Origin of the sequence: Sphingobacterium suaedae (genome assembly GCF_042684625.1) — a bacterium.
Taxonomy (GTDB): Bacteria; Bacteroidota; Bacteroidia; order Sphingobacteriales; family Sphingobacteriaceae; genus Sphingobacterium; species Sphingobacterium suaedae.
On the sequence record NZ_JBHULR010000002.1, the window covers coordinates 57672 to 115342 of the forward strand.

General features: G+C 40.5%; 54 protein-coding genes and 1 tRNA gene (2 of these 55 cut by a window edge). 28 read left to right on the forward strand and 27 right to left on the reverse strand.

Annotated features, from left to right (window positions below):
• The 5 genes from ACFSR5_RS02615 to ACFSR5_RS02635 form a co-directional block, all read left to right on the forward strand.
• Positions 1-892, forward strand: partial view of a PSP1 domain-containing protein gene (locus tag ACFSR5_RS02615; protein WP_380900415.1) — the 3' portion only. Its footprint begins 479 nt before the window's first position; 892 of the gene's 1371 nt are visible here — the last part of the coding sequence; the start codon falls outside the window, past its left edge; the stop codon is at positions 890-892.
• 94 nt (positions 893-986) lie between these two features.
• Complete coding sequence (locus ACFSR5_RS02620) at positions 987-1427, forward strand: gliding motility lipoprotein GldH (RefSeq protein ID WP_380900417.1); 441 nt, start codon at positions 987-989, stop codon at positions 1425-1427.
• The gene (gene lpxK / locus ACFSR5_RS02625; protein ID WP_380900419.1) at positions 1427-2473 is read left to right on the forward strand and encodes a tetraacyldisaccharide 4'-kinase; all 1047 of its coding nucleotides are present in this window, start codon (positions 1427-1429) and stop codon (positions 2471-2473) included. The genes ACFSR5_RS02620 and lpxK overlap by 1 nt, the downstream gene beginning before the upstream one ends.
• A 94-nt stretch (positions 2474-2567) precedes the next feature.
• Positions 2568-2948, forward strand: a complete 381-nt coding sequence (locus ACFSR5_RS02630; protein ID WP_380900421.1) for a hypothetical protein — start codon at positions 2568-2570, stop codon at positions 2946-2948.
• A gap of 278 nt (positions 2949-3226) precedes the next feature.
• Entirely contained in the window at positions 3227-3652 is a 426-nt protein-coding gene (locus tag ACFSR5_RS02635; protein ID WP_380900423.1) for a hypothetical protein, read from the forward strand.
• A gap of 177 nt (positions 3653-3829) precedes the next feature.
• Here ACFSR5_RS02635 and dnaA read toward each other — a convergent pair whose 3' ends face one another.
• Positions 3830-5257 (reverse strand): chromosomal replication initiator protein DnaA, encoded by a 1428-nt coding sequence (dnaA, locus tag ACFSR5_RS02640; protein ID WP_380900425.1) that lies wholly within the window; start codon positions 5255-5257, stop codon positions 3830-3832.
• Between the two features lie 373 nt (positions 5258-5630).
• Entirely contained in the window at positions 5631-7559 is a 1929-nt protein-coding gene (gene dxs / locus ACFSR5_RS02645) for a 1-deoxy-D-xylulose-5-phosphate synthase (RefSeq protein ID WP_380900427.1), read from the reverse strand.
• 150 nt (positions 7560-7709) lie between these two features.
• On the opposite strand from dxs, the gene ACFSR5_RS02650 reads away from it, so the two are divergent.
• Positions 7710-8462: a segregation and condensation protein A gene (locus tag ACFSR5_RS02650; RefSeq protein ID WP_380900429.1), complete on the forward strand. Its 753-nt coding sequence runs from the start codon at positions 7710-7712 to the stop codon at positions 8460-8462.
• Positions 8463-8478: 16 nt separating this feature from the next.
• Here ACFSR5_RS02650 and ACFSR5_RS02655 read toward each other — a convergent pair whose 3' ends face one another.
• From ACFSR5_RS02655 to ACFSR5_RS02665, 3 genes are read right to left on the reverse strand one after another with little or no spacing between them, the layout of a single operon-like run.
• Positions 8479-9195: an enoyl-CoA hydratase/isomerase family protein gene (locus tag ACFSR5_RS02655; protein ID WP_380900431.1), complete on the reverse strand. Its 717-nt coding sequence runs from the start codon at positions 9193-9195 to the stop codon at positions 8479-8481.
• Complete coding sequence (locus ACFSR5_RS02660) at positions 9185-10036, reverse strand: hydroxymethylglutaryl-CoA lyase (RefSeq protein WP_380900433.1); 852 nt, start codon at positions 10034-10036, stop codon at positions 9185-9187. The genes ACFSR5_RS02655 and ACFSR5_RS02660 overlap by 11 nt, the downstream gene beginning before the upstream one ends.
• Positions 10026-11177 (reverse strand): acyl-CoA dehydrogenase family protein, encoded by a 1152-nt coding sequence (locus ACFSR5_RS02665; RefSeq protein WP_380900435.1) that lies wholly within the window; start codon positions 11175-11177, stop codon positions 10026-10028. The genes ACFSR5_RS02660 and ACFSR5_RS02665 overlap by 11 nt, the downstream gene beginning before the upstream one ends.
• A gap of 123 nt (positions 11178-11300) precedes the next feature.
• On the opposite strand from ACFSR5_RS02665, the gene ACFSR5_RS02670 reads away from it, so the two are divergent.
• Complete coding sequence (locus ACFSR5_RS02670) at positions 11301-12908, forward strand: acyl-CoA carboxylase subunit beta (RefSeq protein ID WP_380900437.1); 1608 nt, start codon at positions 11301-11303, stop codon at positions 12906-12908.
• A 22-nt stretch (positions 12909-12930) separates the two neighbouring features.
• Here the strand turns inward: ACFSR5_RS02670 and ACFSR5_RS02675 are convergent, their stop codons facing one another.
• The 3 genes from ACFSR5_RS02675 to nadA all read right to left on the reverse strand — a co-directional run bounded on the left by ACFSR5_RS02675 (position 12931) and on the right by nadA (position 17077).
• A complete protein-coding gene (locus tag ACFSR5_RS02675; protein WP_380900439.1) occupies positions 12931-14856 on the reverse strand; it encodes an acetoacetate--CoA ligase in 1926 nt (641 codons plus the stop codon).
• Positions 14857-14968: 112 nt separating this feature from the next.
• Positions 14969-16015: a thiamine-phosphate kinase gene (thiL, locus tag ACFSR5_RS02680; RefSeq protein ID WP_380900441.1), complete on the reverse strand. Its 1047-nt coding sequence runs from the start codon at positions 16013-16015 to the stop codon at positions 14969-14971.
• A gap of 63 nt (positions 16016-16078) precedes the next feature.
• Positions 16079-17077 carry a quinolinate synthase NadA gene (nadA, locus tag ACFSR5_RS02685; protein WP_380900443.1) on the reverse strand — a complete coding sequence of 333 codons (999 nt, stop codon included), beginning with the start codon at positions 17075-17077 and terminating at the stop codon, positions 16079-16081.
• Positions 17078-17570: 493 nt separating this feature from the next.
• On the opposite strand from nadA, the gene nadB reads away from it, so the two are divergent.
• Complete coding sequence (gene nadB, locus ACFSR5_RS02690) at positions 17571-19163, forward strand: L-aspartate oxidase (protein WP_380900445.1); 1593 nt, start codon at positions 17571-17573, stop codon at positions 19161-19163.
• Position 19164: 1 nt separating this feature from the next.
• Positions 19165-19674, forward strand: coding sequence for a gamma carbonic anhydrase family protein (locus ACFSR5_RS02695; RefSeq protein ID WP_380900447.1), 510 nt, complete (start codon positions 19165-19167; stop codon positions 19672-19674).
• 44 nt (positions 19675-19718) lie between these two features.
• Here ACFSR5_RS02695 and ACFSR5_RS02700 read toward each other — a convergent pair whose 3' ends face one another.
• The 4 genes from ACFSR5_RS02700 to apaG all read right to left on the reverse strand — a co-directional run bounded on the left by ACFSR5_RS02700 (position 19719) and on the right by apaG (position 25821).
• Entirely contained in the window at positions 19719-21401 is a 1683-nt protein-coding gene (locus tag ACFSR5_RS02700; protein ID WP_380900449.1) for an Ig-like domain-containing protein, read from the reverse strand.
• Between the two features lie 67 nt (positions 21402-21468).
• Positions 21469-23328 (reverse strand): tRNA uridine-5-carboxymethylaminomethyl(34) synthesis enzyme MnmG, encoded by a 1860-nt coding sequence (mnmG, locus tag ACFSR5_RS02705; RefSeq protein ID WP_380900451.1) that lies wholly within the window; start codon positions 23326-23328, stop codon positions 21469-21471.
• A 55-nt stretch (positions 23329-23383) separates the two neighbouring features.
• The gene (locus tag ACFSR5_RS02710) at positions 23384-25246 is read right to left on the reverse strand and encodes an ABC-F family ATP-binding cassette domain-containing protein (protein ID WP_380900453.1); all 1863 of its coding nucleotides are present in this window, start codon (positions 25244-25246) and stop codon (positions 23384-23386) included.
• A gap of 188 nt (positions 25247-25434) precedes the next feature.
• Positions 25435-25821 carry a Co2+/Mg2+ efflux protein ApaG gene (apaG, locus tag ACFSR5_RS02715; RefSeq protein WP_380900455.1) on the reverse strand — a complete coding sequence of 129 codons (387 nt, stop codon included), beginning with the start codon at positions 25819-25821 and terminating at the stop codon, positions 25435-25437.
• 120 nt (positions 25822-25941) lie between these two features.
• Between apaG and ACFSR5_RS02720 the strand changes: the two genes are divergently transcribed.
• The 9 genes from ACFSR5_RS02720 (at position 25942) to ACFSR5_RS02760 (ending at position 35149) form a co-directional block, all read left to right on the forward strand.
• On the forward strand, positions 25942-26655 hold the full coding sequence (locus ACFSR5_RS02720; RefSeq protein WP_380900457.1) for an SAM-dependent methyltransferase: 714 nt from the start codon (positions 25942-25944) through the stop codon (positions 26653-26655).
• Positions 26656-26669: 14 nt separating this feature from the next.
• The gene (locus ACFSR5_RS02725) at positions 26670-27158 is read left to right on the forward strand and encodes a hypothetical protein (protein ID WP_380900459.1); all 489 of its coding nucleotides are present in this window, start codon (positions 26670-26672) and stop codon (positions 27156-27158) included.
• Complete coding sequence (locus tag ACFSR5_RS02730) at positions 27148-28245, forward strand: Nif3-like dinuclear metal center hexameric protein (protein ID WP_380900461.1); 1098 nt, start codon at positions 27148-27150, stop codon at positions 28243-28245. Before ACFSR5_RS02725 ends, ACFSR5_RS02730 begins: the two co-directional genes overlap by 11 nt.
• On the forward strand, positions 28245-28988 hold the full coding sequence (locus ACFSR5_RS02735; RefSeq protein ID WP_380900463.1) for a zinc ribbon domain-containing protein: 744 nt from the start codon (positions 28245-28247) through the stop codon (positions 28986-28988). The genes ACFSR5_RS02730 and ACFSR5_RS02735 overlap by 1 nt, the downstream gene beginning before the upstream one ends.
• A gap of 169 nt (positions 28989-29157) precedes the next feature.
• Positions 29158-32433 (forward strand): S41 family peptidase, encoded by a 3276-nt coding sequence (locus ACFSR5_RS02740; protein ID WP_380900465.1) that lies wholly within the window; start codon positions 29158-29160, stop codon positions 32431-32433.
• A gap of 70 nt (positions 32434-32503) precedes the next feature.
• Positions 32504-33427, forward strand: coding sequence for a CPBP family intramembrane glutamic endopeptidase (locus tag ACFSR5_RS02745; RefSeq protein ID WP_380900467.1), 924 nt, complete (start codon positions 32504-32506; stop codon positions 33425-33427).
• Positions 33408-33629 (forward strand): putative signal transducing protein, encoded by a 222-nt coding sequence (locus ACFSR5_RS02750; RefSeq protein ID WP_380900469.1) that lies wholly within the window; start codon positions 33408-33410, stop codon positions 33627-33629. The genes ACFSR5_RS02745 and ACFSR5_RS02750 overlap by 20 nt, the downstream gene beginning before the upstream one ends.
• Positions 33619-34416, forward strand: a complete 798-nt coding sequence (locus ACFSR5_RS02755) for a phosphatidate cytidylyltransferase (protein ID WP_380900471.1) — start codon at positions 33619-33621, stop codon at positions 34414-34416. The genes ACFSR5_RS02750 and ACFSR5_RS02755 overlap by 11 nt, the downstream gene beginning before the upstream one ends.
• 70 nt (positions 34417-34486) lie before the next feature.
• Positions 34487-35149, forward strand: coding sequence for a DUF2461 domain-containing protein (locus tag ACFSR5_RS02760; protein ID WP_380900473.1), 663 nt, complete (start codon positions 34487-34489; stop codon positions 35147-35149).
• Here the strand turns inward: ACFSR5_RS02760 and ACFSR5_RS02765 are convergent.
• Entirely contained in the window at positions 35143-36339 is a 1197-nt protein-coding gene (locus tag ACFSR5_RS02765) for an anhydro-N-acetylmuramic acid kinase (RefSeq protein WP_380900475.1), read from the reverse strand. The genes ACFSR5_RS02760 and ACFSR5_RS02765 overlap by 7 nt on opposite strands.
• Before the next feature lie 118 nt (positions 36340-36457).
• On the opposite strand from ACFSR5_RS02765, the gene gcvH reads away from it, so the two are divergent.
• A complete protein-coding gene (gene gcvH / locus ACFSR5_RS02770; RefSeq protein ID WP_380900477.1) occupies positions 36458-36838 on the forward strand; it encodes a glycine cleavage system protein GcvH in 381 nt (126 codons plus the stop codon).
• A gap of 71 nt (positions 36839-36909) precedes the next feature.
• Here the strand turns inward: gcvH and ACFSR5_RS02775 are convergent, their stop codons facing one another.
• From ACFSR5_RS02775 to mqnB, 3 genes are all read right to left on the reverse strand, one after another.
• Positions 36910-37665 carry a hypothetical protein gene (locus ACFSR5_RS02775; RefSeq protein WP_380900479.1) on the reverse strand — a complete coding sequence of 252 codons (756 nt, stop codon included), beginning with the start codon at positions 37663-37665 and terminating at the stop codon, positions 36910-36912.
• 212 nt (positions 37666-37877) lie between these two features.
• Positions 37878-38864 (reverse strand): pyruvate dehydrogenase complex E1 component subunit beta, encoded by a 987-nt coding sequence (locus tag ACFSR5_RS02780; RefSeq protein WP_380900481.1) that lies wholly within the window; start codon positions 38862-38864, stop codon positions 37878-37880.
• Positions 38865-38987: 123 nt separating this feature from the next.
• Positions 38988-39605, reverse strand: coding sequence for a futalosine hydrolase (gene mqnB / locus ACFSR5_RS02785; protein ID WP_380900483.1), 618 nt, complete (start codon positions 39603-39605; stop codon positions 38988-38990).
• A 62-nt stretch (positions 39606-39667) separates the two neighbouring features.
• Between mqnB and ACFSR5_RS02790 the strand changes: the two genes are divergently transcribed.
• The 8 genes from ACFSR5_RS02790 to ACFSR5_RS02825 all read left to right on the forward strand — a co-directional run bounded on the left by ACFSR5_RS02790 (position 39668) and on the right by ACFSR5_RS02825 (position 46012).
• The gene (locus ACFSR5_RS02790; RefSeq protein ID WP_380900485.1) at positions 39668-40081 is read left to right on the forward strand and encodes a 6-pyruvoyl trahydropterin synthase family protein; all 414 of its coding nucleotides are present in this window, start codon (positions 39668-39670) and stop codon (positions 40079-40081) included.
• Positions 40082-40216: 135 nt separating this feature from the next.
• Positions 40217-40849, forward strand: a complete 633-nt coding sequence (folE, locus tag ACFSR5_RS02795) for a GTP cyclohydrolase I FolE (RefSeq protein WP_380900487.1) — start codon at positions 40217-40219, stop codon at positions 40847-40849.
• A 132-nt stretch (positions 40850-40981) separates the two neighbouring features.
• Positions 40982-41617, forward strand: coding sequence for an O-methyltransferase (locus tag ACFSR5_RS02800; protein WP_380900489.1), 636 nt, complete (start codon positions 40982-40984; stop codon positions 41615-41617).
• A gap of 22 nt (positions 41618-41639) precedes the next feature.
• On the forward strand, positions 41640-42383 hold the full coding sequence (locus ACFSR5_RS02805; RefSeq protein ID WP_380900491.1) for a glucosaminidase domain and LysM peptidoglycan-binding domain-containing protein: 744 nt from the start codon (positions 41640-41642) through the stop codon (positions 42381-42383).
• A complete protein-coding gene (locus ACFSR5_RS02810) occupies positions 42384-43235 on the forward strand; it encodes a glucosaminidase domain-containing protein (RefSeq protein WP_380900493.1) in 852 nt (283 codons plus the stop codon).
• Between the two features lie 115 nt (positions 43236-43350).
• Positions 43351-44055, forward strand: a complete 705-nt coding sequence (locus tag ACFSR5_RS02815; protein ID WP_380900495.1) for a hypothetical protein — start codon at positions 43351-43353, stop codon at positions 44053-44055.
• A gap of 3 nt (positions 44056-44058) precedes the next feature.
• On the forward strand, positions 44059-45096 hold the full coding sequence (locus ACFSR5_RS02820; protein WP_380900497.1) for a DUF3078 domain-containing protein: 1038 nt from the start codon (positions 44059-44061) through the stop codon (positions 45094-45096).
• Positions 45097-45103: 7 nt separating this feature from the next.
• The gene (locus ACFSR5_RS02825; RefSeq protein ID WP_380900499.1) at positions 45104-46012 is read left to right on the forward strand and encodes an N-acetylmuramoyl-L-alanine amidase; all 909 of its coding nucleotides are present in this window, start codon (positions 45104-45106) and stop codon (positions 46010-46012) included.
• Here ACFSR5_RS02825 and ACFSR5_RS02830 read toward each other — a convergent pair.
• The 6 genes from ACFSR5_RS02830 to ACFSR5_RS02855 all read right to left on the reverse strand — a co-directional run bounded on the left by ACFSR5_RS02830 (position 45992) and on the right by ACFSR5_RS02855 (position 52029).
• The gene (locus ACFSR5_RS02830) at positions 45992-47686 is read right to left on the reverse strand and encodes a sodium:solute symporter (protein ID WP_380900501.1); all 1695 of its coding nucleotides are present in this window, start codon (positions 47684-47686) and stop codon (positions 45992-45994) included. The genes ACFSR5_RS02825 and ACFSR5_RS02830 overlap by 21 nt on opposite strands.
• A 105-nt stretch (positions 47687-47791) precedes the next feature.
• The gene (locus ACFSR5_RS02835; RefSeq protein ID WP_380900503.1) at positions 47792-47989 is read right to left on the reverse strand and encodes a hypothetical protein; all 198 of its coding nucleotides are present in this window, start codon (positions 47987-47989) and stop codon (positions 47792-47794) included.
• Between the two features lie 15 nt (positions 47990-48004).
• Entirely contained in the window at positions 48005-50443 is a 2439-nt protein-coding gene (locus ACFSR5_RS02840; RefSeq protein WP_380900505.1) for a PIG-L family deacetylase, read from the reverse strand.
• A gap of 339 nt (positions 50444-50782) precedes the next feature.
• A complete protein-coding gene (locus tag ACFSR5_RS02845) occupies positions 50783-51040 on the reverse strand; it encodes a DUF6952 family protein (RefSeq protein WP_380900507.1) in 258 nt (85 codons plus the stop codon).
• Positions 51021-51335 (reverse strand): thioredoxin family protein, encoded by a 315-nt coding sequence (locus ACFSR5_RS02850; RefSeq protein ID WP_380900509.1) that lies wholly within the window; start codon positions 51333-51335, stop codon positions 51021-51023. The genes ACFSR5_RS02845 and ACFSR5_RS02850 overlap by 20 nt, the downstream gene beginning before the upstream one ends.
• Positions 51336-51396: 61 nt before the next feature.
• Positions 51397-52029: a peroxiredoxin gene (locus ACFSR5_RS02855; RefSeq protein WP_380900511.1), complete on the reverse strand. Its 633-nt coding sequence runs from the start codon at positions 52027-52029 to the stop codon at positions 51397-51399.
• A 181-nt stretch (positions 52030-52210) separates the two neighbouring features.
• Here ACFSR5_RS02855 and ACFSR5_RS02860 point away from each other — a divergent pair.
• A tRNA-Arg gene (locus ACFSR5_RS02860) sits at positions 52211-52282 on the forward strand.
• Positions 52283-52396: 114 nt separating this feature from the next.
• Here ACFSR5_RS02860 and ACFSR5_RS02865 read toward each other — a convergent pair.
• From ACFSR5_RS02865 to ACFSR5_RS02885, 5 genes are all read right to left on the reverse strand, one after another.
• Positions 52397-53509 (reverse strand): Fic family protein, encoded by a 1113-nt coding sequence (locus tag ACFSR5_RS02865; RefSeq protein WP_380900513.1) that lies wholly within the window; start codon positions 53507-53509, stop codon positions 52397-52399.
• A 350-nt stretch (positions 53510-53859) separates the two neighbouring features.
• The gene (locus tag ACFSR5_RS02870) at positions 53860-54057 is read right to left on the reverse strand and encodes a hypothetical protein (RefSeq protein ID WP_380900515.1); all 198 of its coding nucleotides are present in this window, start codon (positions 54055-54057) and stop codon (positions 53860-53862) included.
• Positions 54058-54079: 22 nt separating this feature from the next.
• Positions 54080-54340, reverse strand: coding sequence for a hypothetical protein (locus tag ACFSR5_RS02875; RefSeq protein ID WP_380900517.1), 261 nt, complete (start codon positions 54338-54340; stop codon positions 54080-54082).
• A gap of 647 nt (positions 54341-54987) precedes the next feature.
• Positions 54988-56550, reverse strand: a complete 1563-nt coding sequence (locus ACFSR5_RS02880) for a Fic family protein (protein ID WP_380900519.1) — start codon at positions 56548-56550, stop codon at positions 54988-54990.
• Between the two features lie 244 nt (positions 56551-56794).
• Positions 56795-57671, reverse strand: partial view of a pectate lyase family protein gene (locus tag ACFSR5_RS02885; protein ID WP_380900521.1) — the 3' portion only. The gene runs 461 nt beyond the window's last position; the window shows 877 of its 1338 coding nt (coding positions 462-1338); its start codon lies off the right edge, out of view — the gene reads right to left on this strand; the stop codon is at positions 56795-56797.

Here is a 57671-nt window from a genome sequence, read left to right on the forward strand (position 1 = left end):
GTTATCCATGAAAATTTCTGACGTCGACTATCAAGGAGATAAAACCAAAGCGACCTTCTACTATACCGCAGAAGGACGTGTGGATTTTCGTGAATTAATCAAAAGAATGGCTGAGGCCTTTCGGATTCGCATAGAGATGCGTCAAATCGGCATGCGTCAAGAGGCCAGCCGACTTGGCGGCATTGGATCCTGCGGCCGTGAACTGTGCTGCTCTACATGGTTAACAGATTTTAAAACCGTTTCTACTGCTGCCGCCAGATATCAAAATCTGTCGCTGAACACACTTAAACTTGCTGGGCAATGTGGTAAGCTTAAATGCTGCCTCAATTACGAGCTTGACAGTTATATGGACGCATTACGGGATATTCCTACTAATGTTGATCGCTTAGATACCGAAGGAGGCACTGCGTACCTTCAAAAAACAGATATATTCAAAAAAATCATGTGGTATTCTTATCCTGGAGCGGAGAACTGGATACCATTAGAGGTCAGCAAAGTCCGCGACTATGCGGAAATGAACAGGGGTGGTAGAAAGATTCAGGATATAAAAGTAACAGTAGAAACCAAAGAAATACAAAAACCTGTATCCTACGACTACGAAAATGTGGTCGGACAAGATTCTTTAACCCGATTGGATGACAAAAGCAAACGGAAGAAAAGAAAGAAATCCAAGACGAAAAGAGAAAGCTCCGTAGAAAATAAAACTGCAGAAGTAAAAAAAGGAGAGCCCAGAAAAACAGAACCAAAAGAGAGCAAAGGACCAGATTTGATTGCAACTTCCGAGGAGACAAAACAAGCTTCCGCCAACAGGCCTAAAAAGAGATTTAATCGGAATAAAAACAGAAACAAAAATAAACCCAGTGAAGGCAATCCTGGAGGAGGGGCGTCATAATAGCCGCTGTTAAACAAAAAGACACTTTTGCAGACGGAAATTCTCGGGAGCTTTTTAGATGTATGATCGCATGAAAATGTTAAAGCCGTTTGTTATGGGAATGGTCACTATGCTAGCGTTAGCATGTGGTGACCAGCACTTTTTTGAAAAAAATGTAGCAATACCGAACAGAAGTTGGAATTATAGCGAGATGCCAAAATTCGAAGTGGCCATTACAGATAATAAAGCGACATACGACATCTGGATCAATGTCAGGAATACAGGCGAATATAATTACGCAAACCTATTTCTACTGGTACACGAGAATGGTCCTAAACTACGGGATACAGCTTTCCGATATGAATTAAAACTAGCGGAAGTTGATGGACGATGGACCGGAAAAAGTGCGGGGTCACTATATGAAAACCAATTACTGCTGAAGGAAAATTTTTCCTTTCCTGATACCGGAAAATATACGTTTGCTGTAGAACAAAATATGCGGGAAAATCCATTACGGGATATAACCGATATTGGAATCAAGATCAAAAAACGGTAATGATCACCTTCGTGCGTTGGCTACTTTTTCCTTTTACCTTGCTTTACGCGAGCATTGTTTGGTTTCGAAACAGATTATTTGACGTTGGTTGGATAAAGAGCACATCCTTCGATATTCCTGTGGTGATCATTGGCAATCTCGCAGTCGGTGGCACGGGTAAGAGTCCTATGACAGAATATATATTACGCATACTGAACAACGCGGTCTCCGTAGCTGTCTTAAGCAGAGGCTATGGAAGAAAAACAAAAGGATTTCGCTGGGTAAAGGTGTCAAACAACGCAACGGAAGTTGGGGATGAACCTCTACAAATAAAGCGAAAATTTCCAGATACCCCAGTCGCTGTATGCGAAGACCGCGTGTTTGCGGTTAAACAGTTGGAAAAAAATCACCATGCTGTACTACTAGACGATGCTTTTCAGCATCGGGCATTAAGGCCCTCATATAGCATATTACTCTTCGATTATCAGTCTCTACTAGGACCTATCATACCCTTACCCACAGGTAATTTTAGAGATCTATTAAAAGAAAGCAGGCGTGCCGACATCATCGTAGTTACAAAATGTCCAAACAACATAGACCCAACAAGTCTATTGCACATAAAGACTCGATTAGAAAAACACACGGCAGCAACGATATTCTATGCGAATATAACATATATGCCGATCCGTAATGGGGCTGGCGAGATTATATCGGCAGATCAGCTTTCAAAGATGGATGTATTAGCAGTGACTGGTATAGCTAATCCCTCTCCCATGCTTCGTTTTCTTGAGCCGAAGGTCAGACAACTCAAACATATTTCTTTTCCTGATCACCACTCGTTTTCAACGGCAGATCTACAGCGGATCGATCAGACATTTGTGCAGATAGATTCCGAACATAAAATGATCGTCACCACGGAAAAAGACTACCAGCGTCTTCCTGAGTCTTTTTTAAAAAAACTTCCGATATATATCCTCCCCATCGAACAGCGAGTACTATTTGGGCAATCTGAACAATTTGAACAACTTATAAAACAAGCGTTTGAAAGATACAGAAGTGTTAATTAATATTAATGTACGTTAAACTATCCTAAATAAAGGATTGATTATAAACGATTTTGTCTATTTTGATTTAAATTTATACGGATAAACACCGTGTAAAATGAAAAATCTACAAGCATGTATAATCTGCCTGATACTAGGAATTAGCATCAGCTTCGCGCAAGAACGGCAAGGTCGCGGAAACTTTCGAAATCAGAACCCGGAACAACGTGCGAAACAAATCACCGAACGATTAACCGAAGCCTTAAAATTGGAAAAGTCTCAACAAGATTCGATTTACAAATACGCTTTTAATCAAGCCACGGATGACAAAATCGTTGAGACAGAAAATGGTGACAGAGAAGCGCTAAGACAGTCGTTGAAACAGAACCGAGATAAATATAATAATAAGATAAAATCGTTTTTGACGTCGGAACAACAGCAAAAATACGAAGAGCTTCAGAAGCAACGCACAGAAAGAAGACCAAGGAAAAACCAATAAGTGAGTTTTTGGTTGATTAGAAGAGGTGTCCAAGTAATGGGCACCTTTTTTTTACCGTTTCTTTTATGAATAATTGCCAAAAAATCGAATGGATCTCTTTCCGAGATTGAACACAGCGTAGAATATCTCTTCAGTTGTCCGATCCCCGATAATGTGCAAGTTTGTGTTAAGTAGTGTTAAATTGTAACATACCTGATACATACACATACTAAATCCCCCATTTTCTCTGTTATTAATCAAAAGAAGTTATTAGTATGGTTTAACATAAAATAGAAGTCATGAAAAAATTATTTTTAACAGGTATCAGTTTGCTTTTTGCAGTAACATTAACATTCGCACAAAGCAACCCCGAAGAAGCAACTAAACAGGAAGTAACGGAATTAACCGAAAAGCTAACATTGACTGAAGATCAACAAAAAACGATTTTTGACATTGTATTGGAGGGAACAAAAGCCAAAGAAGCAGTTAAAGCCGATGCTACCCTGTCTCCAGAAGTCTTGGCAGAATCATTAAATAAATTACAGGCAACGACAGACGCTCAGGTCGCCGAGAAACTATCGGATGAACAAAAGCCACTCTTTGAAAAAATAATATCAGAACGCCCAAAAGAAACGACTCCGACACCGATTCAAACACCGGCTCAGCCAGTGCAGCCTCAACAACCAGGACAGCCAATGCAGCCGCAGCAGCCTATGAACCAATAAAAAAGTAGCGTTAATAATAAATCTCTAACATCAGATCCTTTTTAGGAACATTTAGCAAATGTGAAAGGGAGCCGCGAGGGCTCCCTTTCTTATGTAGTAAGGTTTTCGTATAATGCTTCTCAAAAAAAGCGAAATCATAAGATTTCGCTTTTACATTCAAAAATTTAAACAAGATAGTTAGGAAGTTTTCAACTTTTTCTGAATATCCTGAACATATGTCTTAAATTTCTTATCCGTCTCAATCAAATCCTCCACCGTCTGGCAAGCATAGATTACCGTAGAGTGGTCACGCCCTCCGAAAAAGCTACCGATAGACTTCAATGACGATTTGGTATGATTCTTCGCCAGATACATGGAAATTTGCCGTGCTTGTACGATCTCCCGCTTACGAACTTTAGATTTCACCATTTCTACCGGCACCTCAAAATACTCACACACCAATTTTTGGATGTATTCCATGGAAATCTCCTTGTGTGTATTTTTCACGAAATTCTTCAACATCGATTTCGCGAGGTTGAGATCGATGTCCTTTTTGTTCAGCGTCGACTGCGCTAACAAAGATACCATTGCACCTTCCAGCTCGCGAACACTATTGTCAATTTGCGTGGCAACATATTCTACCACATTCTCCGGAAGTTCAATTCCATCGGAATACATTTTTTTCTTCAAGATAGCCATCCGTGTTTCCAAATCTGGAATTTGGATATCTGCAGACAATCCCCACTTAAATCTACTCAATAAGCGCTCTTCCAAACCTGATAGATCTTTCGGTGCCTTATCCGAAGTAAGAATAATTTGCTTGCCAGATTGATGTAAATGGTTAAAGATATGAAAGAAAATATCTTGCGTTTTTTCTTTGCCCGCAAAATTGTGTACATCATCCATAATAATTACATCCATCGCCTGATAGAAATTGACAAAATCATTGATGGTATTATTTTTCAATGAATCGACAAATTGCTGGCAAAATTTCTCACATGAAACATAAATAACAAGCTTATCTGGCAAATTCTTCTTAATCTCATTGCCGATAGCTTGTGCCAAGTGGGTTTTTCCCAATCCAACATCTCCATACACCATCAACGGATTAAAAGAGGTTCCTCCAGGCTTATTTGCCACAGCAAATCCTGCTGAACGAGCCAAACGATTACATTCCCCTTCAATAAAATTATCGAACGTATAATGATGGTTTAATTGAGGATCAACCTGTAACTTTTTCAAACCCGGAATAACAAACGGATTTTTGATATTCTTGTTCAATGCTACAGGCACAGGAATAGATTGTTTTTTACCTTCCGCACCATTTCCATTTGAAGGAATGTTAGTCGTGTACGGGGTATTAGCAGAAGATTTATCTACGATGATGTTATATTCTAATCGTCCTTGTTCTCCTAAAAATTTCTTTATCGTTTTACGGAGAATTCCGACGTAGTGCTCTTCCAACCACTCGTAGAAAAATACAGAAGGTACTTGAATAGTCAAAACGTTTCCATTTAGACCTACCGCTTTCACAGGCTCAAACCAGGTCTTGAAACTTTGCGCAGGAATATTGTCTTTTATGATTTGCAGACAGCTATTCCAGACACTTGTACACGTTTTTTCCATTCTTAAATTGTTAATAACTTGAAAACCAATATTTGACAAAAAAATTGTTTAAAACTTTCTCTTAAGACGAAGATGACAAAAAAAATTGAGCTAAAAAACTAAAATGTTAAAAAAACATTAACAAATTGTAAATCAATATTTTAAGCTTATTTTTAAGGTAGTTTTTTGCTAAATTATAGCAACAATTTTTATTTTTCAACAACCGATTTTTTAGATCGTTCCTGAACTTTTTTTATTCAAAAATGTACTAAAATCAATCGCTGATGTGGAAAACTATTTAGCTAATCTTCGATTTAAATATACGACTTTTACAAGCTCAAAAAAAGGGAAGATTTGTTAAATCTTCCCTTTCCTTTTTTTACGTATTGAATAGTTAGGAGACCATCGAATCTGTACGTATACTCCGAGCCAGTTTTTTGGAAGTGGCTATTATCCCTACGGAATCGTAACCGCATAATTTCCAAAGCTCTGCTTGTTCTCCATGCTCGACAACTTCGTCCGGAATACCCAGTCGGACAATTTCCGCCTGATAGCCATGATCAGCCATAAATTCGAGTACAGCAGATCCAACACCACCCAGCAGAGTACCATCTTCCACGGTTATCACTTTACGATAGGTACTGAACACCTCATGTAAAAGTTCCTCATCTAACGGTTTTGCAAAACGTAAATCATAATGTGCTGGATAAATTGCCTCTTGATTTAACAGTTGCACTGCTTTCACCACTTCATTACCAATGGCGCCAAAACTCAATATAGCTAGCTCTTCCCCATCATTCACCTTTCGGCCTTTGCCGATGCTTATCTCTGCGAACGGTCGTTTCCAGTCAACCATAACTCCATTTCCTCGAGGATAACGTATAACGAATGGACCTTTTTCAGGTAACTGCGCCGTATACATTAGGTTCCGTAATTCTTCTTCATTCATAGGTGCTGACACCGTAAGATTAGGTATGCACCGCATAAAGGCAATATCATATGCTCCGTGATGGGTCGGGCCGTCAGCACCAACTAACCCAGCTCTGTCCAAACAAAAAACCACCGGTAAATTTTGTAAGGCTACGTCATGGATAACTTGATCATAGCCTCGCTGCATAAAGGACGAATATATATTACAGAAAGGTATTAATCCTTGCGTCGCCAGCCCTGCACTAAACGTTACTGCATGTTGTTCTGCTATACCCACATCGAAAGCTCGATCGGGCATAGCCTTCATCATAATATTCATAGATGAACCAGAAGGCATAGCCGGTGTAATTCCCATGATCTTACCGTTCGATTCGGCAAGTTCTACCAAAGTGTGTCCAAAAACATCTTGAAATTTAGGCGGCTGTGGTTTGTCACTCACGCTTTTCTTAATCTCGCCAGTTATCTTATCAAATAGTCCGGGAGCATGCCATTTTGTTTGATCTTTCTCTGCAAGCGCGTACCCTTTCCCTTTAACAGTCACTGCATGCAAAAGCTTAGGGCCGGGTATATGCTTTAAATCTTCTAGAGTCTTCGCCAATTTTACCACATCGTGCCCATCAACCGGTCCAAAATATCGGAAATTCAGCGATTCGAATAAATTAGCATTTTTTAATAAGGTACCTTTGATGCTCTGTTCAAGCTTCTTCGCCCATCCATAGGCATCAGGCCCTTTTTTGGAAATCTTAGCCAGCACAGCCACCAACTCGTCTCTAAATTTATTATAACTTTTCGACGTTGTAATGCTCGTTAGGTATTCCTTCATCGCTCCTACATTCGGATCGATAGACATACAGTTGTCATTTAAAATAACGAGCAGGTTCGATTTTTCGATCCCAGCATGGTTTAACGCCTCAAAAGCCATTCCCCCGGTCAATGCGCCATCGCCAATAATAGCAACATGCTGCTTGTCCGTTTCCCCTTTGTAAGCGGAAGCTACCGCCATTCCCAATGCCGCTGAAATGGACGTAGATGAATGACCTACACCGAATGTATCATATGCGCTTTCGCTACGCTTAGGAAAACCTGAAATACCGCCCAACACCCGATTCGTATGGAAAACCTCCCGACGGCCTGTCAAAATCTTATGCCCATAAGCCTGATGACCAACATCAAAAATGATCTGGTCGTACGGTGTGTTTAGTACATAATGAAGGGCAACTGTTAATTCTACGACACCTAAGCTCGCCGCAAAATGTCCACCATTGACGGACACAATATCGATGATAAATTGCCGCAACTCGTCGCACAACATTTCCAATTCATTGACCTTAAGCTTTCGAAGATCAGACGGATAATTGATTCGTTGGAGCAATGGACCTGCCTCTACTTGCATATCTTTCTCTTGTCTATAAATAAGTTACAAATTAACAACTTATTCATTAAAGTACAGAACAATAAATCCAAATAAAAGTTTATCATCCTCGCAACTTTTCATAAATTATAAAAAATTATTACCAAGCAAATCCTTATTTTTGAATCAAATATGCAGACGGAAGCTTACGAAATAAAACTGGAACAATTTGAGGGACCGTTCGATCTCTTGTTATTTTTTATAGAGCGTGACGAACTCAATATCCACGACATTCCAATCTCAAGAATTACGGATGATTTTCTAGATTATATTCAACAAATGCAGTCGCTGAATATTGAGCTCGCCAGTGAGTTTATTTTTGTAGCGTCGACACTGATGCGTATTAAAGCTAAAATGTTGTTACCTCGCCCAGATCTGGATGATGCGGAAAATGAAATAGATCTAAAAAGAGAACTTACCCAAAAACTGATTTTATACAAGCAATTTAAAAATATTTGTGAGCAATTACGCGGTTTAGAAGACGATCGTAGTAAACTGCATCAGCGAGGTAATATTACCATTGACAATAAAATTGCGCGCAAAAAGGACAACCCCGAAGAACAACTGGATTCGTTTGACTTGTATCGCTTGTTAGTCGTGTATGAAAAACTCATGTTTAATTTTCGCCACCGTATACAAGAAGTTACGCATACCGTCGTTAAATACCCGTATACCATCGAACAGCAAAAACGGGCCATCACAGATCTCATTGAAATAAATAATAAACTCGATTTTCAACAGATGCGGGCACACTCCGAAAATAAAGTTCAATTTGTCTATAATTTCCTCGCCATGCTTGAAATGCTGCAACAGAAAATTTTGGAAATCCAAGTTGGCCTAGGCTATAATAACTTTTGGATCGAAAAGAGGGCAGATTTAAATTAATACGATCTGTTCAACTCTACCCCTGTTGCTTCCGATTACGTAAAGCTTCCAATCTTTCTTTTAAAAATTTAAAACGTTCGCCCTGTGGTATTTCACGAATATCGTGTAAAGCGCTCAACCCCTCTACCAGGACATCGGTCTGGATATTTTCAAATGAACGTATCAACTGGGTTAGGGAAGCAGGCGTATAATACCTATCTACAATCCGCAGGTGCATAGCTTTATCGACACCGAAATATTCGGTGTCTAAACACAACTGTAATACATGCTTCTCTGGCATTACTTTTAATAAACTTTCCATCACCTGAAAAGGAAAAATTCCCAGTCCTAGCTCGGGTAAACGAAAACGAACCTTCTCCTCTGCTAACACATATGTACAACCTAGTATGAGCAAAAAGCCTCCTGCTATCACATCTCCCTCAACAACTGCTACGGAAGGCTTACGTAAACTTGACATCACTTCCCCCAACGAAATATCATGGAGAGGTATTGCGGAATGACGCACGTCTAATGATGGATCATAAAATGTTTTCAGATCCATTCCAGAACAGAAAACAGGCCCGTCTGCTCGAATAACCAAAAGTTTTATAGTTTCATCCCGATTGACCTCGTTTACCACATGCGCTATTTCGCTGATCATCATTGGTGTAAAGGCATTTCGTTTTTCGGCACGTGCTAATGTCAGCGTACACACAAACTCCTCTTGTTCAATGCGTATAAAATTATAGTTCATGATGTATCAATTGTTGAAATGCTTCCATGAGTTCAACCGGTCTGGTTGACACCTGTCTACCGAATCGGTCTATTAATAATTCGGATGGTATATTCCCCACTAAATCATCCTGCGCAAACGGACACCCTCCATATCCCATCATAGCACCTTCAAAAATACGGCATCCGGCGCGGTAGGCGGCTTCTACTTTTAATAGCGCATTTTCTACACGGCTATGTAAATGTATGCTCCATTCCATACCTGAAAAATTATTTTGTATACCCGAAAAAAGCTCTTCAATCCGTGCAGGCGTCGCCTCCGCCGTTGTATCAGCTAATGAAAACTTCCGAATGCCTACATTCGCTAATTTTTCCACCCAATAAAACACGATGTCTTCGTCCCAATGATCTCCATAGGGATTGCCAAAAGCCATGGAGAGATAAACCATCAATTCCGGTCCATTTGACAAAGATTCTTGGCAACGTATTACCGTTTCAAACGCTTCGTTCGTAGATCTATTGGTGTTACGCCGCTGAAACGTGTCGGAAATAGAAAATGGATAACCCAAATAGTCGATCAATTCGTACTTTTTTCCTAACGCCGCTCCTTTTTCGTTAGCGATGATCGCGATCAATTTCGTCAATCCTTTCTTTTCAATCTGTTGAATAACCTCCGCTGTATCGGCCATCTGGGGCACAGCTTTTGGCGAAACAAAGCTACCAAAGTCTATAAAATCAAAACAGCCACTTGCTAACAACTGACGAATATATCCAACCTTTTTCTCGGTAGGAAGGAATGATTGCATCCCCTGAATAGCATCCCGGGGACAATCCACTAACTGTACCTGATTCTCATTCCCCATCTTTTTTTATTTCTCTAGAGATGACCATCCGCTGAATGGCACTAGTCCCTTCACCTATTGTACAAAGCTTAGCATCGCGGAAATATTTTTCGGCAGGATAGTCCTTTGTAAATCCATACCCTCCATGGATTTGCACACTTTCATTAGATACCTCCACCGCAACTTCTGATGCATATAGCTTAGCCATCGCACTCTCCTTCGTCATTTTCTTACCTTCATCTTTTAATTGACCTGCCTGTCTAATTAATAACTCCGCGGCCTCTATCTTGGTGGCCATATCGGCCAACGTGAATCCTACCGATTGAAAATCAAAAATCTTTTGGTTAAATTGCTCACGTTCATTCGCATACCGTAAAGCACATGTGTATGCCCCCCTTGCTATTCCCAACGACAATGCCGCAATAGAAATACGACCACCGTCCAGCAATTTCAGCGCCTGTACAAAACCGTCTCCTTCTGCACCTATCATTTGTTGCCGATGGATACGGCAGTTGTCAAAAAATAAACTAGCTGTTTCCGACGCACGCATGCCCAATTTGTCAATTTTTTTTCCTGCAGAAAATCCCTCAGTTCCTTTTTCTACAATAAAAGCCGTGACGCCTTTTTTATCACCTTTCTCCCCGGTCCTGGCCATCACAACAGCAATGTCTCCGCTAATGGCATGTGTTATAAACGTTTTGGACCCATTCAGAATATAATAGTCGCCGTCCTTGGTTGCCGTAGTGGACAATCCTCCCGCATCGGATCCGGATCCTGTTTCGGTAAGTCCCCATGACCCCAACCATTCTGCTGTAGCCAATTTAGGCAAATACTTTTGTTTCTGATCTTCATTTGCGAAAGACAGTATATGATTAGTACATAATGAATTATGTGCGGCTACGGATAAGCCAATTGATCCACAAACCTGCGAAATTTCGTCCAGTATGGTAATATATGCTTGATAGTCTAACGCAGATCCTTGATATTTCTCAGGTACGAGAACTCCCATAAAACCATATTTTCCCAACTTTTTGAAGAGGTCTAACGGAAAGAATTGTTTTTCATCCCAATCCATCACGTGCGGTTTTATAAAATCTCTAGCAAACTGTCGAGCACTTTCTTTAACCAAAGCTAATTGTTCATTTTCGTATGTACGTAACATAATATTTTGTATGTTTATATTGGATTTACGAAAAATATAAAAAACAATTGATATTTTAAAATTTTCACAAATTCAAAGATAATAACCGTTTATAAATTAAAATGTTTTAAAAAATAACTGCTTATGCAAGAATTATTGGAACTTTTGAAACGAAAAACTGAAAAACTCCAATTGGGCGGAGGCCTTGATAAAATACAGAAACACAAAGAAAAAGGAAAGTTGACGGCGTGGGAACGCATTTTTTATTTGTTGGATCCAGAAAAGCCCTATACGGAAATAGGTAAATTCGCCGGAGAAGGCTTATACGAGGAGCATGGCGGTTGTCCAAATGCAGGGGTGGTCATTGTGCTCGGGTATGTACAAAACAGGATGTGTATTGTCGTCGCCAATGATGCAACCGTTAAAGCTGGCGCATGGTTTCCTATTTCGGCGAAGAAGAATCTACGAGCTCAGGAGATTGCGATGGAAAACTACTTACCGATAATTTACTTGGTAGATTCGGCTGGTGTTTATCTCCCTTTACAAGACGAAATTTTTCCAGATAAGGAACATTTTGGACGAATTTTCCGTAACAATGCAAAACTATCGGCTATGGGTATTCCGCAAATAGCTGCGATTATGGGACCCTGCGTAGCAGGAGGTGCATATCTACCTATCATGTCCGATTATGCATTGATTGTAGAAGGAACAGGATCGGTTTTTCTCGCCGGCTCGTATTTAGTACGCTCCTCCATAGGCGAAGTGATCGACAACGAGACACTCGGTGGAGCCGCGACGCATTGTGAAATATCAGGAGTAACGGATAACAAATATCCGAACGACGAAGGTTGCTTGGATGCCATAAAAAATATTGTAGACAAATTTGGAGGAAAAAAAGCAGACAATTTTTCAAGAAAACCTGCAATAGCACCAGAATATGATCCCGATTTTTTAGTGTCTTATTTACCTATGGACCGCCTAAAGCCTTACGATATGCGGGAATTGTTAAAAGCTATCGTTGATCAGGGATCCATGGAAGAGTATAAACGGGACTATGGAAAGACGATACTGTGTACCCTAGCCCGCATAGACGGTTGGGCAGTAGGGATCGTGGCCAATCAACGGGAGGTAGTGAAAGCAAAAAAGCCCGGAAACACAACAGAAATGCAAATGGGAGGGGTTATTTATTCAGACGCAGCCGATAAAGCGGCCCGATTTATTATGAATTGTAATCAGCAAAAGATACCGCTCGTATTTTTACAGGATGTGACTGGCTTTATGGTAGGCTCTCGGTCAGAACAAGGAGGAATTATTAAAGACGGCGCTAAAATGGTGAATGCGATGGCGAACTCCGTTGTGCCCAAATTTACATTTATTGTTGGAAACAGTTATGGGGCGGGAAATTATGCAATGTGTGGGAAAGCATACGATCCAAGACTGATTTATGCATGGCCAACGGCAAATATGGCTGTTATGAGCGGAGCATCGGCCGGAAAAACATTATTGCAAATCCAGGAAGCTGCATTGAAAAGCAAAAATATTGAATTGAACGATGAAGAAAAAAAAGAATGGCTGCGAAAAATAGAACAACAATACAATGAACAACTTAGTCCCTATTACGCGGCAGGCAGAATGTGGGTGGATGGTATAATAGATCCACGTGAAACACGGAAAATTATATCAATGGGTATAGAAGCAGCTAATCAGCAACAACTTACCGATACTTATCGGGTGGGGGTTATCCAAGTATAGTTCGCCTTAGGTCTTTACGTATTCATGTGTTGTTTTCTAGGATATGGGTATATAAATTAACGAAGTCTACTAAGCTTTCCGGATTACGCATAATATCTGTTGACACAGCTTGTTCTACAGATATACCCGAAAAAATTTTCTTAATTGGGATTTCCAGTTTCTTACCGCTCAGCGTATAAGGTATGTCCGATACCTCAAAATAGCGATCTGGAATGTGCCGGGCGCTATATTGTTCCCGAAGCGCGACTTGAATGCTACGCACCGTTTCTTCGAAGCATACGTGGTCTTGAAGTTTTAGAAAGAGTATCATCTTAGACGCACCATTGGTCTCATCGGTAGTAATAACTAGACTATCCAAAACGTTAGCTACAGTTTGCACCGCGTTATAAATTTCGGCCGTGCCGATGCGCACTCCCCCCCTATTCAATGTGGCATCTGAACGTCCAAACATACGGATACCACCATCCTGCTGGATCACTATCCAATCACCATGATTCCACACACCAGAAAAACCTTCAAAGTAACTTTCTTTGTACTTCATATTTCCGGGGTCCTTCCAAAAATATAAGGGCATAGAAGGCATCGGTTGTTTAATAACTAGTTCTCCGACGCCACCATAAATTTCTTCTCCACGGTCATTATAAGCCACAATATCCGATCCAAGTGTTCTACATTGTATTTCCCCTTCGTAAACAGGGAGCAGCGGACAACCTGACAAAAAAGCACTACATACGTCCGTTCCGCCGCTTAACGAAATAATATGCGTCCCGGGAAATTTTGCCTGCAAGTTTCGGAAAGTTTCATCGGGCAATGGAGATCCCGTAGATCCTATTACTTTCAGCGATACGTTTTCAATTTGTAAATCATGCGTACTGGCGAAGTATGCCGCACCTGCCCCCAGATGATTTACTCGAGATCGACGAACAAAGTTCCAAAATTGCTTATGTTCCTTAAAAGTAATAGCTCCATTGTATAAGCATAAAACAGCACCACATAACAAGCTAGAAAGTGCATAGTTCCACATCATCCAGCCAGTAGTTGTATACCATAAAAATCGGTCGTCAGCGGCCACATTTTGGTGAAAGGATAGCGCTTTGAAATGTTCCAACAAATTGCCGCCCGTACGGTGTGTAATAGCTTTTGGTTTGCCAGTCGTGCCAGAAGAGTACAAGATCCAAATAGGAAAATCAAACGCGACACGCACAAAGGATAACTCCTGAGGTTGAAAAACCTGTTGTATCTCCTCCCATTGTTGACCGTACACCTCGATTATATGACGGATCGAGGAGACTTTTTTTCGAATATATTCGATGGTATTACGCTTATCAAATGTCTTTCCGTTATATTGATAAGAAGTTTCTATAAAGAGCATTTTTGGTTCAATCAGATCGAACCGTTCCGCAATACTCGTGTCACCGAAATCGGGTGAACAACAGGACCAGATAGCGCCAATACTATTGGCAGCTAAAAATATAGCGATAGTATCTATAGTATTGTTCAATACACCGACCACACGATCTCCTTGTTCAATACCTTTTGATCGCATAAATTGCTGCAGACGAGAGACACGTTGCTCCAACTCGCCCCATGTGACCGCGCGGTACTCTTCTTGTTCGTCTGCATAAATTAACGCCAACGTATCCCGATTCCTGTCTGCAAAAATATGTTCGGCATAGCTCAAAGAAATGCCACCAAACCATTTTGATCCGATAAAATCTGCATCAGCCGATTGTTGAAGGAGAACCTGACTATACGTTCCACTGTAACGTATAGGAAAGAATTTTACGATGCTTTCCCAAAATAATTCGATATGACGTATAGACCATTGATGCAACGCTGTATAGGAATCAAAACTTAGGTTATTTTTAGCAAATAAGTACTGCTGATAACGCGCTAAAGATGACCCTTCCTTATACGTAATTGAGGGCGTCCAGAGTAGTTTTCTCATGTAGTTTATAATCAGATTACGCTAAAGGTAAAAAAAGTCTGTATAAATGCGGACTTAATTTCCAAATTGATAAAGACATAAACCCACGTTAAATAGGAGGCATTTTCAAATTTTACTCAGAAGTACGGAACGCGTTCCACCCCTGGGCCGTTATACGATGCAAATGCCCAGATTTCGATATCATATCACATCCGGAAGCTTTATCCGTGATGTATCCGATAACGGAGATATCCAATTGATTTTTTACTTTATCGTATTGATCTTGTGGAATGGTAAACAACAATTCATAATCCTCTCCGCCACTTAACGCACATACAGTAGGATCTAGACCAAATGTCCGGGCTGTTTCGTACGTCATCGGGTCGATCGGTATTTTCTCTTCATAGAGTCTACACCCTACCTGAGATGCTTGACAAATATGCAAAATTTCTGAGGCCAATCCGTCTGATACATCTATCATAGCGTTCGGCCGTATCCCGTAGGTTTCGAACAATTCAATAATATCTTTACGGGATTCAGGTTTCAACTGGCGTTCAACAATATAATCTTTACCTTCCAGATCCGGTTGTATGTTTGGATTTTCTAAAAAAATCTGCTTTTCTCTTTCGAGCAACTGTAAACCAACATAAGCACCGCCTAAATCACCCGATACGCACAACAGATCACCTTCTTTAGCGCCAGAGCGATAGACAATCTGATCGTGATCAGCAACTCCCAAACTGGTTACTGAAATGACTAACCCTTGTGTAGATGCAGAGGTATCTCCCCCAACTAAATCGACATTATATTTTTTACAAGCTATCAAGGCTCCTTCATATATTTCCTCCACGGCTTCTAGTGGGAATTTAGAAGAAAGCCCTATAGAAAAAGTAATCTGGCTAGCGATACCGTTCATCGCATAAATATCACTCAGATTCACTTGTACTGCTTTATAACCGAGATGTTTCAGCGGTACATATCTTAGGTCGAAATGAATCCCTTCGAGCAATAAGTCAGTCGATATCAACGTTTTTTTTGCGGAGAAATCCAGTACCGCGGCGTCGTCGCCTATTCCTTGTATCGTACTCGGCTGAACGAGTACAATGGCTTCGGTTAAATATTTTATTAAGCCGAACTCACCCAATTCGCTTATATCTGTTCTATCTTTATTGTCAAACATACACTGGTTTCTAATTAATTGTCTAAAGACTTATCAAAATTGTAAGCATGCCTTCTAGGCTGTCTACAGTCCGAAACGTTCTGATATTTCTAACATGCGCTCGATAGGTTTTCTAGCCCGCTCTATGACATCCAACGGTAAATCTACTTCAGGTAGTTCGTAATATAAGCATTTATACAGCTTTTCCAAGGTGTTTAATTTCATATGCGGACAATCATTGCATGCACAGACATTGTTGGGTGGAGCTGGAATAAACAGTTTTGTTGGACTAGCTTTTTGCATTTGATGTAAAATCCCGGATTCGGTCGCTACAATAAATTGTTGAGCACGATCTTCAATGGTATATTTCAGCATACCAGAAGTAGATCCGACATAATCAGCTTGTGCAAGAATGTGATCTTCGCATTCCGGGTGTGCAATAAATCGTGCGTCCGGAAATTGCCGCCTTAAATCGGTGATCTTGTCTTGCGAAAATATTTCATGTACCATACACGCACCATTCCACAGTACCAAATCTCTTCCTGTTTTCTTTTTCACGTAATCGCCAAGATTCTTGTCTGGTCCAAAAATAATTTTTTGTTCTTTAGGCAAGCTCTCAACAATCTGAACAGCGTTGCTTGATGTGCATACAATATCCGAAAGGGCTTTTAGCTCAGCTGTACAGTTGACATACGTGATCACCAAATGATCGGGATATTGTTCCTTAAATTTAGCAAATAGATGTGGCGGACAGCTGTCGGATAAAGAACACCCGGCTTTCAGATCGGGTAATAAAACTTTTTTAGACGGAGAAAGAATCTTTGCAGTTTCTGCCATGAAATGTACACCTGCAAAAACAATAACATCAGCATCAGTCTTCGCTGCTTGTTGAGATAGCCCCAAACTGTCTCCAATATAATCCGCAATATCTTGTATTTCAGCATCTTGGTAATAATGAGCCAGAATGACAGCATTTTTTTCTTCCTTAAGTCGCTGAATTTCAGCTACTAAGTCTATAGTAGGATCAATCGGCTCATCGATATATCCCTTGGCCTCAAGATCTTTTTCAAAGGTTGTATTCATTTCTCTTCTTTCTCAAATTATGTTTCACGTGTAAGACTACATAACTCTACAAAAGTAAACAAAGAAAATGAAACGAAATCCACATTCCCTTTTTCCAATAAATGATAATCTTTTTTTAAAAAAGAATTCTTGTTGTTTATTAGTGTGTGGAAAATGGGGAAAAGCTGTTCTTTTTGCATTTGGAATTTTAATTGTAAGGGAGTTATTCACAAGTTATCCACAGCCAGGAATCGCTTAGTGCTTGATTTTCAATTTTCTGATATTTTCTGATTTTCTCTTTCCATATTTTTATGTTGAATTTTTACTGTTTACATTTTGTTAATATTGACTTCATTTTGTCTTAATTTTTCACGTGAAATTGTTGAGATAAACGGGCAGGTGTGGAAATATTAAAAGTTTTCAATTTTAGTTCACCCTTTTTGTACATGTTTTCCACATATTTTGTTAATTTGTTCACGCTATTAACGGTGTGAGGTGCCGCTAAGTTCATATTATGACACACAGGAAGGTTGATTTTTTAGTTATTGGTTCCGGAATAGCCGGTTTGAGCTTTGCTCTTAAAGCAGCTGAAGTTGGTAAAGTACTGATACTCACTAAGTCTAATGAGGATGAATCCAATACCAAGTACGCTCAGGGTGGGGTAGCTGCTGTTGTGGATAAGTCGGATAGCTTCGAGAAGCATATTGCTGATACTGAGGTAGCTGGAGATGGATTATGCCATTCACAAATTGTGGAAAACGTGGTGAAAGAAGCCCCTGAGCGTATTCGGGAGCTGATTGATTATGGTACCAACTTTGATAAGGTTGACGAAGACCATTATGATCTAGCACGAGAAGGAGGACACTCCAAACATCGCATACTACATTATAAGGACATTACCGGATACGAAATTGAGCGTGCGCTATTGGAGCAGGTTCATGCGCATCCTAATATAGAAATGCTTACCCATTACTTTGCCATTGACTTAATTACCCAACACCACCAAGGTCTACACGTAGATAAGTCAACAACTGATATTCGATGTTTTGGGATATATGCGTTGGATACACGAACCAATAAGATTGAAACGTTTCTAAGTCGTGTGACCTTGATGGCGTCAGGTGGAGCGGGGCATGTTTACGCTAGTACGACGAATCCAACTATTGCCACAGGGGACGGTATCGCTATGGTATATCGAGCGAAAGGTAAAATACGTAATATGGAATTTATTCAGTTCCACCCAACGGCGTTGTATAATCCTACAGATTCTCCTGCTTTTTTAATTTCTGAAGCCGTCAGGGGATTTGGCGGCATTTTGAGACGTGTGAATGGAGAATCTTTTATGGAAGAATATGATGCACGGGGTTCGCTCGCTTCACGGGATATTGTTGCTCGTGCTATCGACAACGAAATGAAGAAATCGGGTTTGGAATTTGTTTATTTAGATATTACGCACCGAAAAAAGGGGGATATATTGGCGCATTTTCCAAATATATATGAAAAGTGCCTCTCCATAGGTTTGGATATGACGAAAGATTATATTCCGGTTACACCTGCTGCCCATTATTTATGCGGGGGAATTATGGTGGATGAAGTGGGAAGAACGTCTATTCAGAATTTGTATGCATGTGGGGAATGTTCGTCTACGGGCCTTCATGGGGCGAACAGACTGGCGTCAAACTCCCTGCTCGAGGCGGTCGTATACGCACATCGTATTGTTGAAGATGCATTATCGCATTATGCAGACAATAGTTATGCCGATGATATACCAGAATGGGACGAATCAAAGGTCCAGTTATTAAATGAAGAGATATTAGTAACGCATAACTTGAAAGAAGTGCAAAAATTGATGAGTGATTATGTCGGGATAGTGCGTTCTGATTTTAGATTAGATCGTGCTATGCGCAGGCTAGGTTTTCTTTATGAGGAAACAGAGGAGTTCTACAGGAATACAAAGCTTTCTGTTAAGCTTTGTGAGTTGCGGAACGTGATTCAAGTTTCTTATCTGATCGTGAAATCTGCGATGCAGCGCAAGGAAAGCCGAGGTTTGCATTACACGACGGATTATCCTAGAAAATCCAATATGTTACAAGATACCATCGTTTAGTATGCCAGTTATTTTGCCGGTTAAAGGAAAGTCACCGATTATCCCAAACAGTGTTTTTATTGCGGATAACGCTACTTTAGTTGGTGACGTGGTGTTAGGCAATAAGTGCTCGGTATGGTTCAATGCCGTAATTCGCGGTGATGTAAATTATATTAAGATTGGCGAGTATACCAATATACAGGACGGCGTAGTGATACATTGTACCTATCTAAAAAATGGTACCGATATAGGAAGCTACGTTAATATCGGCCATAAGGCGATTGTACATGGCTGTGTGGTTCACGACTATGTATTGATCGGAATGGGGGCTATCGTGATGGATAGGGCGGTCATAGAATCCAACGTGATTGTTGCTGCTGGGGCTGTTGTATTGGAGGGCATGCGTTTAGAGTCAGGGCATTTATATGCCGGTATTCCAGCCAAGAAAATAAAACCTTTGACAGAAGAGCAGTTACATATGCTGCAAGGCCTTCCACATAATTATGTACTATATAGTTCGTGGTTCTTGTAATATGTCCAACTAATTAAATGTACTATTATGTTGTATTGTACCATCTATGGTGCTGGTAAAGTAATCGTTTCGTTTTGATCCCAGTTAGGACGAATGGTGAATGTTTTATCTAGGTACCAAACGTTTTCAGCTTGTTTACCGGAGTAAACGTCCGCAGGATCCCATTTTCCATTTTTATTGTCATCGTAGATAATACGAAGACCGTACTTTCCGCCGGGGAAATCCCTATAGTTTATTGTGCCGTTCGAGCCGGATATGATACGTTTATCAAACACTTTTTCTTTTTGATCATCGATTATTTCTACAATGTATTGACTAGTTGAGTCTAGTCCGTTAAGTGTAAAATTTATATTGCCATAATTATCGGTTTCGTCCATTGTAAATTGCGTTTTAAACTCTTTATTCGAATCTCCAAAAGGGCTGTGCATTGCGTTTTCTTGTATAACAAGTTCGTAATTTCGTTTTGGACGCCAATTGAATCGAATATGGTAAAGTTGGTTGTCTACACTATCCTGTTGCAGTTGAAAGTTCCTTCTGGAAACAGAATCCTCGTATATGAGAATTTTTGATTTATCAACGGAAGCTATCGGTGTAGCGCTATTTAATTTGATATGGCGAACACGGTCTACCCGATTGGTTATATTTAATAAGGGCTTGACCTCTCTATCGTACTTTGCATTTTTACTCGCCCGGATAAAAATGGTATCCCTTACCTGTTCCCCATCGAGTAGTTGTAAACGGATCGAATCAAGAGGTTCGCTTGGTAAAAATACTTTTACGCTATCGTTGTTTGCACTGAAGCGTTCTACTTTGCTATCATTAAGTTCCGCTGGATAAAGTATGTTTACTTTTGGATCGCGCAAAGGTTTGTTAAAAGTGAGCAGGACATTGCCGGTTTGTTCTATTTTCTTTTCTAACGTGCGAAAGTCTTTAGGATATGCTTTTGTTATTTCCAAAGCTATATCTGAAACGTCTTGTTGCAACACAATGCTATCGTTCTGAAATCCTATCCATTCATCGTTTCCATTGAATATGCGATCGTTATTTTGTTCCTTAAGCGCGTAGATCCGATACACATCTTCACGTAAATTGCTGAATTTAAAGTTTCCGGAAGTATCGACATTGACAAATATATTAGCTTTCTTCTTTCCAAATATAGAGTCCTGACGGGTTGGGATCAATAATACTTTGATATTTTCATCTTTTTTCTGATCAAATGACTTCGTAAAACCATTTTTCACTGAGCCGCTAATGGAAAGAGAGTCAAGTTCATCTCCAGTGGCGAACACATACGTGTAATTAACTATAGGATTGCTTTCATTATAATCGACCAAACCCTTACCGAAATTTATGGTGTACGTCGTGTTTTCTTCCAAGCTGTCCGGTAACGTAATGACCAGATTTTTCTTTCGTACTTTGTAGTCGACAATCTCTTCCACGTCAGGACTAATACTAAATTCCTTGAATTGATTATTTAATTTAATGTATTCGTCGAATGTCAACGTAATTTGTTTTTCTGTGAAATTTCTGCTGAAATTGGCGGGAGCTTCATTAAGTAGTTTGGGAGGAAGAGAGTCTTTTGGCCCACCAGTAGGACGCTGTATGTTTGCGCAGCGCGATAACGTCAATATAAGTAGTAAAATATAGCTAATAAGAAGTATACGCTGAAATATACTCGTTTTGAAGCGCTCTGGCGCATTTTCACTTGTTTTGGATACTTGAGTCATATTAAAACAGATCGTCGTTCAAACGGCTTTATTTTACTTTTGTTATAAGTTATTGATTATCAAATATTTAACTCATATGTACCATCAATACGCTAATATCTGATGGTGATACTCCCGAGATACGAGAAGCTTGTCCTAAGGTACGAGGTTTCACTTTGAGTAATTTTTCCCGAGCTTCTATAGACAACGACGATAAGGACTTGTAGTCAAAATCTGGATTGATCTCTTTGTCTTCCATTTTCTTCATCTTGTTTACTATTTCCATTTCTTTTTCGAAGTAGCTATCGTATTTCACTTTTATTTCCGCTTGTTCAATAGTATCGGCATCAAACGTATTTAAGAAGGTTGAAAATTCGACACTGGCTTTTGCTAAATCTAATATGTTGACCTGAGGTCTGCTGAGTACCGAAAATAGTCGGGTTTTTTGCGCCAGTTCCGACGACCCAAGTTCGAGTAGAACAGGATTCATTTGATCGGTGGATACGCTGTGTTCCCGCATATATGAAACTAATAGGTCTGCATTCCTTATCTTTTTGTTTACGAGGTCTAGACGCTCTTCACTTACTAATCCTAGTTTGTATGCTAACGGAGTAAGTCTAACATCGGCATTGTCTTGTCTCAACAATAGTCTGTGTTCAGCTCTTGAAGTAAACATCCGATATGGTTCTTCTGTTCCCTTGGTTACCAAGTCATCTATTAGAACGCCTATGTAAGATTCCGAGCGTTTTAAGAGTAGCTCGTGTTGGTCAGTAATTCGTTGATGCGCGTTTACACCGGCTACGAACCCTTGGGCTGCAGCTTCTTCATAACCAGTTGTGCCGTTAATTTGACCGGCAAAGAAAAGATGTTTTATCCGTTGGGTTTCTAAGGTCAGATCCAATTGCATGGGCGGAAAGAAATCATACTCAATAGCATATCCGGGACGATACATTTTTGCATTTTCGAATCCGGGGATTAATTGAAGAGCTTTTAACTGAACATCTTCAGGAAGTGAAGTGGAGAAGCCATTCACATATATTTCTACAGTCTTAAATCCCTCAGGTTCTACGAATATTTGGTGACGGTCCCGTTCGGCAAACCGATTGATCTTATCTTCAATAGAAGGACAATAACGAGGGCCGAGACCTTTGATTCTCCCAGTGAACATTGGAGATCTATCAAATCCAGTTTTTAATACGTCATGTACCTTATCATTTGTGTAGGTGATCCAACAGCAACGTTGCTCTGATGGGACTCCAACATTCGTGTAGGAGAATCTACCCGGGTTTTCATCGCCCCATTGTTCTTCCATGACCGAATAATTCAACGACCGACCGTCAATACGGGGAGGAGTACCTGTTTTCATTCTTCCTGATTCGAAACCCAAACTGACCAATTGTTCCGTTAGGCCGGTTGCTGCCTTTTCAGCTGTTCGCCCCCCTCCTATTTTTTTCTCTCCAATATGGATTATTCCGTTTAGAAAGGTTCCATTGGTTAACACGACAGCATCGGATTCAATTCGGATTCCTAACGATGTGATTACACCTTTCGCTTTCCCTCCTTCTACAATAATTTCTTTGACAGTATCTTGCCACATATCTAAATTGGGAAGGGATTCGAGTGTTAAACGCCACTCTTCGGCAAACCTCATCCTATCATTCTGAGATCGCGGACTCCACATGGCAGGACCTTTTGATTTGTTTAACATCCGAAACTGTATGGTCGATTTATCAGCTATAATGCCGGTATATCCGCCCATTGCGTCAATCTCTCTAACAATTTGTCCCTTAGCTACTCCGCCAATTGCGGGGTTACAACTCATTTGAGCTATGACCCCCATATTCATGGTAATAAGAAGAACCGATGAACCAAGATTTGCTGCTGCTGCCGCAGCCTCACATCCTGCATGTCCGGCTCCTACTACAATTATATTATATTTCTTAAACATATTTTTATTTGTTTCACGTGGAACTTATAATTAAATAAACGTTTCACGTGAAACGTTATATCAGTTCCGCTAATTCTATCCATCTCTCTGATTTTTGATCGAGCGATTTTCTTAACTCATCCAGTTCGGTTATGAGGTGTGTGATTTTATCGTAATCCGTTGTTAAAGCTAGGTTATTTTGTTTGTTGTCAATTTCTTTTTCCAAGGATTCTATCTCAATCTCTAACGTCTCGTATTCTCGTTGCTCTTTGTAGGATAATTTTTTCTTTTCCGTTTGTTCTATTTTGAAATGTTCTTTTTCCTTTACACGGGCCGCGTCTTTTTCTCCTTTCAATTGTACTTCTAAGGTTGTCTTATAATCCGCGTAGTTACCGTTATATATTTGGATATGTCCTTCGTCTTCGAAAATAAAAAGTTGATCCGTAAGCTTGTCCACGAGATATCGATCATGGGAAACTAATACTAATACGCCTGAATAGTTTTCCAGAAACTCTTCTAAAATGTTCAAGGTATCAATATCCAAGTCGTTGGACGGTTCATCCAAGATTAGGAAATTTGGATTGGACATCAATACACGCATCAGTTGTAAACGTTTCTTCTCCCCCCCGCTAAGCTTTTTTACAATATTAAATTGCTTCTCAGGCGGAAAAAGGAATAAGGTTAAAAGTTGAGACGCAGTGATAACATCTCCGTTAGCCATTTCAATGTATTCCGCTACATTTTTGACTACATCTAATACTCGGTCTCCATCCTGAAAAGAAAGGCCACTTTGTCTATAGTAACCAAATACGGTTGTATCTCCTTTGACAACTTCGCCTGAATCTGCCGAATATGCGCCGGTAATAATCTGGAGTAATGTAGACTTACCCGAACCATTCTTTCCTGCTAGTCCAATGCGATCGTATTTCTTGAACGTATAACTGAAATCTTTTAAAATAACCTTTGTATCAAATCTTTTTGTTACCTGATGAAGTTCGAGAATTTTGGAGCCTTGTCTTGAGATTTTAACGGACAATTGTACCGTGTCATTTTTTCGAGGTCCTTTCGATTTTTTCTCTAAATCATAAAATGCTTCTATTCTAGCTTTCGACTTCGTCCCTCTTGCCTGAGGTTGTCTCCGCATCCATTCTAGCTCGCGGCGAAGAAGGTTTCGTGCTTTCTCCGCGGACGCTACATCCATTGTCTCTCGCTCAGCCTTTTTTTCTAAAAAATAGGTATAATTGCCTTTATATACATATACATTCCCTTTGTCGAGTTCTCTTATCTCGTTACACACGGCATCTAGGAAGTAACGATCGTGAGTAACTAAAAGAATAGTTTTATTACCTGTGGTTAATATTTTTTCTAACCATTCTATAGTCTCGATGTCCAAATGATTGGTTGGTTCATCCAAAATATAGATATCCGGATCATCGATGAGTAATTTAGCCAGCGACAGGCGCTTTTTCTGTCCACCAGATAATGACTGTATATCTTGGGTAAAATCCGTAATCTGTAATCGATTTAGGATAGTTTTTATATTGTGCTCATACTCCCAAGCCTCCATAGCAGAGAGTTTGTCGGTAAGTTCAGCCAACTTAACTTGATCAATAACTTCACTGGCCAAGAGCGTTTCGTATTCCTTTATAAGTTGTTGCTGTTCGTTATCGCTGCTGTATATAAAATCGTTTACCGTTCGAAGTCCTGTAAAATCAGGTTCTTGGCTCAAGAATCCGATTTTGATTCCTTTCTCCTTGACGACTTTACCTTCGCTGGGAATCTCAATTTCTGCCAATATTTTTAATAACGTAGACTTTCCCGTGCCGTTTATCCCCACAAGGGCAACGCGATCACCCTTTTGTAATCCAAAATGAAGTTCTTTAAATAACCACCGATCATGAAAAGAATGTCCGACCTGCTCTGTTGCTAAAATACTCAATGTAACGTATCGTTTAAATAATATAAGTCCTACCCGATCTCATGCTTCATGTCTACTTGCTAGAAAGACCATAAAAACAAAGCGTAAACAGAAGGGTTCGCCTATCCGGATACAAAAATAAATAAATATTTGCGGTATTTGGAGTTTGTCTAATGAATAGGACGCATTATTTACAATGGAATTAAACTTTAGTTGAGTTTGAAAGAAGCAATTAAATTAAATCTTGGGATGTCGACCAAGAATACGCTACCGTCCAGTTCTTTAATCATTTCATAATAGCCTTCCATGTAGCCTATTTCACTCTTTAAGTTGCATCCCGAAACATATTGATGGATCTGACCAGGTTCTAGGATAGGCTGTTGCCCAACGACGCCTTCTCCATCAACCTGTTTAAACTCTCCGATGGAATCGAAAATATCCCAATGCCTACTGACCAGCTGTATGGTATGATCTCCCAAATTTTCTATGGTGATCTGATAAGAGAACATATAGTGTTGCTTTTCCGGATTGGAGTACTCGGGCTGATAAACCACATCAACCGAAATCTTAACACCAGCCGTAATTTGTGTAGTCATTTGATAATAAACTTATTAATCTGCACCAAATTATCAAATTATATCTAAATGTCAAATTTTCTTTTCAATACTTTGGCTAGTAGGTCGTGCAATGAGCACTAAATTTAGTAGTTTTGGATTATGTCATTAGGAATGCTGTATCTGATCCCGGTTCCGTTAGCGGAGGAGGCCGAACGAAAGTCTTATACCCTATTTCAAAAGGATGTAATAGAAGAGATAGATGAATATATCGTCGAAAACGAAAAGACAGCGAGAAAGTTTTTAAAGCTTGCAGGATTAAAAAAGCCACAAAGTTCATTGATTATGCATGACTTTGGGAAACACGCCCGAGAAAAGGTGGACTATGCAGCGCTTTTTAATACTATATATAAAGGCAAGGACGTGGGTCTAATGTCTGAAGCCGGGTGTCCTGGCGTCGCCGATCCCGGAGCGGAAATTGTGGCAGAGGCGCATAAACGTGGTATAAAAGTTGTTCCGTTAGTGGGGCCTAGTTCTATTTTATTAGCCCTGATGGCTTCTGGATTCAACGGCCAAAAGTTCGCGTTTCATGGTTATTTACCCATTGATAAAGGAGAGAGATCGCGAAAGATTAAAGATCTGGAAAACCAGTCCGTTAAGGAAAAATTGACCCAGATTTTTATCGAGACGCCATTTCGAAACAACGCGCTGTTCGAAGAAATCGTTCGAACGTGTAAAAAAGAGACGAGGTTATGCGTGGCTAGCAACTTGACAGCTAAAGAGGAAGTGGTATTAACAAAGTCTGTGGCAGATTGGAAAAACACAACCATAGACTTGCATAAGAAACCGACCATCTTTTTAATTTATGGACATTAATTAACGCTATTAAAATGTTTGAAATTTTGCCAGAGCATATCACGAAGGAACTATTGCTGGTTTTTGTCATTGCCACTATCATCCGGATCATCATTTGGATCTTCTTTGGATATACGATTTACAGTACCTTAAAGCTGGTGAAAAAAGAAAATCAGAACATTCTACCCGGTCAGGCCTGGTTCGTCGCTGTGCCCTTTTTTAATATTTATTGGAATTTTGAGGTTGTTAGAAGACTCACGGACTCGCTTAATAATGAGTTTTACGACCGTGAGCTCGAAGTAGAGGAACGGCCCACACAAAAATGGGGAATGTTATTTGCTTGGACATTCCTGCTTACTAACATACCTCTGCCTCCTTTTATTTTGACCGTGATAGGTATATTGCATCTGGTATATTTCATTACCTATTGGGTGAAAATTCATCAGCACAAGGCCCTCTTGAAATTGCATATAGAGCGGTTTGGAAAAGATTATGTTTCAGAAAGGAACCAATATGAAAATTAAAGAACTTACAGATCACCTGGAGCGTATCGCTCCGTTAGCCTTTCAGGAGCCTTATGATAACGCAGGACTTCTGGTGGGTAATCCAAATCAGGATGTTCGGCAGGTACTGATTTGTCTCGATTGTACCGAAGAGGTGGTCGAAGAAGCAATTCGTAAGCAATGTGACATGATTATTTCCCATCATCCTATAGTGTTCAAAGGATTAAAGAAATTCACTGGTAAAAATTATGTAGAGCGCGTCTTGATAAAGGCAATCCGCCATAATATAGCGTTGTATGCTATACATACGAATTTAGATAATGTATTTGGTGGTGTCAGTTCGAAAATAGCGGATAAACTAGGCTTACAAAATCATATGGTGCTATCGCCAAAACGTAATCTCTTAAAAAAGCTGGCGGTTTATGTGCCTCGTACACATGTGGAAATCGTGCGAAATGCTTTGTTTGAAGCGGGTGCCGGATCAATAGGGAAATACGAAGAGTGTAGCTACAATACCGTCGGATATGGTACGTTTCGGGCCTTAGAGGGAGCAAATCCGAGTATTGGAAAGTCAGGAACTCAAGAACGCGTTGAGGAAACAAAAATAGAGGTGATCTATCCGGATCATAAAGAGCGCAGTGTGTTGGTGGCTATGTATGAAGCGCATCCTTATGAAGAAGTTGCGCATGATATATTTTTACTCGATGTTCCGTTCGCAGAAGTCGGATCGGGAGCAATTGGTAACCTACCCTCCCCAATGTCGGAAATCGATTTTTTAGCCTTAGTTAAGGATCGGTTAAACCTGCAAGTTATTCGGCATACAAAATTTAGAAATAAACCCATATCGCGTGTTGCACTTTGTGGTGGCTCAGGAAGCTTTCTACTTCCGGATGCAAAGCGATCCGGCGCTGATATCTTCATCACTGCTGATTATAAGTATCACGAGTTCTTTGATGCAGAAGATGATCTGATTATCGCTGACATTGGACATTTTGAAAGTGAACAATTTACACAAGAATTATTATTGGAAATAATTCAGAAAAAATTTGTTAACTTTGCTGTCCTATTGACAGAAATAGAGACAAATCCTATAAAATACTACAGTTAATGGAACAAACCGTAGAACAAAAATTAAAAGCACTGTGGGCGCTACAGTCCGTACACACGAAGATAGATAAGATCCGCCAAGTACGTGGAGAGTTGCCTATTGAGGTTGCTGATCTGGAAGATGAGATAGCAGGCCTTGATACGCGTATCGAGAAAATCAGAACAGATCTGGATGATCTCGAAGATACTATTGTGAAGCGCAAAAATATGATCAAAGATGCGCAGGCGGCAATCAAGAAATATGAAGGACAGCTGAACGAAGTAAAAAACAATCGGGAGTACGATGCTATTTCTAAAGAAATCGAAATACAGGGATTGGAAATTCAAGTGTGCGAGAAACGTATTCGTGAAGCTGAATTTGAGATTAAAAATAAAACCGAACTTTACGACAGTACGCAAAAGAACTTAGAGTTTAGCAAAGGAGAATTGGATGTGAAGAAACAGGAGTTGGAGACAATTACTGCGGAAACACAGAAGGAAGAGGATACCTTGCTTGAACGCGCTTCTGCTGCGGAAACGCATATCGAAGATCGCTTGATTAAGGTATATACGAAGCTTCGCGGTTCTTTTAGAAACGGCCTTGCTGTTGTGTCTATTGAGCGTGACAGCTGTTCAGGATGCTATAATAAAATTCCGCCTCAATTGCAATCCGAGATCCGTCAACGTAAAAAAATTATTATTTGTGAGCATTGCGGAAGAATCATTGTAGACGAAGGAATCGTTTTTGAAGAAGAAAACGGTTAGTATCCATTCGCAAAAAATTAAGGGGAGCGGTATATATGATTATATACCGCTTTTTCTTTTTATTCACTCCCCCTCCCGCATACAGACTGGGCATTGCAACATTACTGATAGGAGGACTATGCTAATCCTAAATTTCTGCTATTTTTGAGTATCAATCCTTATGATCTATATGAAGAAATATCTTTCCAACCTTTGGCAGGTCATGCTATTTTCTAGTGTCCTGCTGTCTAGCGCAAGCGCGCAACAAGAAACGCTTCTGCTACGAAGTCCCAGCATCAGTAATAACCATATTTCGTTTGTGTACGCCGGAGATATCTGGATTGCAGACAAAAGCGGGAATAATCCGCGTCGTTTGACCGTTAATCCCGGAGTTGAACAAAACCCTATGTTTTCACCAGATGGTAAACAAATAGCGTTTACTGGAAATTATGATGGAAATACGGATGTGTATGTTGTTTCAATAAACGGAGGAACTCCTAAACGTGTGACGTTCCACCCATCGGCAGATATCCTTCGGGGCTGGCTGAATAATAAAGAAGTGTACTTTACCACAACGAGGGAATTTACCTATTCTCTAGGGCCTCGTTTGTATAAGACTTCTTTGGAAGGAGAATTAGCTGTACCGTTGTTGATGCCGGAAGCGTATCAGGGGAGTCCGTCCGAAGATGGACGTTATTGGGCTTACATTAAAAATACAGATCCAACCGAGCGTGATCGAGTGGCTTTTAAAAGGTATCGCGGAGGAGGTATGCCTTCTATTTGGATATTTGATACAGAAAGCAAAGTCGTAGAAACAGTCCCTGGAGATCGTAGCAACGATGTAAAACCGGTTTGGTTAGGAAAGAAAGTTTATTTTTTGTCAGACAGGGACAAAATTGTCAATATATATAGCTACGATACCGAGACAAAAAAAATTGATAAACTCACCAATTATAAAGATTATGACGTCCGCACGTTGACGGGATACGGCACCGAACTAACGTTCGAGCAGGAAGGACGTCTTCATATTTTGGATACTAAAAATCAAAAGGTAAATAAGCTGTCCATTCACGTGCAAGCCGATGCATTATATAGACGACCACATTATATTGATATGGGAAAAGAGATACGTTCTTTTACGATATCGCCGACAGGGCAACGCGCGCTGTTCGAAAATCGTGGAGAAATATTTTCTGTACCAAAAGAGAAGGGTGATGCGCGTAATTTATCAGCTTCGCCGGAATCGCATGAACGTTTTCCTGCCTGGTCTCCAAATGGAAAATGGATATCTTTTATTTCGGATAAAAATGGAAAATATGAACTTGTCTTACGGGATCAAATGGCAAAAGATAAACCCCTGCACATCTCTTTAGGTGAAACATTTTTTTATTTCCAGCCTACATGGTCTCCAGATAGCAAAAAGCTGTTTTATAATGATGCCCATCTAAACCTATATTACCTTGATGTGGAGACTAAAAAAGTGACCTTAGTGGATAATGATCGACAAGCTTCAATTACCGGAAGGACATCGAACCACTTTCAACCAAGTTGGTCCTTCGACTCGAATTGGATTGCCTATGTAAAAAGTCTTGGGAATGGTGTGAGAACATTGTTTTTATATAATTTGAAAACGAAGCAACAGGCGCAAGTAACGGATGGTATGAGTGCTGTTAGTCAGCCTACCTTTAGTCGTGACGGAAAATATTTGTTCTTTTCTGCTAGCACAAATACCGGTCTAACAAACTCCGGATTACATATGACAGCTTATGAGAAAAATGTTAGCTTCAATGTTTATGCATTTATTTTAGCGAAAAAGACCCCTTCTATATTTAAAAATGAAAGTGATGAAGAAAAAGTCGTAGAAGATACACAAGACACGACAAAAAAAAGGAATGATAAAAAAGAGGATAACAACAAGAATAACCGAAAGTCTTCAGAAACAAAGTCGGACGAAACAATAATAGATTTAGACGATATTCCTTCACGTATAGTGGCTCTTCCTCTACAACCTGGATACTATAGCCTGGACGGAACAGCGGAAAATAAGCTAATATATATGCGCGGACGTACCATAGGTGTCTATGATCTGTTGAAGTTGGAAAGTAAAGACCTAGTCGAGAATGCATTTGGTTTCGAAATCAGCGCCGATGGGAAAAAGATGATGTACAAGAGCGATCGCGATTTTTTCATTGTTGATGCCGGACAGAAGCCTGCTCCAGGCTCCGGCAAAATAGAAATCAAAGATGTCAAACAGTTGGTAGATCCCGAGGCAGAATGGAAGCAAGTTTTTAACGAGGTGTGGGCTATGCAAAAGGAATTCTTTTATGTAGAAAACATGCACGGTGTCGATTGGACAGCAGTGAAGAACAAATACAAAAAATTCTTACCGTTTGTTGGACATCGATCAGATCTGGGATATTTATTAAATGAAATGATGGGTGAGATGGTCGTTGGTCACAACTATATATATCCCGGCGATCAACCCTCAAGTCCTTCAATTAATACAGGGACATTAGGAGCGGATTTAGAGGCCACGAATGAAGGGTACAGGATTCGAAAAATTTATACACGGTTGAATTGGAACCCATCGTTTAGAGCTCCTTTAGCTGAGCCAGGAATAGATATCAAAGAGGGAGATTATCTCGTGGCTGTTAACGGGATTAACCTTGTCGGATCCAAAAATTTATATCGATTTTTGGAGAATTCGGTTGATAAACAAGTAATACTGAAGATTAAACGAGCAGTGGAGAAGGAAAGTCGGGAGGTAACGGTTCGTCCGATTTCTTTTACGGATGAAATGGCGCTGCGAAAGATGGATTGGGTGGAAGGAAATAGACAAAAGGTGGATCAATTAAGCGGCGGCAAAATAGCGTATGTATATATGCCTAATACGGGGCAGGACGGTTATACATATTTTAACAGGTACTATTTTTCCCAAATGGACAAAAAAGCGTTACTACTAGACGAACGTAATAACGGAGGTGGATCGGTAGCGGATTATGTCATTGATTTACTTTCCCGCGAGCTTATAGCCGGCTGGAAGTTAAGAGATGGAAAGAGTTTTACAACGCCAGGAAATGGAATCTATGGACCGAAGGCTATGATAATTAACGAAAACGCTGGTTCGGGAGGCGATATGATGCCGTATATGTTTCGTTTTAAAGGCCTGGGTAAACTGGTTGGCCGTACAACGATGGGCATTCTTGTTGGTATATCGGGCTATCCTCCATTGCTGGATGGCGGAAGCATTACTTCTCCAAATTTCGGTATATTTGATTTGAACGGGAACTATATAATAGAAAATGAAGGAGTGGCTCCGGATGTATTCGTCGAACAAATGCCAAAAGATCTACTGGAAGGTCGAGACCCCCAATTGGAAAAAACGGTTAATTTGCTTCTGGATGAAATAAAAACCTATCCATACAAAGAAATTAAAGATCCAAAGGATCCTATTCGAGTAAACTAAAAAATACAGACGAAGGAGCGAATTTCAGCTCCTTTGTCTTTTATAAGCGAGGAATGTTTATTTTTAAAGAATGAATTTACATGTTGCACAAGAAAGAAATCCGTGGTCAGATTTGGTCGTATTGTTCGCTTGGACACTCGGATGCACTATCCTCGTACAATTGTTGCTTATGCTCGGTGGAGCTATGCTAAACCAAGATCTTCTAGCTCTTACGCAACCATCTGTAGGGAAGAAACCCGTAGGTGTATTCAGCTACCTGGTCTTGGGCGGAAGCTCGGTAGGAACATTTTTGATACCAGCACTTATCTATCAAAGAGCGCGTGCAGCTACGGATATTTTTCCAGCACAAAATTGGCGAGATTGGAAAACCTATGTTTTTGGAATCGTTTTTTTAGTTGCGTTCAGCCCATGTATGTCCATTATATCCGATTGGAATATGCAAATGACTTTTCCTGAAGGAATGCGCGGTGTCGAGAATTGGATGCGTGAACAGGAGGATATGATGGCTCATTTGACGGCCCAAACGGTTATGGTTAACGATGTAGGCCGATTACTTGCCAATGTTTTGGTGATTGGTATACTTCCTGCAGTTAGCGAGGAGTTTTTCTTCCGCGGGGCTTTACAGCAAATATTTGCTCGTGTGTTAAAGCATGAACAGTTCTCCATATGGATAGTAGCAATCATTTTTAGCGCTATACATTTCCAGTTCTACGGTTTTTTTCCGCGCATGCTGTTAGGCGTCTTTTTCGGATACTTAGTGGTATGGACAGGGAATATCTGGACCGCTGTATTCGCTCATTTTGTAAATAATACTTCAGTAACGATTTTGGCATTTTATTACGCAAGTGAGAACAAAACCTATGATGAACTTGTAAAAAGTGATAGTTACTCGATAATTGTGTATCTTGGCAGCTTATTCATTAGCGTCGCTGTCGCCTATCTATTTTTTAGATATACAGCTAAAAAGAAGATTTATGGAGAACAATTGGGTTAAGATCGCAACCTATACCAATGAACTAACAAGCGAATTGGCTAAGGTATTATTGGAACAGCATGGTATTGTCGTGGTGTTGCTGAATAAGCAAGATTCATCGTTTAAATTCGGTAAAATAGAACTTCTGGTGCAAGAGGGCGACGCGAAAAACGCACAAGAGATCATTAACGAGCAAAACGAAAAAGGCATCGATGAAAACTAGGGCAATTACAGGTTTCTTTTTCATAGCAGTCCTCATCGCAGTCGTGTTGTTCGGCCCGTATACTTTTGTGGCATCCTTCGTACTAATAGGTACCGCATGTGTTCACGAATTTTATAAAATGGTCCGCAAAACGGATATCAGACCACTCGTTTCGTTGGGCGTAGTGTCTTCGTTTATGATATTGGTACTGGTGGCAGCCACCTGTGTAGAAATTGATGCCAAACTTACGGGATGGTATGCGTTGGTTCCTGTGTTTGTCATCTATATAGCGGCACTTTTTAGACAAACAAGTAATCCGGTACAAGATATAGCGTATACCTTATTTGGATTAGTATATGCCGCAGTACCTTTCTTGTTCTTTATGGGCTTAGGTTTTATAAACAAAACATATAACCCCTATCTGCCACTTGGTTTTTTAATTCTACTCTGGACAAATGACACAGGTGCGTATTTAGCCGGTCGAAGTTTTGGAAAGCGGAAGCTGTTTGAAAGGATTTCGCCAAATAAGACATGGGAGGGCTTCGTCGGCGGAGTGCTTTTGGCCGTGGTCGTTGCCCTGAATCTGGAACGTTACTTTGGTTCTTTATCTCAAATGGAATGGATAAGCGTGGCCATAATCATAGGTGTTTTTGGGACTTTAGGGGATTTGGTGGAATCGATGCTAAAGCGAAATGTTGGCGTTAAAGATTCTGGATCGATTCTGCCAGGACATGGCGGACTTCTTGACCGTTTTGATGGATTGTTAATGGCTGCACCGCTAGTGTACTTTTTTTTAGAACTTATTTAAAACAAATGCTCGACATGCGCGAATAGGTTCGCATGTCCTTGAAACAGATTTTCCAAACGATCTTGAAGTTATGAGAATAGAAAAACAAACGCTGAATTTCTTAAAGGAATTAGGAAAGAACAACAATCGGGAATGGTTTCAGGAAAACAAGCAGATGTATGATGGGGCCTTAGGTAATGTAAAACAATTTATTACGGATCTTATCGGAGCGCTTTCTACATTTGATCCGCATATCAATACAGATATACAAGCGTCCCGTTGTTTGTTTCGTATTTATCGGGATACCCGGTTTTCTAAAGATAAAACACCGTACAAAACGTGGTTTTCAGCGGGCATATCCGTTGATGGGAGGAAATTGGATGGGCCGGAATATTACGTGCACATAGAGCCAGGAAAAAGCTTTTTAGCGGCAGGATATTGGCGCCCAGGAAAAGCGCACTTGGATGCAATACGCCAAGAGATAGATTACAGTTATAATGAGTTGATCGAAGCGTTAGCGCAGGGAAACTGGACGGTTGATGACCTTTCTTCTGAAGACAAATTAAAAAGAGCCCCGAGTGGATACCACGAGGATGATCCACATATCGAGGTTCTGAAATTGAAAAGTTTTATATTATATCAAGGATTCACCGACGCAGAAATCACCTCGGATCACGCTCTTCAACAACATGTAGATACCGCAAAACGTATTTTTCCTTTTAAACGTTTCATTCATCAGGCGTTAGATCAATAAGGAAAACTTATCTTTCCCATACAAACGGCGGGCGAATCTTTTAAAGAAGATACGTGTTCCGGTCCACCTGCAACGGTTTCGTTGGCTAATAAAGCAAATAAGCAGGCTTCTTTGGCATCCGGATTTAAGCCAAGCTCAGTAAATGAACGAACAGGAACTGTCTGCAGATCGTGCCTAATATGTTCCATTAAAAGAGGGTTATGAAGCCCTCCCCCGCTAACATATACGCACAGTCCTTGCATACCTTTTGATGCTCGTTTTATCCCTTCCACGATGGCAGAGGCGGCGAACTTGTTCAACGTGGCCATAACGTCCTCTGGAGATATTGATGCGGTGTTTGTCAATGCTTGTGCCCGTTCCAAATAGGCAAGGTTAAATAATTCCGGACCTGTGGTTTTTGGAAAATTGTCGGTTAGAAAGGGTTCATGTAAGAGTGCCGTCAACAGATCGGGATGTATATGCCCCGCCCTTGCACAACGAGCACCTTCATCCATTTCCAAGCCGAAGTGTTTATGCATGTATTGATTCATCATGGTATTACCAGGCCCGAGATCCGTGGCATAAGGCTGGAGAGCTGTTCCTTTTTTGGGCAGAAAAGTGAAATTGGAAATGCCACCAATGTTCAAAAGAAATCGCTGCTCGCGATCGTGTGTAAACAAAAGATAGTCTCCATAAGCAGCGAGTGGTGCCCCTTCTCCGCCTGCGGCGATGTGTTTTTGACGAAAATCAGAAAGGGTTATGATACCGCTACGGGAGGCTATATGATCGCCATCCCCGAGCTGTAAAGTACTGTTGGGATACTTTAGGTCTTTTGTCAAACGTTGTGGTGCATGATAGACCGTTTGTCCATGGCTGGCAATAAGATCAATTTCCGAAGGAGCTATCTGCCAAACCCCTAAGGTGTTTGCCACAAGATCGCCGTGCACGGAACCTATAAAAGCGTTCAAACCACAGAGGTCTTGTTGGTCGATTTGCCGTTTTGCAAAGATTTCGCGTACACGATCACGGAATAGATCTGGATACGGTACGGTGACAAATTTCTCTAGCCGGAGTCGTGTGTCTATTCCACTCCCGCCTATTGAACACAGCGCGACATCTAGGCCATCTAAAGATGTTCCCGACATCAACCCAATGACCTTTCTCTCTGTTTTACGGGCGATGTGATATAGTTTTTCTATCTGAGGATTCATAAAAGCTAAATTAGCAGATTTACGGGAGTTGAGAGGTGTTCAACACACGTTTGCTTGAAAATGTTTAATTTTTGTTTATATCGTCGGATAATTATATTTTTGAGCAAAGAAAAAAGATATGAATTTTCCAGCAGAGTTAAAATACACAAAGGATCACGAATGGATTCGTGTAGAAGGAGATGAGGCCATAATTGGTATCACAGATTTCGCTCAACGCGAACTAGGAGATATTGTTTTTGTTGACATAAACACGGTTGGCGAAGAAGTGGCTGCAAATGAGGTGTTTGGTACGATAGAAGCGGTGAAGACCGTATCTGACTTATTTATGCCGGTTAACGCGACAGTGTTGAGCGTGAATGAAGCGATTGACTCCTCTCCCGAGTTAGTGAATACGGATCCTTACGGAGAAGGTTGGATTATTCGAGTGAAATTAAATGCTCCGGCTGAAGTTGATGCGCTATTATCTGCGGATCAATACAAAGCAGAGATCAACGCGTAATACCGCAAAGTAGATAAAGTAAAGGCGCTCCTATTCAAATAGAAGCGCCTTTTTATTGATGTCAAATCGTTTTATTGCACGTTCATTGTTACGTCACTCACGATTTTAGCACCCTGTGCTTCGATACTTGTTTTAATCTGACTACTTTTCGTAAATAAAGTCTGCTTATCTAAAGTATAGCTTCCTGCCAAAGTCCCTATTTCATTGGCGGTCTTATCGAGTAGTTTCCCCGTCACGTCGATAACGAACCCGTCAGTTGTCTCTTCTCTAAAGGTTGAGGTCGTTTCAGTTTTTGAAATAAAGGGATTGTTTTCCATCTCTGCGGTACTTTGCCAAGTCGAGCCTGGAGAAACTGGTTCTTCAGGGAGCGGAGTAGAGATATTAGAAAAAGCAGTTTTATCTATCCCTTCCGCCAAGCCATCAGGAAGTAGTACTTGCACGGGTTTGCCTTTTGGAGTTAAAACAATGGTTATGGTTTGTCCAATAATTTTTGAAAATTGCTCCGCGAGCATTTTCGACATCTCATCTTTCGGCTCTTCTGCCGAATTATAAGTCATGGTCATCATACCCGCATCAACATCGACTTTGATGCCGTTCGTAACACTTTCAATAGTAAACTGTTCGTTTTCATTTTTAGTCGGTGTCATGGTCATCTTCATGTTCATGTCCATGATAATACTTTGCGGACCGTCTATGTCCGTTTTGACAATCATGTCGATGTTTAACGGCTTTCCGATCTCTGGATTCAGCTTAAAATCTACGGTCTTTTGTCCGAATGAAAGAAGCCCCATGAACATGGCGACTCCGGTTATAATGTATCTTTTCATAATAATTCTTGATGAGGTTAAGATAGGGATTTCCAAGTAGACTCTCTATAAAAAAAGAGACCGGAATAAATTTATCATCAATAAATTACAGAAAGGTGTGTATCGACCTGGTGACTGCACACATATATGCCAGAAATTGCAATGCAAATGGCCTGGAACAAAAAGAGGCCGTATAATTACGACCTCTTTTTGTATTTCTAAGCCAAAGGAACTTACTTTTTAATGTAAGATACTTCTTTTACAGCTTTAACGACTTTTGCTACACTAGGTAAAGAAGCTTCAACAAGAGTTGGTGCATAACCAAGCGGTACGTCGGCCGATGTTACACGCACTACAGGAGCATCTAAATAGTCAAAAGCATCTTTCTGTACTTTGAAAGCTACCTCTGAAGAGATGGAAGCCAATGGCCAAGCTTCTTCGACAACAACTAGTCTATTTGTCTTTTTCACAGACTCGATAATCGCAGGGAAATCGATCGGACGTACCGAACGCAAGTCAATTAATTCTACGTTAATTCCCTCCTTTGTCAATTCTTCTACCGCAGGAAGAACGACCCGAGGAATCATTTTACCAAAAGACACCACAGTAACGTCTGTTCCTTCTTTAATGATGTTAGCTTTGCCGATAGGAAGATAGTATTCTTCTTCAGGTACAGGACCTTTATCCCCATACATGACTTCCGACTCCATAAAAATAACCGGATCTGGATCAATGATGGACGATTTTAACAATCCTTTTGCATCATATGGATTAGACGGAACCACGACTTTCAAGCCAGGAGTATTTGCATACCAATTCTCAAAATTTTGTGAATGTTGCGCACCTAATTGTCCGGCATTACCTGTTGGTCCGCGGAAAACGATCGGACATGAAAACTGACCACCACTCATTTGGTGTATCTTGGCAGCGGCGTTGATAACCTGATCGATCGCAACTAAGGAGAAGTTAAATGTCATGAATTCGATGATGGGACGCAAACCGTTCATAGCCGCACCGACACCTATACCTGCAAAACCTAATTCCGCAATTGGCGTGTCAATAATACGTTTCGCTCCAAATTCATCCAACATTCCTTGGCTTACTTTGTATGCACCATTGTATTCAGCGACTTCTTCGCCCATCAAGAATATTTTATCATCTTTACGCATTTCTTCGTTCATCGCCTCACGAAGTGCTTCTCTGAATTGTATTTCTCTCATCAGTTGTAAAATTGTGTCTTTTTTGAATATCGCAAAACTACTATATTTTATTTATATTTCGTAATGGTCTGCCCGCAAAAAAGCCCTAAATATGTCATTATTTACGAAGGTTATAATGAATGTTTACACCAGGCTCTTAATGAGTTCCTGCAGAAAGCTATTCATATTGCCTACGGCCAGACCAATATTCCAAGCGGCTCGGTTCCGGGGCTCGACATAGTTGGATACTGCACGAAATTGGAGAGCGGCAATACCTTCTTGCAAGGCAACGTAGAAAAAAGAGGCGCCTTCCATGGATTCTATCAGAGGTTTGGTATATCGGATGCGCAATCGAGCGATACTGCTTTCACGACCATGGACCTTGTTAACGGTGATGGCCTGAGCTTTTTTTGCAAAAGGAATAGATTTTGGAACAGCATCAATAAGTTCATAAAATTGATGAGCGCCCAAACCTAGCTGTTCGATTGTTAAGAAGTTTTCCCGATCCTCCGCCCCCATTTCGAATATTTCATCCTGAACGATTTGATAGACTTCACCCAATGCGGCTTCTCGATCTAAAATACCACCAATTCCCACCTGTATCAAGAGATCTACCCGTCCGTTTTGCAATCTTTTAGAGAGCGCATAGCTACAGGCCACCATCCCTACACCGGTAATCAGATATTCAATCTGTCTTTCGGCGAGGAAAGAAAGAGACGGGTGCAATTCTTCTTCTGTGGCAGCAACGATTAATATCTTCATGTTGTAAAGGGCTTTGCACGGTGAATATACTAAAATATAGTTTTTTAGCCTATCTTTGTTTTATGATCTATATCACAAGACGCGAAAGATTTAGCGCCGCACATAAGCTGTACCGGGAAGACTGGTCTTTAGAACAGAACGAGGCTGTTTTCGGAAATTGCTCGAATCCGAACTGGCATGGACATAATTACGAATTGTTTGTTACCGTAAAGGGAGAGGTCGACGCAGAGACCGGATTTCTAATTGATTTGAAAAAAATGAAGCGGATCATCCTTGAACATGTCGTAAATAAACTAGACCACAAAAATGTGAATCTAGATGTCGATTTCATGCAGGGAAAAAAGGCCTCTACTGAAGTTATTGCGATAGAAATTTTTAAAGAACTGAAATCACATTTCGAACGGGAAAATGTACAGCTACACAGCGTGAAACTGTATGAAACCGAAAATAATTATGTGGAGTATTTTGGCGAATGATCATCTAATCGGAGAAAATCGGACGTAATTACTTTACACCGGTTCGTTTCCGTTTCGTAATTTACTTCTTACTTTTGGACAGGTCTCAATGCTAGACCATCATAATAGAAAATATTTACTTTTCACTTAGACAACATGAATAATCTAACATCTTTTGAAAACGAAGAACAGGACGGTTATATCAAGATAGATCAATATAACGCAAAACAAGTGGAGGAAATCGCAGCTCATTATCCTGCAATCCTTAAATCAATTGGTGAGAATCCTGAACGAGAGGGGCTCATCAAAACACCAGAGCGTGTGGCTAAAGCTCTCCAGTTTCTGACACATGGATATGATATCGATGCTGCTCAGGTATTGAAAAGCGCCATGTTTGAAGAAGATTATAGTCAGATGGTTGTGGTAAAAGACATTGAAGTTTATTCCATGTGTGAGCACCATATGCTGCCTTTTTTTGGAAAAGCACATATAGCCTATATTCCGAACGGACACATTGTCGGATTAAGCAAGATTCCTCGTGTGGTCGATGCGTTCGCTCGGCGTCTGCAAGTTCAAGAGCGACTGACGAATGAAATACGGGATTGTATTCAAAATACGCTGAAACCTGCTGGGGTAGCTGTCGTCATGGAATGTAAGCATATGTGCATGGCAATGAGGGGGGTACAGAAACAAAACTCGGTAACAACTACCTCTGCTTTTACAGGAGCCTTCCAAAATGATGTTACACGATCAGAATTTTTAAGACTAATTACAGCATCACTCGATTAAGGTGCTAAAGTGGAAAAAAATGGCTTTTTGACTTAAAAAAAAGCCATTTTTTTTGCGCTTATGGAAGCCCTTGCCAATTTAATTTATGTTAATTTTCTTTGCGAAATCAGGTTACTTATTACTTTTGTCACTATGCTTGAAAATCAGGAGGCCTTACAGGCCTATTTGGAACAGACATGTGATCAAGAAACCGATCTGTTAAATAAGATAAATCGGGAAACATATTTAAAGGAAACAATGCCTCACATGTTGTCCGGACATTTTCAAGGAAGAGTTCTTGCCATGTTGTCGAAACTCGTGAGACCCAAACAGATACTGGAAATAGGAACATTTACAGGATATGCGTCGCTTTGCTTGGCAGAGGGGTTAGCCGAAAAAGGGATACTGCATACCATTGATGTTAATGAAGAACAGGAAGATCGTGTGCAGGGTTACTTTAATGCATCTCCATATAAAGAGCATATTCGCTATCATATTGGTGACGCAGCAGAGGTAATTCCGACGATTGAGGGCGATTTTGACTTGGTATTTATTGATGCTGATAAGAAAAGAAACCTCTACTATTTTGAGACCTTGATAGATCGGGTTGTATCAGGGGGGCTTCTGTTGATTGATAATGTGCTTTGGAAAGGGAAGGTATTGCAGGATAATCCCGACGGACAAACAACTAAAGTGCTTGAACTGAACAGAGTATTGGCGGCGGATTCTCGAGTAGAGAAGTTAATTCTGCCGATTAGAGACGGGCTTTTTGTATTGCGCAAAAAGTAATTGTTGAACTAAAAGTAACCATATGCAAAAGACAGGTATTGGTAAGTACGTTATCGTGCTGCTAATGTTTGTGTTTACTGTCACGACGACAATTGCACAAAAATTTTCACCAAGTAGCTATATTGCTGAGCACAAAATAATGGCTCAACAATTAATGTTAGAAACGGGTGTGCCAGCATCCGTCATATTAGCGATAGCGATTCATGAAAGCGCTTATGGAAATAGTAAGATCGCTAAACACCTCAATAATCACTTCGGTATAAAAGGAAAGAACACAAGTAAGGTGATTCGTTCGGCTTACAAAGGCTATGGATCCGTTAAGGAATCTTACCTAGATTTTGTAGGGCTCCTAAAACGCAGGAAGTCAACAAATAATCTTTTTGACGATCACAGTCATTCCGATTACAAAGGCTGGGTAAAGGGAATTGCTCGATCTGGCTATTCGACAACAGGAAGTTGGTCTTCTAAAGTTCTCGCCACCATTAATCGGTATAATCTCGACGAATATGATCACGTAGATCCTGTTCCGACCCAAGGCCCTCTGCTCGCTGAAAAGCAGGAAGCTAAACAAGGGGATCTTTTATTGAGTTCTATGGAAAAGAATGAAACTCCGGTCCGTTTTGGAACGACGGAGACGCACGTTGTTAAAAAAGGCGAAACTCTTTCGACATTGGCAAAGCGCTATGACACCTCCGTGGAGGCACTAAAAAAACGTAATAATTTGCAATCATCTAAACTTTCCATAGGCCAACGCATATTGCTGTAAATGAAACGACAGACGTTACTCCTGACATTTTTTATAGCGATTACCTTAGGACTGGGCGCCTGTGCTTCCCGAAAGTCGGTTCTGCAGAATCCTGGACATGGTAAATCCAAAAACCATAGCGGAGGCTCAAAGAATTCCGCCCTCCGAAGCGCAACCTCTACATCGGGATTAGATTATATCGCCCGGTACAAAGACATTGCGATTTCTGAGATGAACCGGTATGGTATTCCGGCAAGCATAAAATTGGCTCAAGCGCTCCTGGAATCGGGAAGTGGGAACAGCTATTTGGCACGAGAGGCCAATAATCATTTTGGAATAAAATGTGGGGGTGTTTGGGATGGAAGATCCGTCACACGACCGGACGATCACGTCAATGATTGTTTTCGTGTATACGATAGCCCTGAGCAATCTTTTCACGACCACAGCCAATTCTTACTTAGAAAACGCTACGAAAAACTCTTTATGCTCGATAAAGATGATTATAAGGGGTGGGCCCACGGTCTAAAGAATGCCGGATATGCCACGAATCCTCGTTACCCTGAGCTGCTTATCGACCTGATCGAGCGCTATCAGCTCTATCAATACGATCGTGCGGAGATTTCTTATGTCGCCAAAGAGCAACGGGAAGAAAAAGTGGAAGAAATTATTGAAGAGAAAGCCTTCGTTGAACCAGAAGTACAAACAGAGGAAATAAAAACTGCGGTAGCCATGATCATACATGAGGTGAAAGCCGGGGATACACTCTTTAGCATTAGCAAACGTTATAATATCACCGTGGAACAGATCCGACAGTTAAATGGGCTTTCTTCAGATAATCTTTCCCTAGGCCAGTTGCTGGTCATCACGAAGTAATTGTATAAAAGTTGTTAAAATTTGGAAAGATAAGCTTCTTTCGCTTAGTTTTATAGCTGTGGAAGTCTTGAAGCATGTTATTTTTCTCTACTTTATGTTCTGTTCAACTGTAACCATGTTTGCACAGACTCGTTTCGTTCAAGGCATTGTTTTTGATGAGGAAGTGAACCAACGGTTAGGCAAAGTGTTTTTAAAAAACGAACGTACGAAGGAAAATACATTTAACAATGCGCGTGGCGAGTTTGAAATCGGCGTGGCGGCGGGTGATCAATTGGTGGCATCTAAGGAAGGATACTATAGCGATACCTTGGTTTATTCAGGACAACCATTGCTAATGATTTACTTAAAGCGGACATCGATCTATATACCTGAAGTCAAAGTGGTAGCAAGGAGATCCCCCGAAGACGTACTCAAACAGCGTCAGGAAGATTTTAACAAAGCATATAAGTTGGCAGACCCGGGATCTGTTTTTAGTGTTGGTCCGACTGGAGCAGGGCTAAGTATTGGATCTATTTTCAATATGTTGAGTAAAGAAGGGAAAAATGCAAGACGCTTAACGAAACTTATACAGCTGGAATACGAAGAGAATGTCATTGATTCTAAATTTACGCCCGATCTCGTTCACAATTTAACGGGCTTGTCGGGTGAACACCTCAAAAATTTTATGAGTAACTATCGGCCTACTTACTATTTTGTGTCTGTAGCCTCGCCGTATGAGCTCACGGCATATATCAAGAGCAAGTATGAAATATTTAAATTAAATCCTAACTTGCGCTTTTTACCGAAGTTACCGGACATAGATTTAGAAGTTAATAATTAGAACATGATGTTTAAAAGGATAAAATTACTTTTTGTTGTTTTTGCGATCATGGGCATCCAATACGGATTTGCACAGATTGATCTTAAAAAATTACGTGCAAAGCCCGATACCAATATTGTGGAACAACCGAAATCACCCGTAACAAATATCAATCAAGTACTTGTGCCTATCCCCAAACTGGATCTGGAAGTAGATTATTGGAAACATTGGACTAAGTTCGGTATAAATGCTAATCAAGCCTCTTTTAGTGATAACTGGAGTGCCGGAGGTGTGAATTCGATTGCTGTCGGTGTGTTGGCTTGGCATAAGTCGGAGTACAATAAGAATAATTTTCAGTTTACAACGGAACTTGACCTGAAATACGGAAAGATAAAAAACAAGGATCAACTTGCAAAGAAAAATAACGACCGAATTTTCTGGGATAATAAATTAGCATACAAGCTTTCAAAAAGCTGGGCCTTATATTTCTCCGTTACTTTCGAATCCCAATTTGATATTGGCTATACCTATAAAACGACGGATGGTGTTGAACGGATTTATGAGTATAACACCAGTTTCATGGGGCCTGGTTACTTTACGGAATCATTCGGTTTGGAGTACAAACCTGATAACACCTTCTCCCTTCGATTGGGTACAGGTACTGCGAGGCAGACTTTGGTATTAGATGACAGAGTGAAGCCGCTTACCATCGAGGAGTATGCAAGTCGTTATCCGGAAAATGATCCTATTAAAGCAGATCAGGAGAAATTTGGGTTAAAGGTCGGAGAAAACTTTAGAAACGATCTCGCGTTCCAGTTGACAGCAAATCTAGATCGTAATTTGTCGAAAAACTTAAATCTAAAGAGTCGATACAATTTATTTGCAGACTATAAAGAGTTGAGCGATCCCGATCATCGTTTAGATGCAACCTTAACGGCAAAGGTAACCAATTTAGTGAACGTTTCCCTAACAGGAATTATGGTTTATAATTCCGACGAAGCTCCTAAAGTCCAATATAGTCAAGCGCTAGCACTGGGCCTTACTTACACATTACCGAGATAAATAAAATTTGAATAAGACATACAATTATATCAATTTATTATTTTATGTTGTTATCCTAGCGGGTTGCAGTACACCAAAAAGTCGTGTCCTGCAACCTCCTGCTCCACCCGTGCTGCGGGTAGACACTACGAAAATTAATCCGGATTCGGTAAGTATCCCATCTGTTACGGAGGCATTAACGGAAAATCAAACGCCCGCTCTCCCTATTCTACGCACAACCGAAGATCGAATCAAGGAAATGATGCGTCAGGGCATCAACAAAAATTCTGATTGGACTGAAGCGGTACATTATGATATCCGTAAACCTAATTTTGTTGTTATTCATCATACCGCGCAACATAGCATCAATCAGACCATTCGTACGTTTCAACTGGAACACACCAAAGTCTCTGCGCATTATGTTATCGGCAAAGATGGTCAGGTAGTTCAGATGCTGAACGACTATCTCCGTTCTTGGCACGCAGGACGATCAAAATGGGGCAATATTACGGATATGAATTCCGTTTCCTTAGGTATCGAGTTGGACAACAATGGACGAGAGCCGTTTCCTGAGGCGCAGATCAACGCTTTGCTTACGCTATTGGATACCGTGAAGACAAAATACCAAATACCATTTACCAATTTTCTTGGTCACGCTGATATTACCCCTTCCCGTAAGGACGACCCAAGCGTATTTTTTCCATGGAAAAAACTAGCGGAGCGCGGTTTTGGCGTTTGGTACGACGAATCTAATCTCTCCCCCGTTCCAGCAGATTTTAATTATGTGGATGCGCTTAGGATTATTGGTTATGACGTTGCAAATTTAAGAGCCGCTATCATCGCTTTTAAGCGAAAATTTATTGTTGTAGACACCAGTGGTAACATGACGGAGTACGACAAACGCGTTCTTTACAATTTATACCGAAGGTACTTTTGATCGGAAGAATAGCACTTGAAGCACGGATCCTAAGACGACCACGCATACGCACCCAGCCAGATTGAGCCATAAGTAAGCCATGACATCTGCTTTCCAAATAGCAAAAACAATGATTTCGGATAGTAGAGCAGCCCAAAAAACAGCTTTTCCTCGAATTTTCCGTACATAGAAAGCGACCAAGAATATGCCCAAAATCGTCCCGTAAAACAGAGAGCCTAAAATATTAACAGCTTCCAACAGGTTCCCTAATCGGCTGGCATACAGAGCCACAAGAAGTGTAATAATGCCCCAGAACAACGTAAATAGTCTCGACGCGTTTAGATAACCCCGATCAGAAGCTTTTTTGTTGATAAACCGTTTGTAGATGTCCACAACCGTGGTAGAAGATAGCGAATTGATGGCGCTGGCTGTGGCACCCATAGAGGCAAGGAAGATGACAGCTATCAATAAGCCTATGAGACCTTTTGGAAAGGTACTGGTTACGAAGGAAAGAAAAATGTAATTGTTATCATTTAGATCTGCCTTGGGATCATTTTTTTGGAGGATTGCTTCTACTTCTTGACGCAGCGCTTTATCTTGCTCGTTTTTCTGAAGTAGTTTTTTACGAATCGCATCTGCTGTCACATCGTCTCCATCACTGGCGGCTAGCTTATTCACAAGTAGCCTTTTTTCTTGGGACAAAGACTCATGCTGCTGAATAACGTCCTGATATGCTTGAGCATATACGCTATTTTCAATTTTTCTGACTTCGACGTTATTAAAAAAAAGCGGTGGAGTATTGAACTGGTAATAGGCGAAAACCAGTACACCTATTAACAAAATACAAAATTGCATGGGGACCTTAAGCAAACCGTTCATCAATAAACCTAATCGAGAGTCCCTGATCGAAGAACCCGTGAGATAACGACCCACTTGGCTTTGATCCGTACCGAAATAAGATAGCTGTAGAAAAAAACCTCCGATAAGCCCAGTCCAAACCGTGTATTGGTTGTTAAGATCAAAATTCCAATCAATGGCGTTCGTTTTTCCTGATTTCCCTGCGATATGAAGCGCATCCCGGAATCCGATATCTTCAGGCAATAAATAAACGACCATAAAGCCAGCAGTCAGGAGTGCACCAAAAATAATTCCCATTTGCAACAACTGGGTATATGATACGGCTTTGCTTCCGCCCCAGACGGTATATAAAATGACCATCGTACCAATAATCAACGTCGTATATGTGACATCCAAATGTAAGATGCTGGAGAGAATAATAGAAGGGGCGAAAATCGTGATGCCCGTTGAAATCCCACGCTGTATGAGAAAAAGACTTGCAGTTAGTACACGGGTTTGTACATCAAAACGACGTTCTAAAAACTCGTAGGCTGTATAGACTTTTAAACGGTGAAAGATCGGGACGAACGTAATACATAGAACGATCATCGCTAACGGCAGACCAAAGTAGAACTGCGCAAAGCTCATGCCGGAAGAATAGGCTAAACCCGGAGCAGATAAGAAGGTAATTGCACTGGCTTGGGTAGCCATGACGGATAGTCCAACGTTGTACCACGGGAGTTGTCGATCCCCAACAAGATATCCGTCGATATTCCTAATTCCCCTACTCTTATAGATACCGTACGCAACGATGAGGATGAGCGTAAAAAAGAGTACTATCCAGTCAATAGTACTCATGAGTAATGTTTAGTAAACCAATACATTAATAAAATGCAGACGACAAGCCATATACATACAAGTATGTAAAATTGCCTCCAGCTTTTTACAAAGGGGGGTAGTCCCTTATCTGTCATGTGGTTTATGTGGGAGAAACACGCTGATAAAAAAGATTGCGAAGACCAGGCCAATAACTGTTCCTGCGACAAAGCCTAAGAATGTACCGCATGCAACGATAGAAATCAAAGCGCCAAATATTGTCCCGATCAATAGGATTAGACTTTTTTCGTTTAGTGATTCGTTGTTTTCTACTTGATTTTCCATTATATTAATATCTGCTTATTTTTCTTTTGTTAACAAATTTACGAATAATCTGCTAGCTCCGGGAACTCCTGCGGGCAATTGTCGGAAAAAAGATAACGACGTGTAAATAAATTTACCTTTTCCGAGCTTGGTAATGAGCAGGGATCCGGTGTGCGCAGTCTCATTTTTATCGTTCATGGCCAACGGCGTGCGGTAAGATGGGTCAATATCTTCGGCAAAATAAAGTCCGCGCTCTTGGACCCAACCTTCAAAATCCTGTGCAGTAATTTTATTCGGATAGTTCAACACGGGATCCTCCGGATTCAAAAATGATACCTGCGCATCTTCTTCCGTTACCCGGGTTCTGGTAATTTGAAAAGGTTTGGGTGCAAAATCTGTTGTTTGTAGCCGAGAGTTCACATTGTATTGGAAGACGGCAACCCCTCCGGTCTTGACATAATCAAAAATAACCGGCATTTTCTGTGCTATTTTTTGTTCAACATTTAAGATGCGGACGCCAAGAACAAGGGCATCATACTGTGCGAGAACTTCTTTACTGATTTTATCAATGTCTAAAACATCCACCGCTGTGCCTAAGTTTCTCAAGGCTTCCGGTATCAGATCACCAGCTCCCGTAATATAGCCAACATGCTTAACAGGATTAATTAAGTCGAGTGGAACGAGCTTCGATGTAGTCTTCGGGAACCATGTTTGCGTTGGTATATGCTCGTATGAAATTGTCTCAATTCCTCGTAGAGATTCCCCAGATATGGAGAATGCGAGCGTGTCCGCGCTAGACGAAGGCGATTCGTTTGCGATATCAATAGCTTTAACAACGCTATATTGCTTTTCCGGAAAGGACACAAAGAGTTTGTCGGGAACAATTTTCCATCCTGAGGTCTTTGTTTGCGGAACAATAGTTACGGATTTTACACTGGGATCGTGTCTTTCGAGGGTAAGAAGTAATGTTTTATGTACACCAGGCTTTACAAGTAGAGTTTGGTTGTGAACGGATAGGGTCACTGGAGGAACGATTTCTATATATTCCCGCACCTCTCCACGTACTGGATCTACATACCGATACTGTAGCGGCACCGGCAGCTGAAAGGTTACGTCTGCAATCTGTAAGGAAACATACGCCATTGGAAGATCCGGGTTTATTGGAAAACCCACGTAGTTGCTGTCCACTTCAAATTTTCCAAGACTATGTGGTTTTGTGAGCCAATAGGGTTGTGTTGTAGTTTCTACGACGATTGATTCGTCAAACCGCTGAATCTCGTTGTAGGGTATTAGCTTATCGATACGCTTATCATTGATTCCTACTAAACGTACCATTGTCTTTGGATTTCTGCTAATGAGTTCAATTTGGAAAGGGATAACTTGTCCTTTGTAAAAACGGGAAGAAGCCGTTACACCCTCCAGTTTTACGCCAGCGCAAGCTAAAAGGAGTTCTTCAACCTCTTGTAGCTTGCGATCCTTCCAATACCCATTTTGTAGCTTTTGTAACCTGTGCCAGAGTTGAGCAAGTCCCGGAATGGATTGCTGCGGTGCTAGCGGATTGAAAGTTTCTATTAACGAAGATACTTCTTGTTGGATAGGTTCGCTGTCGGGCACCCTGTTCCAGCTAAGGTCTATTTTGTCAAAAAGATCAGTTGTCGGCTTATCACCATCAACATATTCGAAAGATTCAATGGCGAATCCATTTGAGGCAGCCGAACCAAAACCCTGGCTTTTGTGCTGCGAACGGCTTCGAGCGGAGATCTCGCCATAAGACTGACCCAATAGCGGATTGAATTGTCCAATATCTATTTTTAATTGGTTTGGACTATCTCCTTGCATACGCATAAAGTTGGCCGTATTCCAAAGTAGACGCTTCGCTTGCCAGGGTTTAACGATGTTGAGTTGCTCAGGAAACACTGTGGGATCGGCCGCAGCTTTAAACGCTTCGTGTGCTAAAATTGCCGAAGCTTGATGATGCCCATGTCCTCCGCGCTCGTCGGGCGGGAACCTCGTAATGATTACATCTGGTTGTAATTTCCTAATAATCCAAACCGCCTCTCGGAGCACTTCTTCTTTTTTCCAGAATTTGAAGGTTTCCTCATGCGTTTTTGAAAAACCGAAATCAAAAGCCGAAGAAAAGTATTGTTCTCCTCCATCAATTTTTCGAGCTTGTAAGAGTTCCTGGGTTCGGATCAGTCCCAGCTCAATGCCTTGTTCTGTTCCAATAAGGTTCTGACCGCCATCGCCACGTGTAAGTGAAAGATAGGCCGTTCGTACTTTTCGTTCAGAGGCTAAATAAGCGATCAATTTCGTGTTTTCATCGTCTGGATGTGCTGCGAAATACAGCACAGAACCCAGAACATTCAACCGTTCCAATCCAAGTTGTATTTCTGCAGACGACTTTTGGAGAAAGGGCTGGGCGAAAGATCGGCTACAAAAAAGAAAAATCAGGAAAAAAAAGAAGTGTCGTCTCATAGAGACTAAAAATAGAAAATAATTTAAGGTCGCGTAGTCAAAATGCCGTAAAACTTTTGTAGCAATCTTGGCTGTAAAATAAAAGGAACCAAATCGCCATTTGATTCCTTTTACCAACAATTAAAAATCTTTGTCTAAAACTTCCAATTCAACCCTGTGAATTTTGAAAAAACCAAATGGTAACAGTCGACAGTTTTAAAATAGTAACCTTTAGTACTAGTAAAAATAGGATTTATTCCTAGGAATTGTCGGGAGCTGGAGTAAATACTTTTCCACATTAAGCAAGTTATAAACACCAAAGCTTCTCGTTGTAAGTGATAGCAAGTTTAATCCGATAAGTTATTTATCGATTGATCCTAAAACGCGCTGCATAAAGCCGTTTAATGCATCTTTTTTGGAAGCCCCTTCTTTTATTAGCTTATCGACCTCGATAGCTCCGTACATATTCGAAATCAATTCGCCGATCACATCTAATTCCTCATCTTTTAGCGAGGGCACCTCAGTTAGAGATTCTAGTGTTTCAATAGTCTCTAGTACGAAATCAGCGTCATTCTGCTCTATAAAATCGAGTAGGTGCTTAATTACTGGTAACTTCATGTATTAAATCTACTAATCCGTCAATTTTGTTTGTTTGTACCTGATTTATCAATTTGCCATTTTTAAAAGCGGCGAAAGTTGGAAGATTGTTAACGTTTGCAAGCTTCCTAGATTCAGGAAATTTTTCGGCGTCGACTATGACAAATGAAACATTGTCATTCTCTGCAGCTAGTTTTTTGAACTTTGGTTTCATAATCCTACAGTTTCCACACCAAGAGGCCGAATACTGCACAACAACGACATCATCGCTACTAACAAGCTCTTGTAAAGAGTCGTTTTCTAATTCTTGTAACATATTCTTTAGTTTTAAGTAGGAGAGAAAGAACTTCTCTCCTATATAGTTTAAGCGTGTATTATTAGTTGGCAGATAGATAAGAAGCTACACCTTCACGTGTTGCGTTCATGGCATCTTTGCCCTCTTCCCAGTTTGCGGGACATACTTCTCCATGTTTTTGGACGTGTGTATATGCATCGATCAGGCGGATGTATTCTTTTACATTGCGTCCCAGTGGCATATCGTTTACAGACTCATGGAATACCTTGCCCGTCTCGTCGATTAAATATGTTGCGCGGTAACTTACAGCTGACCCTTCTACTAAAGTACCGTATTCAGGATGCTCTACTTCTTTCATTTCCAAAATGCCTAATACACTTGACAGATTACGATTTGTGTCGGCAATTAAGGCATATTCCACACCTTCGATGCCACCATTGTCTTTGGCGGTGTTTAACCAAGCAAAGTGAACTTCAGCGGAATCACAAGACGCACCCACGAGGATAGTGTTTCTTTTAGCGAATTCTTCCGAAGCTTCTTGGAAAGCATGCAATTCCGTAGGGCATACAAATGTAAAGTCTTTAGGATACCAGAACAAAAGGATTTTCTTTCCTTCTTTCTGTGCCTGCTCGAATAAATTGATTTGGAAGTTATCGCCTAAATAATCAATTGCGTCAACTGTGATGTTAGGGAAATTTTTACCTGTAAAACTCATAATACTTTTTCTTTCTTTTTTTGTGCTACAAAATTACGTTTTTTATCGGCAGGAAATAATCAAAAAACTCAATGATATATCTATAAAATCTATAACTTAATAGTGTAATGTATAGATTATCTTTATTTAGAAAAATCAATAAAAAACCTATTTTTGTACTTAACTCATCGCAATGAGGAATGGCCCCGTAGTTCAACGGATAGAATAGATGTTTCCTAAACATTTGATAGCAGTTCGATTCTGCTCGGGGCTACTTAGGAGACACTACTTGAGACTGTTTGTTTTACACTCCCCGACTCCCCGCTACTTTTTAAGGAAAGTCGAACCATAGGCTTTCTTTTTTTTAAGGTACTTTATGGTAGATACTCTATTGTCCTTCCAATATACGAATCAAATCGTCATTGATATAAAAAACTTCTCGTCCTTCTTTTGACGGTGTGAGTATTCGCGCTGCGACAAGTTCATTGACATATTTTGTCAAAGTTGTTCTGGAAGACATCTGTAGTATGTCGCCGATCAACTTTGGTTTGATATAGGGTTGACTAAACAGCAGTTCATTTACTTCTTTATTATACCATTTGATATTTGACTTACCGTATTCCAATGTAGTTTCCATCTGATCCAGTATACTGTTGATGAGTTGATTGGTTAAAAATGCTGTTTTTTCGACTGCATCTAGCATATAGAGTACCCATGGTTTCCAACTCCCACGCTGAGTAACGGCACCTAAATTATAATAATAATCATCTTTGTGTACGATGATATATTTGGAAAGATACAAGACCGGTTGATCCAAGAGGCCTTGATTGACCAAGTAGAGCAGGTTTAATATCCGACCTGTACGACCATTTCCGTCAGGAAAAGGGTGTATGGCTTCAAATTGATAGTGTGCTATACACATTTTGAGTAATGGGTCAGTGTCGGACAGCTTATCATCATTCAGATAGTCCAATAGATTTCCCATTAGTCGTTCTACAAGACCGACTCCTCTTGGAGGAGTGTATATAATCTCCCCTGATCTAAATTCGCTTTGTCCACGTTGAATGACCGTCAATGTATGTGCTGGCCGTATGCTGCCAGATGTATTTTTGATCTGTCGGAAAATAGCAATTATACTTTCAAGGTCGATATCGTTTTTTTCCTTTACACGTTGATATCCCTCCCAAAGTGCTTCCCTATACCTCAAAACCTCTTTTGTGGCAGGATTGGCATTTTTTTCCTGAACGGTATCCGACACAGCTTTATAAAGCTCGTCTTCTGTTGTAAAGATATTTTCTATAGCAGATGACGCTTTGGCTTCCTGAAGAGCAATCGTATTGACCAGCATATAGGGATTGGGCAGACGCCGTACATTACTATTTACCCCTGCCAATGCTCTGGATGCCGTGACCAGTTTTTTCAGAATATCTACGTCATCGCCAATGTTTTGCGGAGGCAGGGGAGGAAGATCATTGAAAGGTTTTTTTCTATCGTATGCCATTTATGTTCAAATTTAACCTGATACTGGACATATATACAAAGTAATGAAATAAAATGGACATATTTTTAGGATATGTCCATTTTTTATTCAAAAATGGACATACTTAAATTAGGTGTTCATTTGGATGTATTTCTTGCTTTTGTTATAGCTTTAAAGTCTCCAATGAGGTTCGACCTTCCGCAACTTGCCCTACTTAAGGAGACACCGTATAACGGTTATCTCCTTTTTTAATGCCAATAAAAATCTGTAGCCCAAAATGTTAGTGTCGGGTCATTTATAGTTCGATATTTGTAGCCAAGATTTTTAGCCTATTGTGTAGTATTGTCTGAAAAACCTAGTTTTTGATGTCGTTATGGCCTTTTTTCCAAAGTTCGATTTCTTCTTAGGGATTCGACTTCTAGATCCTCTTCTGGTTTGTTGTAGTTCTTTGCGACAAGATAGAGAAAATCCAGTATAACATCAGTTTCCTCCTCGCTCACTTGGATACCGTTTTTTGCTAATGTTGCGATTGCCCGTTTATCCGAAACCTTTTTATCTATAAAACTCATTTCCTTAGTTGGTGTTTTTTTATTATATTTTTGACAATGCCGTGTTCAGATCCAATGACATATCTCCTGTTTGGTAATCGACCCTAAGAGGTGGGATTAGATTGACGAGATGTTTTTTGTCAGTCGCATCCATGCTTGAAAATCCCTGAAGAAAAGTTACAATTGGCCGATCTCCCTGTTGCCGTTGCTTATCAATACTTTTCAATTTCTTATTAATATCGCTGAGTTCTTTTTTCAGGCACTTGGAATTAACACGATACTCTTTTTTATTCGCTATAGTCATCGAGTTTTAATACAGCTGCGATGAACAGCTTCCTAGTTTGGGATAACGTCAGTTCCTGTTCGTGTAGTCTCCTCACTACCTGCTGCCGCTCTTGAAGGTACTCTGCTTTCTGTGTATTTGTATTCCAGTCTTCCAGAACACAATTGAATATATCTACAGCTTTCCTTGAAAGTATCAAATGCTGAAGTTCCTGCTGATAACGCTCATTGAGAGGAGGAGCTTTGATTCTCGTCTTACATCTTCCTCGACAATGGTAATAGGGATGTTTTTTAGTTGAACCTTGATAAAAGCTTCATTTTTCCGTTAAGGAACCTGAAGGTGACAGAACATATATTTATGATATTGATGAAAAATATGTTATAGTTTTAGAGCCATTACGCAATAAACTAGCGTATTATTTATTAGGTGCACATAGATTGGAAGGGAAAGATTCTAAGGGGGATAAAATATAAGGAAATATAAAGGAGGTTACCACAATTGTTATAAAGCAGAAAACGCATAACATCTTGGCTATGCGTTTCCCGATCTCCTTCTTTCACAATGAAAGATGAACTCTGTACTGCAAAGGTAAATAAGTTTTAGAGTTTAAAAAGTTTTAACATTTCATTTTTTTCCACACTAATACACATAACATTAATTATGGTGTTTTATTTTTTTGGTAATTCAGCAACCGTTTTACCCTTTAGGCTTTCTTCTACCAAGTAACCGATAAATTTTGTGAAAGGCTCGATGTTTTGTTCAACACTGGCCTGTTCGAGTGCATGCATATATTTATCTCGTCTTTCCACCGGAATGACCGCCCATCGATATCCGCCCGATGCAAGCATGGCATTCATTAAAAAACGTCCCATCCTTCCGTTGCCATCCATGTAAGGGTGAATGAATACAAATATGAAATGTCCTAAAACAGCTCTAACAGATGCTTCTGTTTCTTCTTCCAGTAATTCAAACAATACAGGCATCGCATCACGCATGGTGTCAACATTTAAGGGTACGTGCTTGGAATTGCTGATATAAACCTGATTGTTGCGATATCCAGCTAGATCAGCGGCTTTCAACAAACCTGCAGTCACGCACGGATCGAAAAGTTGCCTATACCATTTCGAATGGTCTTTGTCTACCTGCATTCCCGCATTTGCTCCACCCAATATGGAGTTGATACTTTCCTTGACGGACTGGAATGCCTGATAATAACCTCTTGCTGCCATTGCATCGCGCTGTTTGCGATCCTCTTCATTCTCTTTGGTATCCCATTTTCCAGAACTTACCTTCTCAATCATTTCGGGCGTTACACGATAGCGCTCTATGGAGAGGGAGTGGTAGGCATCAGTGACGTAGATATCGTCGATCTCTTTTAGGAAAGCTTCCTTATTTTCTGGTAGTCCCGGCGAATTAGGGAAGTTCTGTATGACCACTTCTCGCATCTGCTCCCACATCAACCGCATACGGGTGGCATATGGGGATCGTTCGCGGGCAGGTAATTTCAGATCGATTTTAATTTCGAATGGATCTTCTTCGCGAATATCATAATCCGCCTGCTTAAAGGTATCTATAATCTGGTCGGCAATTCTTCCCCTATTGATATTTCGGAGAGCTCCTGCCAGTCGCCCTGCCAGTGTAGTATGACCTTTTTCGAGTAGTATGGGCAGGAGTTCAGATGCGTCCCTTATTAATGACAACGCAGTACGGGCATCTATAGCATTTCTCGTGTAGATGGTTGCGGCGCTGTAAATGAGAGCGGACTGTAGATTGTACATTCGTATCCCATTATCGGTCACGACAAGCTGATTCGCTGACGGTAGTTCTCCCCGTAGATTGAAAAGAGATGTGTTGTGCGGCAATGCACTTGGATGGTTATTTCCGTGAGGAGAACGAATAAGTAACTGCTGCGGTACAGATTGATTGCCCGCATGGATCAATAAAGATTGGTCGGCTGAGAGGCACCAGTTGTCCCCATATCTATGATTTAGGAATACCGCAATAAAATCCCAATACGAACTATACCAGGCTGTGGTTTCGCCATCCTTCGCTCCTGGATCGGTAGCGATATACCAACCCTTGGCGACTTCCCTGATAAATCCATTCTTGGTCAGGATTTCACGGTATTTACGATTAGGAATGTCATCCGTATGGATGCCTATTGCCCCTTTTTCTTGCAATTGCTGTAGAAACTTTAGGGCGTCTAGAAATCGTTCTCGCGGTGTTGCCATATCGTTATTCGTTTATCAAACACTGATGTGCTTTTGTTCTCAAACGTTGATGTGGTAAATTTAGTAAATACTGTTGTTATATTTTTATTAAATTATGATGTGTTAGTTTTATTAAACCGTGTTCAATATTAGAATCGGAGCCACGAGATAAATACACTGTTGGAAGAAGCTAACCTTAGACTTTTTCGCATTACTGATTGTTTTTTGAGTTTGTTTATCTCGTAGATAATCTACATGATTCTTTTCAGCTTATACTGTTTAAGTATTTTTCTAACATGGTGTAACCAGCAGGTATAATATTGTTTCTGTCATTTGGATTGAATTTGTTGAGTTTATTACTGTCTTCCCAATCGTCAGGCATACCATCTTGGTCAGAGTCCTTCGGAGCCTTTTTACTTTTTAGTTCTGGCCACCCCCCTACTTCTTTTTGGCTGTTAATAATCTTGCCTGTCCGATTTTTAATGGATTTTACAATACGCTCATCGACGGTATCGCGTTTTGGCAGTATTGCACCGCCAAACTCTAAAACCCTACTGTAAGCCTCTATAGCATCTTTTGTGCTTACTAGCCGTGTTTCAAAAGGATGATTTTGTTTATAAGTTTCAATCTGTTCGTTATTCCAATCCTTTCTAAACTCTACAAGGTCCCATTGGTTTTCCGGGCTTTGTCCATCGTAGTAATTTCCAAAAAAATAGCTTTTATCGTATGGAGAGCCCGTCGAATAAGCCTTCCCTTTTGCTTTTGAATCTCTCCCCGGAATTAGGTAGTTGCCAACATAATTAAGGCGGGTTACACTTACTTTATCTGCATTGTAACCAGCATGGGCTCCCCCCCAATTATAAAGGACGTTATTTCTAAAATCTAACAAAAGTCCTTCTGGGTCTTCTGTATATGGATTGGAGTTATAATTCCCAGGCCTTGGGTTACGGCCTCTGTTACTTGCATATAAGTTGTTCAGAAAACTGTACTTTGCACCACCTGTACCGCGGATTAAAGAACCAAACCCGTGGTTATCCGGATTTAAAGCCTCAGTAATAAAACACCATTGAACGGTAACATTATTTAAAGTAGGAGTACTTGCTGAAACTGATAAATTTTCGTCTAGGCTCCAACTTGCTGAA

Bases quoted from the DNA above. Each gene is read 5' to 3' on its own strand.
- ACFSR5_RS02620 (WP_380900417.1), top strand. From the start codon at position 987: ATGGGAATGGTCACTATGCTAGCGTTAGCATGTGGTGACCAGCACTTT.
- lpxK (WP_380900419.1), top strand. From the start codon at position 1,427: ATGATCACCTTCGTGCGTTGGCTACTTTTTCCTTTTACCTTGCTTTAC.
- ACFSR5_RS02630 (WP_380900421.1), top strand. From the start codon at position 2,568: ATGAAAAATCTACAAGCATGTATAATCTGCCTGATACTAGGAATTAGC.
- ACFSR5_RS02635 (WP_380900423.1), top strand. From the start codon at position 3,227: ATGAAAAAATTATTTTTAACAGGTATCAGTTTGCTTTTTGCAGTAACA.
- dnaA (WP_380900425.1), bottom strand. From the start codon at position 5,257: ATGGAAAAAACGTGTACAAGTGTCTGGAATAGCTGTCTGCAAATCATA.
- dxs (WP_380900427.1), bottom strand. From the start codon at position 7,559: ATGCAAGTAGAGGCAGGTCCATTGCTCCAACGAATCAATTATCCGTCT.
- ACFSR5_RS02650 (WP_380900429.1), top strand. From the start codon at position 7,710: ATGCAGACGGAAGCTTACGAAATAAAACTGGAACAATTTGAGGGACCG.
- ACFSR5_RS02655 (WP_380900431.1), bottom strand. From the start codon at position 9,195: ATGAACTATAATTTTATACGCATTGAACAAGAGGAGTTTGTGTGTACG.
- ACFSR5_RS02660 (WP_380900433.1), bottom strand. From the start codon at position 10,036: ATGGGGAATGAGAATCAGGTACAGTTAGTGGATTGTCCCCGGGATGCT.
- ACFSR5_RS02665 (WP_380900435.1), bottom strand. From the start codon at position 11,177: ATGTTACGTACATACGAAAATGAACAATTAGCTTTGGTTAAAGAAAGT.
- ACFSR5_RS02670 (WP_380900437.1), top strand. From the start codon at position 11,301: ATGCAAGAATTATTGGAACTTTTGAAACGAAAAACTGAAAAACTCCAA.
- ACFSR5_RS02675 (WP_380900439.1), bottom strand. From the start codon at position 14,856: ATGAGAAAACTACTCTGGACGCCCTCAATTACGTATAAGGAAGGGTCA.
- thiL (WP_380900441.1), bottom strand. From the start codon at position 16,015: ATGTTTGACAATAAAGATAGAACAGATATAAGCGAATTGGGTGAGTTC.
- nadA (WP_380900443.1), bottom strand. From the start codon at position 17,077: ATGAATACAACCTTTGAAAAAGATCTTGAGGCCAAGGGATATATCGAT.
- nadB (WP_380900445.1), top strand. From the start codon at position 17,571: ATGACACACAGGAAGGTTGATTTTTTAGTTATTGGTTCCGGAATAGCC.
- ACFSR5_RS02695 (WP_380900447.1), top strand. From the start codon at position 19,165: ATGCCAGTTATTTTGCCGGTTAAAGGAAAGTCACCGATTATCCCAAAC.
- ACFSR5_RS02700 (WP_380900449.1), bottom strand. From the start codon at position 21,401: ATGACTCAAGTATCCAAAACAAGTGAAAATGCGCCAGAGCGCTTCAAA.
- mnmG (WP_380900451.1), bottom strand. From the start codon at position 23,328: ATGTTTAAGAAATATAATATAATTGTAGTAGGAGCCGGACATGCAGGA.
- apaG (WP_380900455.1), bottom strand. From the start codon at position 25,821: ATGACTACACAAATTACGGCTGGTGTTAAGATTTCGGTTGATGTGGTT.
- ACFSR5_RS02720 (WP_380900457.1), top strand. From the start codon at position 25,942: ATGTCATTAGGAATGCTGTATCTGATCCCGGTTCCGTTAGCGGAGGAG.
- ACFSR5_RS02725 (WP_380900459.1), top strand. From the start codon at position 26,670: ATGTTTGAAATTTTGCCAGAGCATATCACGAAGGAACTATTGCTGGTT.
- ACFSR5_RS02730 (WP_380900461.1), top strand. From the start codon at position 27,148: ATGAAAATTAAAGAACTTACAGATCACCTGGAGCGTATCGCTCCGTTA.
- ACFSR5_RS02735 (WP_380900463.1), top strand. From the start codon at position 28,245: ATGGAACAAACCGTAGAACAAAAATTAAAAGCACTGTGGGCGCTACAG.
- ACFSR5_RS02740 (WP_380900465.1), top strand. From the start codon at position 29,158: ATGAAGAAATATCTTTCCAACCTTTGGCAGGTCATGCTATTTTCTAGT.
- ACFSR5_RS02745 (WP_380900467.1), top strand. From the start codon at position 32,504: ATGAATTTACATGTTGCACAAGAAAGAAATCCGTGGTCAGATTTGGTC.
- ACFSR5_RS02750 (WP_380900469.1), top strand. From the start codon at position 33,408: ATGGAGAACAATTGGGTTAAGATCGCAACCTATACCAATGAACTAACA.
- ACFSR5_RS02755 (WP_380900471.1), top strand. From the start codon at position 33,619: ATGAAAACTAGGGCAATTACAGGTTTCTTTTTCATAGCAGTCCTCATC.
- ACFSR5_RS02760 (WP_380900473.1), top strand. From the start codon at position 34,487: ATGAGAATAGAAAAACAAACGCTGAATTTCTTAAAGGAATTAGGAAAG.
- ACFSR5_RS02765 (WP_380900475.1), bottom strand. From the start codon at position 36,339: ATGAATCCTCAGATAGAAAAACTATATCACATCGCCCGTAAAACAGAG.
- gcvH (WP_380900477.1), top strand. From the start codon at position 36,458: ATGAATTTTCCAGCAGAGTTAAAATACACAAAGGATCACGAATGGATT.
- ACFSR5_RS02775 (WP_380900479.1), bottom strand. From the start codon at position 37,665: ATGAAAAGATACATTATAACCGGAGTCGCCATGTTCATGGGGCTTCTT.
- ACFSR5_RS02780 (WP_380900481.1), bottom strand. From the start codon at position 38,864: ATGAGAGAAATACAATTCAGAGAAGCACTTCGTGAGGCGATGAACGAA.
- mqnB (WP_380900483.1), bottom strand. From the start codon at position 39,605: ATGAAGATATTAATCGTTGCTGCCACAGAAGAAGAATTGCACCCGTCT.
- ACFSR5_RS02790 (WP_380900485.1), top strand. From the start codon at position 39,668: ATGATCTATATCACAAGACGCGAAAGATTTAGCGCCGCACATAAGCTG.
- folE (WP_380900487.1), top strand. From the start codon at position 40,217: ATGAATAATCTAACATCTTTTGAAAACGAAGAACAGGACGGTTATATC.
- ACFSR5_RS02800 (WP_380900489.1), top strand. From the start codon at position 40,982: ATGCTTGAAAATCAGGAGGCCTTACAGGCCTATTTGGAACAGACATGT.
- ACFSR5_RS02805 (WP_380900491.1), top strand. From the start codon at position 41,640: ATGCAAAAGACAGGTATTGGTAAGTACGTTATCGTGCTGCTAATGTTT.
- ACFSR5_RS02810 (WP_380900493.1), top strand. From the start codon at position 42,384: ATGAAACGACAGACGTTACTCCTGACATTTTTTATAGCGATTACCTTA.
- ACFSR5_RS02815 (WP_380900495.1), top strand. From the start codon at position 43,351: ATGTTTGCACAGACTCGTTTCGTTCAAGGCATTGTTTTTGATGAGGAA.
- ACFSR5_RS02820 (WP_380900497.1), top strand. From the start codon at position 44,059: ATGATGTTTAAAAGGATAAAATTACTTTTTGTTGTTTTTGCGATCATG.
- ACFSR5_RS02830 (WP_380900501.1), bottom strand. From the start codon at position 47,686: ATGAGTACTATTGACTGGATAGTACTCTTTTTTACGCTCATCCTCATC.
- ACFSR5_RS02835 (WP_380900503.1), bottom strand. From the start codon at position 47,989: ATGGAAAATCAAGTAGAAAACAACGAATCACTAAACGAAAAAAGTCTA.
- ACFSR5_RS02840 (WP_380900505.1), bottom strand. From the start codon at position 50,443: ATGAGACGACACTTCTTTTTTTTCCTGATTTTTCTTTTTTGTAGCCGA.
- ACFSR5_RS02845 (WP_380900507.1), bottom strand. From the start codon at position 51,040: ATGAAGTTACCAGTAATTAAGCACCTACTCGATTTTATAGAGCAGAAT.
- ACFSR5_RS02850 (WP_380900509.1), bottom strand. From the start codon at position 51,335: ATGTTACAAGAATTAGAAAACGACTCTTTACAAGAGCTTGTTAGTAGC.
- ACFSR5_RS02855 (WP_380900511.1), bottom strand. From the start codon at position 52,029: ATGAGTTTTACAGGTAAAAATTTCCCTAACATCACAGTTGACGCAATT.
- ACFSR5_RS02865 (WP_380900513.1), bottom strand. From the start codon at position 53,509: ATGGCATACGATAGAAAAAAACCTTTCAATGATCTTCCTCCCCTGCCT.
- ACFSR5_RS02870 (WP_380900515.1), bottom strand. From the start codon at position 54,057: ATGAGTTTTATAGATAAAAAGGTTTCGGATAAACGGGCAATCGCAACA.
- ACFSR5_RS02875 (WP_380900517.1), bottom strand. From the start codon at position 54,340: ATGACTATAGCGAATAAAAAAGAGTATCGTGTTAATTCCAAGTGCCTG.
- ACFSR5_RS02880 (WP_380900519.1), bottom strand. From the start codon at position 56,550: ATGGCAACACCGCGAGAACGATTTCTAGACGCCCTAAAGTTTCTACAG.